51 protein-coding genes (2 of these 51 only partly in view) are annotated in these 57,671 nt (G+C 51.0%); 24 read left to right on the top strand and 27 right to left on the bottom strand.

What is annotated here, in order from left to right; all coding sequences use genetic code 11:
- The 4 genes from EX31_RS18810 to betI all read right to left on the bottom strand — a co-directional run.
- Positions 1–376 carry the 5' portion of a GNAT family N-acetyltransferase gene (locus EX31_RS18810; protein WP_037036100.1) on the bottom strand. The gene continues 92 nt to the left of window position 1, outside the view, so 376 of the gene's 468 nt are visible here — the first part of the coding sequence; its start codon is at positions 374–376; its stop codon lies beyond the left edge, outside the window.
- Between the two features lie 90 nt (positions 377–466).
- Positions 467–2,152 carry a choline dehydrogenase gene (gene betA / locus EX31_RS18815; protein ID WP_013574717.1) on the bottom strand — a complete coding sequence of 562 codons (1,686 nt, stop codon included), beginning with the start codon at positions 2,150–2,152 and terminating at the stop codon, positions 467–469.
- Positions 2,153–2,175: 23 nt separating this feature from the next.
- Positions 2,176–3,645, bottom strand: a complete 1,470-nt coding sequence (gene betB, locus EX31_RS18820) for a betaine-aldehyde dehydrogenase (RefSeq protein WP_013574716.1) — start codon at positions 3,643–3,645, stop codon at positions 2,176–2,178.
- A gap of 44 nt (positions 3,646–3,689) precedes the next feature.
- Positions 3,690–4,289, bottom strand: coding sequence for a transcriptional regulator BetI (gene betI, locus EX31_RS18825; protein WP_013574715.1), 600 nt, complete (start codon positions 4,287–4,289; stop codon positions 3,690–3,692).
- A gap of 236 nt (positions 4,290–4,525) precedes the next feature.
- Here betI and EX31_RS18830 point away from each other — a divergent pair, with 236 nt between their 5' ends.
- On the top strand, positions 4,526–6,580 hold the full coding sequence (locus tag EX31_RS18830) for a choline transporter (RefSeq protein ID WP_013574714.1): 2,055 nt from the start codon (positions 4,526–4,528) through the stop codon (positions 6,578–6,580).
- 54 nt (positions 6,581–6,634) lie between these two features.
- Here EX31_RS18830 and EX31_RS18835 read toward each other — a convergent pair whose 3' ends face one another.
- The gene (locus EX31_RS18835) at positions 6,635–7,510 is read right to left on the bottom strand and encodes an alpha/beta fold hydrolase (protein ID WP_037036101.1); all 876 of its coding nucleotides are present in this window, start codon (positions 7,508–7,510) and stop codon (positions 6,635–6,637) included.
- A 170-nt stretch (positions 7,511–7,680) separates the two neighbouring features.
- Here EX31_RS18835 and leuC point away from each other — a divergent pair, with 170 nt between their 5' ends.
- Together leuC and leuD are read left to right on the top strand one after the other, a co-directional pair.
- Complete coding sequence (gene leuC / locus EX31_RS18840; protein WP_037036103.1) at positions 7,681–9,087, top strand: 3-isopropylmalate dehydratase large subunit; 1,407 nt, start codon at positions 7,681–7,683, stop codon at positions 9,085–9,087.
- A 9-nt stretch (positions 9,088–9,096) separates the two neighbouring features.
- A complete protein-coding gene (leuD, locus tag EX31_RS18845; RefSeq protein WP_037036104.1) occupies positions 9,097–9,705 on the top strand; it encodes a 3-isopropylmalate dehydratase small subunit in 609 nt (202 codons plus the stop codon).
- A 6-nt stretch (positions 9,706–9,711) separates the two neighbouring features.
- Here leuD and EX31_RS18850 read toward each other — a convergent pair whose 3' ends face one another.
- The 5 genes from EX31_RS18850 to EX31_RS18870 all read right to left on the bottom strand — a co-directional run bounded on the left by EX31_RS18850 (position 9,712) and on the right by EX31_RS18870 (position 15,895).
- Entirely contained in the window at positions 9,712–10,626 is a 915-nt protein-coding gene (locus EX31_RS18850) for a LysR substrate-binding domain-containing protein (protein WP_037036105.1), read from the bottom strand.
- A gap of 2 nt (positions 10,627–10,628) precedes the next feature.
- Positions 10,629–11,741, bottom strand: coding sequence for an endonuclease/exonuclease/phosphatase family protein (locus EX31_RS18855; protein ID WP_037036106.1), 1,113 nt, complete (start codon positions 11,739–11,741; stop codon positions 10,629–10,631).
- A gap of 141 nt (positions 11,742–11,882) precedes the next feature.
- Positions 11,883–13,559, bottom strand: coding sequence for a kdo(2)-lipid A phosphoethanolamine 7''-transferase (gene eptB / locus EX31_RS18860; RefSeq protein WP_037036107.1), 1,677 nt, complete (start codon positions 13,557–13,559; stop codon positions 11,883–11,885).
- Between the two features lie 232 nt (positions 13,560–13,791).
- Positions 13,792–15,228 carry a heavy metal sensor histidine kinase gene (locus EX31_RS18865; RefSeq protein WP_037036109.1) on the bottom strand — a complete coding sequence of 479 codons (1,437 nt, stop codon included), beginning with the start codon at positions 15,226–15,228 and terminating at the stop codon, positions 13,792–13,794.
- Positions 15,221–15,895: a heavy metal response regulator transcription factor gene (locus EX31_RS18870; RefSeq protein WP_013574706.1), complete on the bottom strand. Its 675-nt coding sequence runs from the start codon at positions 15,893–15,895 to the stop codon at positions 15,221–15,223. The genes EX31_RS18865 and EX31_RS18870 overlap by 8 nt, the downstream gene beginning before the upstream one ends.
- Before the next feature lie 213 nt (positions 15,896–16,108).
- Between EX31_RS18870 and EX31_RS18875 the strand changes: the two genes are divergently transcribed.
- Genes EX31_RS18875 through EX31_RS18885 form a run of 3 tightly spaced genes read left to right on the top strand, consistent with a single transcriptional unit; the run spans position 16,109 to position 18,157 of the window.
- Entirely contained in the window at positions 16,109–16,732 is a 624-nt protein-coding gene (locus EX31_RS18875; protein ID WP_013574705.1) for a hypothetical protein, read from the top strand.
- 26 nt (positions 16,733–16,758) lie between these two features.
- Positions 16,759–17,400, top strand: a complete 642-nt coding sequence (locus EX31_RS18880) for a cytochrome b/b6 domain-containing protein (RefSeq protein WP_037036111.1) — start codon at positions 16,759–16,761, stop codon at positions 17,398–17,400.
- A complete protein-coding gene (locus tag EX31_RS18885) occupies positions 17,393–18,157 on the top strand; it encodes a molybdopterin-dependent oxidoreductase (RefSeq protein ID WP_013574703.1) in 765 nt (254 codons plus the stop codon). The genes EX31_RS18880 and EX31_RS18885 overlap by 8 nt, the downstream gene beginning before the upstream one ends.
- An 81-nt stretch (positions 18,158–18,238) precedes the next feature.
- Here the strand turns inward: EX31_RS18885 and ompX are convergent, their stop codons facing one another.
- Positions 18,239–18,772: an outer membrane protein OmpX gene (gene ompX / locus EX31_RS18890; RefSeq protein ID WP_013574702.1), complete on the bottom strand. Its 534-nt coding sequence runs from the start codon at positions 18,770–18,772 to the stop codon at positions 18,239–18,241.
- A 399-nt stretch (positions 18,773–19,171) separates the two neighbouring features.
- On the opposite strand from ompX, the gene rhtA reads away from it, so the two are divergent.
- From rhtA to EX31_RS18935, 9 genes are all read left to right on the top strand, one after another.
- Positions 19,172–20,158, top strand: coding sequence for a threonine/homoserine exporter RhtA (gene rhtA, locus EX31_RS18895; RefSeq protein WP_013574701.1), 987 nt, complete (start codon positions 19,172–19,174; stop codon positions 20,156–20,158).
- Positions 20,159–20,333: 175 nt separating this feature from the next.
- Positions 20,334–20,897 carry a fasciclin domain-containing protein gene (locus tag EX31_RS18900; RefSeq protein ID WP_013574699.1) on the top strand — a complete coding sequence of 188 codons (564 nt, stop codon included), beginning with the start codon at positions 20,334–20,336 and terminating at the stop codon, positions 20,895–20,897.
- 65 nt (positions 20,898–20,962) lie between these two features.
- Positions 20,963–21,544: a sigma-70 family RNA polymerase sigma factor gene (locus tag EX31_RS18905; RefSeq protein ID WP_013574698.1), complete on the top strand. Its 582-nt coding sequence runs from the start codon at positions 20,963–20,965 to the stop codon at positions 21,542–21,544.
- Positions 21,541–22,218: an anti-sigma factor gene (locus tag EX31_RS18910; RefSeq protein ID WP_037036112.1), complete on the top strand. Its 678-nt coding sequence runs from the start codon at positions 21,541–21,543 to the stop codon at positions 22,216–22,218. The genes EX31_RS18905 and EX31_RS18910 overlap by 4 nt, the downstream gene beginning before the upstream one ends.
- Before the next feature lie 414 nt (positions 22,219–22,632).
- Positions 22,633–23,136: a DNA starvation/stationary phase protection protein Dps gene (gene dps, locus EX31_RS18915; RefSeq protein WP_015689551.1), complete on the top strand. Its 504-nt coding sequence runs from the start codon at positions 22,633–22,635 to the stop codon at positions 23,134–23,136.
- A gap of 622 nt (positions 23,137–23,758) precedes the next feature.
- Positions 23,759–24,535: an ABC transporter permease gene (locus EX31_RS18920; protein ID WP_037036113.1), complete on the top strand. Its 777-nt coding sequence runs from the start codon at positions 23,759–23,761 to the stop codon at positions 24,533–24,535.
- A complete protein-coding gene (locus EX31_RS18925) occupies positions 24,532–25,197 on the top strand; it encodes an ABC transporter ATP-binding protein (RefSeq protein WP_037036114.1) in 666 nt (221 codons plus the stop codon). The genes EX31_RS18920 and EX31_RS18925 overlap by 4 nt, the downstream gene beginning before the upstream one ends.
- Positions 25,198–25,227: 30 nt before the next feature.
- Positions 25,228–26,220: a galactosyltransferase-related protein gene (locus EX31_RS18930; RefSeq protein ID WP_037036115.1), complete on the top strand. Its 993-nt coding sequence runs from the start codon at positions 25,228–25,230 to the stop codon at positions 26,218–26,220.
- A complete protein-coding gene (locus tag EX31_RS18935) occupies positions 26,213–27,727 on the top strand; it encodes a stealth conserved region 3 domain-containing protein (protein WP_037036116.1) in 1,515 nt (504 codons plus the stop codon). The genes EX31_RS18930 and EX31_RS18935 overlap by 8 nt, the downstream gene beginning before the upstream one ends.
- 55 nt (positions 27,728–27,782) lie before the next feature.
- On the opposite strand, the gene EX31_RS18940 is transcribed toward EX31_RS18935, so the two are convergent.
- Genes EX31_RS18940 through EX31_RS18965 form a run of 6 tightly spaced genes read right to left on the bottom strand, consistent with a single transcriptional unit; the run spans position 27,783 to position 36,040 of the window.
- Entirely contained in the window at positions 27,783–28,892 is a 1,110-nt protein-coding gene (locus tag EX31_RS18940) for a glycosyltransferase family 61 protein (RefSeq protein ID WP_037036117.1), read from the bottom strand.
- A 55-nt stretch (positions 28,893–28,947) separates the two neighbouring features.
- Positions 28,948–29,844: a CatB-related O-acetyltransferase gene (locus tag EX31_RS26455; protein ID WP_231576084.1), complete on the bottom strand. Its 897-nt coding sequence runs from the start codon at positions 29,842–29,844 to the stop codon at positions 28,948–28,950.
- A gap of 42 nt (positions 29,845–29,886) precedes the next feature.
- Positions 29,887–31,134: a capsule biosynthesis protein gene (locus EX31_RS18950; protein WP_037036118.1), complete on the bottom strand. Its 1,248-nt coding sequence runs from the start codon at positions 31,132–31,134 to the stop codon at positions 29,887–29,889.
- Between the two features lie 47 nt (positions 31,135–31,181).
- Complete coding sequence (locus EX31_RS18955) at positions 31,182–33,221, bottom strand: capsular polysaccharide biosynthesis protein (protein ID WP_037036120.1); 2,040 nt, start codon at positions 33,219–33,221, stop codon at positions 31,182–31,184.
- A complete protein-coding gene (locus tag EX31_RS18960; protein WP_013574686.1) occupies positions 33,221–34,897 on the bottom strand; it encodes a polysaccharide biosynthesis/export family protein in 1,677 nt (558 codons plus the stop codon). Before EX31_RS18960 ends, EX31_RS18955 begins: the two co-directional genes overlap by 1 nt.
- Positions 34,898–34,951: 54 nt before the next feature.
- A complete protein-coding gene (locus EX31_RS18965) occupies positions 34,952–36,040 on the bottom strand; it encodes a capsule biosynthesis protein (protein ID WP_369794815.1) in 1,089 nt (362 codons plus the stop codon).
- A gap of 497 nt (positions 36,041–36,537) precedes the next feature.
- Between EX31_RS18965 and EX31_RS18970 the strand changes: the two genes are divergently transcribed.
- From EX31_RS18970 to glnQ, 4 genes are all read left to right on the top strand, one after another.
- Positions 36,538–36,804 carry a DksA/TraR family C4-type zinc finger protein gene (locus EX31_RS18970; protein WP_037036123.1) on the top strand — a complete coding sequence of 89 codons (267 nt, stop codon included), beginning with the start codon at positions 36,538–36,540 and terminating at the stop codon, positions 36,802–36,804.
- Positions 36,805–37,205: 401 nt separating this feature from the next.
- Entirely contained in the window at positions 37,206–37,949 is a 744-nt protein-coding gene (gene glnH / locus EX31_RS18975) for a glutamine ABC transporter substrate-binding protein GlnH (protein WP_013574683.1), read from the top strand.
- Between the two features lie 108 nt (positions 37,950–38,057).
- Positions 38,058–38,717 (top strand): glutamine ABC transporter permease GlnP, encoded by a 660-nt coding sequence (glnP, locus tag EX31_RS18980; protein WP_013574682.1) that lies wholly within the window; start codon positions 38,058–38,060, stop codon positions 38,715–38,717.
- Positions 38,714–39,436: a glutamine ABC transporter ATP-binding protein GlnQ gene (glnQ, locus tag EX31_RS18985; protein WP_013574681.1), complete on the top strand. Its 723-nt coding sequence runs from the start codon at positions 38,714–38,716 to the stop codon at positions 39,434–39,436. The genes glnP and glnQ overlap by 4 nt, the downstream gene beginning before the upstream one ends.
- 228 nt (positions 39,437–39,664) lie before the next feature.
- Here glnQ and EX31_RS18990 read toward each other — a convergent pair whose 3' ends face one another.
- Both EX31_RS18990 and rlmF read right to left on the bottom strand, forming a co-directional pair.
- On the bottom strand, positions 39,665–40,975 hold the full coding sequence (locus EX31_RS18990; RefSeq protein ID WP_013574679.1) for a methyl-accepting chemotaxis protein: 1,311 nt from the start codon (positions 40,973–40,975) through the stop codon (positions 39,665–39,667).
- A gap of 342 nt (positions 40,976–41,317) precedes the next feature.
- A complete protein-coding gene (rlmF, locus tag EX31_RS18995; RefSeq protein WP_037036125.1) occupies positions 41,318–42,286 on the bottom strand; it encodes a 23S rRNA (adenine(1618)-N(6))-methyltransferase RlmF in 969 nt (322 codons plus the stop codon).
- A 203-nt stretch (positions 42,287–42,489) separates the two neighbouring features.
- Between rlmF and EX31_RS19000 the strand changes: the two genes are divergently transcribed.
- Positions 42,490–43,119: a flavin reductase family protein gene (locus EX31_RS19000; protein WP_037036127.1), complete on the top strand. Its 630-nt coding sequence runs from the start codon at positions 42,490–42,492 to the stop codon at positions 43,117–43,119.
- Positions 43,120–43,203: 84 nt separating this feature from the next.
- Here EX31_RS19000 and EX31_RS19005 read toward each other — a convergent pair whose 3' ends face one another.
- The 4 genes from EX31_RS19005 to dinG form a co-directional block, all read right to left on the bottom strand.
- Positions 43,204–45,066: a M3 family metallopeptidase gene (locus EX31_RS19005; protein WP_037036129.1), complete on the bottom strand. Its 1,863-nt coding sequence runs from the start codon at positions 45,064–45,066 to the stop codon at positions 43,204–43,206.
- Positions 45,067–45,178: 112 nt separating this feature from the next.
- A complete protein-coding gene (locus EX31_RS19010; RefSeq protein WP_013574675.1) occupies positions 45,179–45,520 on the bottom strand; it encodes a zinc ribbon domain-containing protein YjdM in 342 nt (113 codons plus the stop codon).
- 301 nt (positions 45,521–45,821) lie between these two features.
- Entirely contained in the window at positions 45,822–46,784 is a 963-nt protein-coding gene (ybiB, locus tag EX31_RS19015; protein WP_037036130.1) for a DNA-binding protein YbiB, read from the bottom strand.
- Between the two features lie 45 nt (positions 46,785–46,829).
- Positions 46,830–49,004, bottom strand: a complete 2,175-nt coding sequence (dinG, locus tag EX31_RS19020) for an ATP-dependent DNA helicase DinG (protein ID WP_037036132.1) — start codon at positions 49,002–49,004, stop codon at positions 46,830–46,832.
- A gap of 325 nt (positions 49,005–49,329) precedes the next feature.
- On the opposite strand from dinG, the gene ompC reads away from it, so the two are divergent.
- Both ompC and EX31_RS19030 read left to right on the top strand, forming a co-directional pair.
- Positions 49,330–50,439 carry a porin OmpC gene (gene ompC, locus EX31_RS19025; protein ID WP_037036133.1) on the top strand — a complete coding sequence of 370 codons (1,110 nt, stop codon included), beginning with the start codon at positions 49,330–49,332 and terminating at the stop codon, positions 50,437–50,439.
- A gap of 203 nt (positions 50,440–50,642) precedes the next feature.
- Positions 50,643–51,449, top strand: a complete 807-nt coding sequence (locus tag EX31_RS19030; RefSeq protein ID WP_037036135.1) for a 5'-nucleotidase, lipoprotein e(P4) family — start codon at positions 50,643–50,645, stop codon at positions 51,447–51,449.
- A gap of 193 nt (positions 51,450–51,642) precedes the next feature.
- Here EX31_RS19030 and EX31_RS19035 read toward each other — a convergent pair whose 3' ends face one another.
- The 4 genes from EX31_RS19035 to yieE form a co-directional block, all read right to left on the bottom strand.
- Positions 51,643–52,482: an ABC transporter ATP-binding protein gene (locus tag EX31_RS19035; protein ID WP_037036137.1), complete on the bottom strand. Its 840-nt coding sequence runs from the start codon at positions 52,480–52,482 to the stop codon at positions 51,643–51,645.
- The gene (locus EX31_RS19040) at positions 52,482–53,564 is read right to left on the bottom strand and encodes a FecCD family ABC transporter permease (protein ID WP_013574669.1); all 1,083 of its coding nucleotides are present in this window, start codon (positions 53,562–53,564) and stop codon (positions 52,482–52,484) included. Before EX31_RS19040 ends, EX31_RS19035 begins: the two co-directional genes overlap by 1 nt.
- 233 nt (positions 53,565–53,797) lie before the next feature.
- Positions 53,798–55,273, bottom strand: coding sequence for an amino acid permease (locus EX31_RS19045; protein WP_013574668.1), 1,476 nt, complete (start codon positions 55,271–55,273; stop codon positions 53,798–53,800).
- A 131-nt stretch (positions 55,274–55,404) separates the two neighbouring features.
- Positions 55,405–56,277, bottom strand: coding sequence for a DNA-binding transcriptional regulator YeiE (gene yieE, locus EX31_RS19050; RefSeq protein ID WP_013574667.1), 873 nt, complete (start codon positions 56,275–56,277; stop codon positions 55,405–55,407).
- A gap of 188 nt (positions 56,278–56,465) precedes the next feature.
- Between yieE and EX31_RS19055 the strand changes: the two genes are divergently transcribed.
- Positions 56,466–57,572 (top strand): YeiH family protein, encoded by a 1,107-nt coding sequence (locus EX31_RS19055; protein WP_037036138.1) that lies wholly within the window; start codon positions 56,466–56,468, stop codon positions 57,570–57,572.
- A 90-nt stretch (positions 57,573–57,662) separates the two neighbouring features.
- A protein-coding gene (gene nfo / locus EX31_RS19060) for a deoxyribonuclease IV (RefSeq protein WP_013574665.1) crosses the window boundary here: on the top strand, positions 57,663–57,671 show its start. 858 nt of this gene lie beyond the right edge of the window; the window shows 9 of its 867 coding nt (coding positions 1–9); it begins with the start codon at positions 57,663–57,665; the stop codon falls past the right edge of the window.

Consider the following 57,671-nt stretch of genomic DNA (forward strand, 5'->3'; position numbering starts at 1 on the left):
AGAATCCCTGCAAATGCGCCTGTGCGGAAATCGCGACGCGCGCACCCGGCCAGTGTTTCTGGCAGGCAGCCAGTGCCTGTTCCATCAGCTGATAACCCAGTTTCAGGCCGCGTGCAGAGGGCGCGACAATCACCCGTCCGATTGCCACGTCATCTTCGAAACGCAGAATACGCGCGTAGGCGGCAATCTTGCCATCCAGCCAGGCGACGATATGACGGTTTTCGCCGGTCAGATCCTGTCCGTCGATATCCTGATAAACACAGGTTTGTTCCACCACAAATACTTCACTTCGCAGTGCCAGAATGGCGTAAAGCTGCGCCGCGTTCAGTTCACTGTGATGATAATCCTGCCAGTGAAGCGATGATGATTCCGTCATGAGTGAATGCCCTGCCTGTTTTCTGAAAGCCAAAAAAAAGAGATATTCCTGAGAATATCTCTTTTTAACACAGATTTTACAGCCAATTTATCAGGCAGATTTCTTCAGCGGCTGCGTGCGAACCGGTGCGTCGCCTGCGGTGTAATATGCCGCCGTACTGCGCGGTAATGGCTGGCGGCCACGGATTTTATCGGCAATCTTTTCGGCGATCATAATAGTTGTCGCATTCAGGTTACCGGTAATGATCTGCGGCATGATGGAGGCATCAACCACGCGCAGCCCTTCCATACCGTGAACCCGCCCTTCTCCGTCCACCACCGCCATCTCATCCGTGCCCATTTTACAGGTGCATGACGGATGGAAAGCCGTTTCCGCATGTTCACGGATAAACGCATCCAGCTCTTCGTCAGTCTGTACGTTTTCACCCGGGCTGATTTCACGACCACGGTAAGGATCCAGCGCTGGCTGATTCATGATTTCACGCGTGATGCGGATGGCGTCACGGAACTCCTGCCAGTCCTGCTCCGTCGCCATGTAATTAAACAGAATGCTCGGATGCTGGCGCGGATCTTTCGATTTCACCTGAACGCGGCCACGGCTGGGTGAACGCATTGAACCGACATGCGCCTGGAAACCGTGCTCTTTTACCGCATTACTGCCGTTGTAATTAATCGCCACCGGCAGGAAGTGATACTGAATATTCGGCCAGGCAAATTCTTCACGGCTGCGGATAAAACCGCCCGCTTCAAACTGATTGCTGGCACCCACGCCGGTGCCTTTAAACAGCCACTCGGCACCAATCGCTGGCTGGTTGTGCATCTGCAATGCCGGATACAACGAGACCGGCTGCGTACAACTGTATTGCAGGTACATTTCCAGATGATCCTGCAGGTTCTCCCCGACGCCCGGCAAGTCGTGCACCAGCGGGATATCCAGACGGTTCAGCAGTTCAGCCGCACCGACACCGGAACGTTGCAGAATTTGCGGAGAGGCAATCGCGCCGCTGCACAGCAACACTTCGCGTTTCGCCTTCGCCGTTTTGGCGTTGTATTCATCACCGTGGAAATAGCTGACCCCCACCGCGCGCTTGCCGTCGAACAGGATCCTGTCGGTCAGGGCATGCGTCACAATGGTCAGATTGGCGCGCGGTTTGGCCTGATCCAGATACCCGCGGGCAGTGCTCGCACGACGCCCCTTCGGCGTCACGGTTCTGTCCATCGGGCCAAAACCTTCCTGTTTGAACCCATTCAGGTCATCCGTGCGCGAATACCCCGCCTGCACACCGGCTTCAATCATCGCGCCGAACAGCGGATTATTGCCATTTTTAGGTGTCGCCACGCTCACCGGCCCTTCGCCGCCGTGGAAGTCATTCGGGCCGATGTCGCGGGTTTCTGCTTTACGGAAATAAGGCAGGCAGTCCAGATAACTCCAGTCTTCCAGACCCGGTGCTTTCGCCCAGTTATCGAAATCCATCGCGTTACCGCGGATGTAACACATGCCGTTAATCAGCGACGAGCCTCCCAGCCCTTTACCGCGCCCGCACTCCATGCGGCGGTTATTCATATGCGGCTCCGGGTCGGTTTCGTACGCCCAGTTGTAACGACGACCCTGTAACGGAAATGCCAGCGCCGCAGGCATCTGCGTGCGAAAATCCAGACGATAATCCGGGCCACCGGCTTCGAGCAGCAGCACACTGACACTGCTGTCTTCAGTCAGACGGGTGGCGAGTACGTTGCCGGCAGAACCGGCCCCGATAATGATGTAATCGTAATCCATTGAATCTCCTCTGTTGCAGCGGATCAAAATACTGAGCTGAATTCGCCCAGTTCGACCTGCACGGATTTGATTTGGGTGTAATGCTCAAGTGTGGTGATGCCGTTTTCGCGCCCGACACCGGAATGTTTGTAACCGCCGACCGGCATTTCTGCGGCAGATTCGCCCCAGGTGTTGATCCAGCAAATCCCGGCTTCGAGTTTGTGGATCACGCGGTGGGCGCGGTTGAGATCCTGCGTCACCAGTCCGGCGGCCAGACCATATTCAGTATCATTGGCGCGGCGGATCACTTCTTCTTCGCTTTCATAAGTCAGAATGCTCATCACCGGTCCGAAGATTTCTTCACGGACGATCAGCATGTCATCACGGCAGTCGGTAAATACCGTCGGGGCGACGTAAGCGCCTTTGGCGAATTCACCGGAAGTCATGCGTTCGCCACCGGTCAGCAAGGTCGCGCCTTCACGTTTGCCGCTTTCGATGTAACGCAGCACGGATTCCATGTGCGCGAAGCTGACCAGCGGGCCGAAGTTGACATTTTCATCTGTCGGATCGCCTGAGCGAATGCGTTTCACCCGTTCCAGCACTTTGGCTTCGAACGCTTTATGCAATGCTTTGGGGATAAACACCCGGGTGCCGTTGGTGCACACCTGTCCGGCGCTGTAGAAATTCGCCATCATCGCGATGTCGGCGGCTTTATCAAGATCGGCATCATCAAAAATAATCAATGGCGATTTACCGCCCAGTTCCATGGTGACTTCTTTCAGCGTGGAGGCCGAGGCGCTGGCCATGACTTTCTTGCCGGTTTTGATACCGCCAGTGAAGGAGACTTTGGCGATATCCGGATGATCGGTTAACGCCTGACCGACGCTGGCCGCGCCCGTCACCACGCTGAAAACGCCGTCCGGCACACCGGCTTGGGTGTAGATTTCTGCCAGTTTGAGGGCAGTCAGCGACGTGTTTTCACTCGGTTTGAACACCATCGCATTACCGGCCGCCAGCGCAGGAGCAGATTTCCACAAGGCAATCTGAATCGGATAGTTCCACGCGCCGATACCGGCGACCACACCCAGCGGCTCGCGGCGGGTATAAACGAAAGAAGAATCACGCAGCGGAATTTGCTGGCCTTCAATCGCCGGGATTAACCCGGCGTAGTACTCCAGCACATCCGCGCCGGTGACGATATCCACGGCCAGCGTTTCTGACAGCGGTTTACCGGTGTCTGCCGTTTCAATGGCGGCCAGTTCGTCGTTGCGCTCACGCAGAATATCCACCGCGCGGCGCAGAATACGGGCGCGGCTCATGGCGGTCATCGCGGCCCAGACTTTCTGGCCTTTCTGCGCGGATTTCACCGCCAGATCGACATCCGCGTGTGTGGCAGATTGCACCGTGGCAATCACTTCGCCGTTGGCCGGATTAACGGCGTCGAAGGTTTCATCACCGGTGCTGTCCTGAAAACGCCCGTTGATATAAAGTTTTTGCTTGCCGTAGCGGGACATACATCTCTCCTCGGTCTGTGCGGTCTGAAAATTTTCTGCGCCGTTTACTGCCCGACAACGCGCGGTGCGAACTGCGATTCAATATGACGATGTGTTATCTGCATCGCCTCGTCGCGGTTAAACGCTTTACCGCTGAGTGCGCCGCGCAGCCACAGGCCATCAATCAATGCCGCCGTGCTTTGCGCTGCGAGACGCGCCTCGTTTTTAGGCAGAAAACGTCTGAATTCAGAACATAAATTGGAATAGAGCCGGCGGCTGTTAACCTGTTGCAGCCGGTACAACTGCGGGTGATGCATGCTGCTCGCCCAGAAGGCCAGCCAGGTTTTCATCGCCGCGCTGTTAGTCTGACTGTCGTCAAAATTGGCTTCTGCAATCGCATGCAGCCGCGCCGTCGGTGCGGTATCCGTCATCTGTGATAAGCGCAACTGCACACCTTCTCCCAGATGACTGAGCAAATAACGCATAGTGGCTTCCAGCAGCCCGTTCTTGTCACGAAAGTAGTGACTGATGATGCCGTTGGAGACGCCAGCACGTCGGGCAATTTGCGAAATCGAAGCATCGTGCATACCGACTTCGTTCACCGCAGCCAGCGTTGCCTCAATTAATTGCTGCCGTCTGATGGGCTGCATTCCTACTTTGGGCATGGTTCCGGCTCCTGAAAATGAGCGGGTTGCAATGCGCTTAAAAAACCCTTTTTACGCTCCCGCTCAGCCTTGTTAAAACGCTCTCACTCCCCCTATTTAACTTTTTTTTGATTGAACGTTCAATTAAAAATGCATATATTTTATTACCAATACGTTAGTAATTTGTATGAATTTTGAGATTTAAATGAATCCAATTTATTGAAAAATAGCGATTAATTGACATAACAGGGGAAAAGATGGCGATTGCCGATACGACAGAGAGAAAAAGCGAAAAACCTCGCGATCAGCTGAACAAGGTTGTGTTCTTCACCTCCGCCGGGCTGATTTTAGCCTTCACATTAATGACCATTTTCTTCACCGATTTATCAGGAAAATGGATCAGCCTGACCCTTAACTGGGTGTCCGCCACCTTCGGCTGGTATTACATGCTGGCAGCTACGCTGTACATCGTGTTTGTAGTGTTCATAGCCTGTTCACGTTTTGGTTCGATCAAACTGGGCCCTGAACAATCCAAACCCGAATTCAGCATGATGAGCTGGGCTGCAATGCTGTTTGCTGCCGGGATCGGCATCGACCTGATGTTCTTCTCGGTCGCCGAACCGGTGACACAATACATGTTGCCACCGGAAGGCAACGGGCAAACGCTGGAAGCCGCGCGGCAGGCCATGACCTGGACGCTGTTCCACTACGGCCTGACCGGCTGGGCGATGTACGCGCTGATGGGCATTGCACTGGGCTATTTCAGCTACCGCTATAACCTGCCGCTGACCATCCGTTCGGCGCTGTACCCAATTTTTGGTAAGCGCATTAACGGCCCGATCGGTCATAGCGTGGATATCGCTGCCGTGGTCGGGACTATTTTTGGTATCGCCACCACGCTCGGCATTGGTGTGGTGCAGCTTAACTACGGCCTGAAAGTGCTGTTCCATATTCCGGAAAACCTGACCGTTCAGGCCGCGCTGATCCTGCTTTCTGTGATTATGGCGACGGTGTCGGTGACCTCCGGAGTTAACAAAGGTATCCGTATTCTGTCGGAACTCAACGTACTGCTGGCGCTGGGACTGATTCTGTTCCTGCTGTTCTTCGGCAATACCGAATTCCTGCTCAATGCGCTGGTGCTCAATATTGGCGATTACATCAATCGCTTTATGGGCATGACACTCAATACCTTTGCCTTTGACCGTCCGACCGAATGGATGAACAGCTGGACCCTGTTCTTCTGGGCGTGGTGGGTAGCGTGGTCGCCGTTTGTCGGCCTGTTTCTGGCGCGTATTTCACGCGGTCGTACCATCCGTCAATTCGTGTTCGGCACCCTGATTATTCCGTTCGTCTTCACCCTGCTGTGGCTGTCAATTTTCGGTAACAGTGCGCTGTACCAGATCCTGCATGGCAATCTGGATTTCGCCAACGAGGTGATCTCACATCCTGAACGCGGCGTTTACAGCCTGCTGGCACAGTATCCCGGCTTTACGCTGAGCGCGTCCGTCGCGACGATTACCGGCCTGCTGTTTTATGTCACCTCGGCGGATTCCGGCTCGCTGGTGTTGGGTAACTTCACCTCAAAACTGGCAGACATCAATAACGATGCGCCAAACTGGCTGCGGATTTTCTGGTCGGTCACCATCGGCGTACTGACACTGGGTATGCTGATGACCGACGGCGTTTCTGCACTGCAAAACACCACGGTAATTATGGGTCTGCCGTTCAGCTTTGTGATTTTCTTCATCATGGCCGGATTGTATAAATCACTGCGTCTGGAAGATTACCGCCGCGCCAGCACCCAGCAGACTCTGGCTCCGCTGCCTGCCACCAGCGACGCGGCGCTGAACTGGAAACAGCGTCTGTCGCGGGTCATGAATTATCCGGGCACACGCCATACCCAGAAAATGATGGACACTGTTTGCCGCCCTGCGATGCAGGAAGTGGCCCAGGAACTGGAACTACGCGGGGCAAAAGTGACCTTTAACGAGCACGCGCCACAGGAAGACGAGAAAATCGGACCGCTGGAATTGCAGGTCGCGTTGGGCGAAGAGCAAAACTTTGTCTATCAGATCTGGCCGGTACGCTATGCAGTTCCTGCCTTTACCTATCGCGCACGCGCCGGTAAATCGCATTATTACCGTCTGGAAACCTTCCTTCTTGAAGGGACTCAGGGTAATGACCTGATGGACTTCACCAAACATCAGGTGATCAATGACATTCTGGATCAATACGAACGTCATCTGAACTTCCTGCATATCAACCGTGAAGCGCCGGGCAACACCCTCACCTTCCCCGAACAGCCAGTCTGATACGTGCCCACAAAAAACCCGCGCCATGCGGGTTTTTTTATAGGCTTCCCCCTCTCAGCGAAGAAACGGCAGCACTTTCTCCAGCAATAATTCCGGTTGTTCTTCAGCAAGATAATGCCCGCACGGCAACGCCTCGCCCTGAACGTCTTCCGCCACCTTTGCCCATTCCTCCAGCGGCGTAAAACAGGTGCCGACAAGGCCCTTTTCGCCCCACAGGATCAACAGCGGACACCGCACTTTGCGAGATGCATTCACGTCAGTCTGATCGTGTTGCAGGTCAACAGCAGCGGAAGCCCGGTAATCCTCGCAAATCCCGCGCGCCGTTCCATCAAGTTGCAGACAACGCAAATAATCTGCGTAAGCTTCGTCGGTGAAAGGTTGCATACCGGCGCTGCGGCTGCCCATTACGCTGCGCAGGTAAAGATCAGGATCAGCCTTGATCAGTGTTTCCGGTAGCGGTGCCGGGCGGATGAGGAAAAACCAGTGCCAGTAAGCGCGCGCAAAAGCTTCACTGGTTTGCTGATACATGGAAAGCGTCGGCGCAATGTCCATCAGCACCATCCGTTTCACTGCCTGCGGGTGATCAAGCGCCAGCCGGTGCGCCACGCGGGCACCCCGGTCATGCGCGATCACACTGAACTGGCTGAAACCGAGCGCGGCCATCAGTTCGAGCTGATCCTGCGCCATTTCGCGCTTGCTGTACCGCAGGTGATCCGCGTCCGGCTCGGGTTTACCGCTGTCACCGTAACCGCGTAAATCGGCAAGCACCACGGTGAACTGAGAAGTGAGGTAGGGTGCGACTTTATGCCAGATCGCCTGCGTCTGCGGGTGTCCGTGCAGCAATAACAGCGGCTCGCCCTGCCCGGCAATCCGGTAAGCAATCTCCGTTCCGCTGACCACCATCCGGCCTTGGGTAAAATGTTCAAACATGGATTTTCTCCTTTTTTACCCATCTTAGTCGCTCGCCGGTTGGCAACAAGGCCACAAGTGAAGATCGCTGATTCACGATCTGTGTTTTGACTCATCACACTCAGGCCGTTGCCCGATAAGCGTGAAGTTGCGACGCTGGCATTATCCGTTACGTTTATCAGGGCAATGAAATGAAGCCAAAAACGCTGTATGAAAAACACATCGACAGCCACAGCGTTCGTACGCTGGATGACAAGGGCCACGTGTTGCTTTACATCGACCGGCAGGTGATTAACGAGTACACCAGCCCGCAGGCGTTTAGCGGTTTGCGTGAAGCCAGCCGTCGCGTATGGCGGCCGGAAACCTCACTGGCGGTGGTCGATCACGTCAACCCGACGGCACCGCTACGCACCCGTCAGATGCCGGATGCCGGTGGCGCGCGTCAGGTGTCATATCTGGCTGAGAACTGCGCCGAATTTGGCATTGAGTTGTTCGATATTCTCGATAAACGTCAGGGGATCGAACATGTTGTTGCACCGGAACAGGGCTTTATCCTGCCCGGTATGGTCATTGCCGCCGGAGACAGCCACACCACCACATACGGCGCATTAGGGGCGTTTGGTTTTGGTATCGGCACCTCGGAAATTGAACATCTTCTGGCGACGCAAACACTGGTGTATAAGCGCCTGAAAACCATGCGGGTTACCGTCACTGGCACACTGGCGACGGGTATCACGGCTAAAGACCTGGTGATGGCGCTGGTGGCAAAAATCGGGGCGGCGGGCGCGACCGGCTATGCCATCGAATTCTGCGGACCGGGTATCGACATGCTGAGCGTTGAAGGTCGTATGACCATTTGTAATATGGCCGTGGAAGCCGGTGCGCGTGGCGCGTTCATGGCACCCGACGATAAAGTGTTTGCCTATCTGCAAGACAAACCCCGCGCGCCAAAAGGCCAGCAGTGGCGGGATGCCGTGGAGGTCTGGCGCGAATTACGCAGTGATCCGGATGCCGTTTTTGATCGTGAAGTGACACTGTGTGCGGAAGAGATCGCGCCGATGGTCAGCTGGGGGACCAGCCCCGATCAGGCACTGGCGATAAACGGTCAGGTGCCTGATCCGCAAGCCGAACCGGACGCCTCACGCCGCCAGGATCTGCAACGTGCACTCCGCTATATGGGATTGCGCGCCGGTCAGTCGCTTAACAGCATTCCTGTCAGTCACGCGTTTATCGGCTCCTGCACCAACGCGCGTATTGAAGATTTACGGGCAGCGGCAGACGTCGTGCGCGGTAAAAGCGTCGCCGCCACAGTGCGGGCGATAATTGTTCCGGGGTCCAGTCAGGTTCGGGCACAGGCTGAGCAGGAAGGTCTGGCGGAGATATTTATCCAGGCCGGTTTCGAATGGCGACAATCGGGTTGCTCAATGTGTCTGGCAATGAACGACGACGTGCTGTCGCCCGGCGACCGCTGTGCATCCAGCACCAACCGTAATTTTGAAGGCCGTCAGGGTGCGGGCGCACGCACCCATCTGATGAGCCCGGCGATGGTTGCGGCAGCGGCTATTTGTGGCCATCTGACCGATGTCCGTGACCTGTAAGGAGTCATCATGGAAGCATTTACTACACTGACCGGTATTGCCGCGCCGTTGCCTGCGGCGAATGTGGACACCGATGTGATCATGCCAAAACAGTTTCTCAAAGGCATCGACCGCAACGGTTTAGATCGCGGGGTGTTTTTCGATCTGCGTTTTCTGGCGGACGGCTCGCCCGATCCGGCGTTTATCCTCAATCAGCCCCAATGGCAAGGGACGAAATTCCTGCTGGTCGGTCCGAATTTTGGCTGCGGTTCCAGCCGTGAACATGCGGTATGGGGGCTGAAACAGCTCGGTATACGGGCGCTGATCGGCACCACGTTCGCGGGAATTTTCTTCGATAACTGTCAGCGCAACGGCGTGCTTACAGTGCAACTGGATCCCGCGCAGTGGATGCAAATGGCGCAGGCGGTGATCCATGGCGATAAAAATGAAATGACTGTCGATTTATCCGCGCAAAAAATTATCCTGCAAAATGGTGAACGGATTGATTTTGCTATCGATGAACTGAGTAAGATTGCGCTACTTAACGGGCTGGATGCCATCGGTACAACACTGCAATTTCGCGATGAAATCAGTCAGTTTCAGCAGGCGCATTTGCAGCGCAATCCGTGGCTGGCGTAATAAGCGTCAGCCCGGTAACTGGCTGAATCGCTGTTGCAGAAACTCAACACAGACCCGCAGTTTTGCCGAATCCGCCAGCCGCGTGGGATAAACTGCCCAGACGCTGGCGGGTTGGGAATATTGCGGCAGCACCCGCACCATTTCACCACGGGAAAGATAAGGCTGAACATCCCACTGTGAACGCAAAATGATGCCATGGTGTTTCAGCGCCCACTGTAATACCACTTCGCCACTATTCGACGAGAGCGCCCCTTTCACCCTGACGCGGTGTTCCTTGCCTTCTCCCGTAAGTGACCAGATGCCAAAAGGATTGTCGCGCTCTTTGATCACCAGACACTGATGCTGCGCCAGTGCTTGCGGTGAGTCAGGCGTGCCGTGAGCAGCCAGATATTCCTTTGATGCGCAGAGGATCCGCTGGTGCTGCGCCAGTTTTTTGCCGATGTACTGCTCAGGTACGTCATCGCCGACCAGAATTTCCAGATCAATACCTTCCGCGACCAGATCCACCACGCGGTCGAAAAGATCAAGGCGCAGATTGAGTTGCGGATAACGTGCCGCCAGTTCCGCTATCGCCGGAGCCACATGGCAACGTCCGAAACCAAACGAGCTGCAAATATGCACGTTGCCACGCGCTTCACTGCGCGAATCTGACAGGTCACCGATGAACTGATCAAAGGTATCGAGAATTTGTAACGCCCATCGCTGCGTGCGCTCGCCGTCTTCTGTCAGCCGCACACCCTTTGTTGACCTGTGCAGCAAACGACAGTTGAGCGACTCTTCGAGGATCTGAATACGCTTGCTGACATACGCCGGTGACTGCCCCAGTTCGATAGCGGCAGCGGCAAAACTTTGCTTATTCACTACCGCCAGGAAGACCTGTAAGTCTTCAGCCAGCGGCAAACGCTCACGTTCACTGCTCATGATTAACGTCCGTAAACCGGCTGGTTAAGCTTGTCAGCCTTGTGCACATCACTGCTTTTCACCCCGGCACCGGACAGTTTTTCTTCCGCTTCCTCAATGTCTTCATTGTCGATTTCCAATGATTCCTGATCGATACCCTGAGAAGGCGTCAGCGCCAGTTCCACCAGGATCGGGAAGTGATCTGAACCCATAAAATCAAGACGTTTCAGATCAATCAGGGTGAAATCTTTGCTGTGGAAAACGTGATCCAGCGGCCAGCGCAGGAACGGATAACTGGCATGGAAGGTGTTGTACATGCCACGACCGCGGCGCGGATCCAGCAGGCCGCTGATTTTCATGAACAGCCGCGTGGTGCGCGACCAGGCCACGTCATTCAGGTCGCCGGTGACAATGGTCGGGTAACGCGCTTTCGCTGCCGTGTGTCCGACAGCAACCAGTTCCCCGTCACGGCTGGTGGATTCATCCGCTTCTGTCGGGCTGGGCGGCATCGGGTGCAGACAGTGCAAAATCACCTGCTCGCCGGACGGCAGTTCAGCGCGAAAATGCATAGAAGGAATATCATCAGCCACCAGATACTGAATCTTCGCCGCCTGCATCGGCAGGCGCGAATACACATGCATACCGTACAGATTTTCCAGCGGACAGCGCAGGCTGTGCGGATAATCGGCATCCAGTTCTGCCATCTGATCTTCCCACCACTGATCGGTTTCCAGCAGCACCAGAATATCCGGCTGGTATTGCCGGATCTGCGCCAGTAACTTTTCCGGCTTACGGTTGGTCATCAGCACGTTGCTGTTCATGATTTTGATGCGCGAATGACCGTCGGATACCGTTTTCTTCACCTGTACCGGATACAGACGGGTATAAGGCAAAATCCACCAACTCTGATACGCCATGCAGGCAACGGTCAGGATGATCACCGTGGTGGTGATCGCATCACCGAACGGCATGATCGCCAGTTCAGTCAGCAGAAAAAACAGGCACAGCGAGGCCATCTGTAAACGCGGAAAATCCCAGACACGCACCCACCAGCGCTGATTGCGCGACACAGGAAGAAGCGTCAGCAGGGTCATAATGACCGTCAGTACGCAAATGGTTATTCGTAATGCTTGCATCGGTTATCGGCCCTGATAAAAAAGCAAAAATAATACCCTCAATATGACGGGTATTTTGTTGTTAACCGATTGTGACTGAAAAAGGGGGATATGTCGCCGCCTTCTCCCATCATCAGAAAAAGGCGGCAGATTCAGCAAAGATTATTTTGTGGCGGCGGCCTGATCAGGCACATGGCACCAGTTGTGCTGCTCGACAATCCCGCCATTTGGCGAGGTGTAACCGATACAGCCCAGAATAGTGTCATACAGTTTTTCGTGGAACGCCGGCGTCTTCGTCGCTGCCATTTTTTGCAGTTGTTGGAAACTGGCCTTGTTCTGATCGTTCGCCAGGAATTTATCTGACGCCCAGACCATGATCGGCACCTTACGCTGTTCGATCGGCGCATGATCACGCGGTGTACCGTGGAAATGCATGCTTTTCGAAATCGACTCACCGTGATCGGAGGCGTAGAACACGATCGCATTCTTATCGCGTAACTGGTCAAAGACCTGCGACAGGAAGTAATCGGTATACAGCAGTGAATTATCGTAAGCGTTAATCATTTCCCCGGTGGAACAGGAATTATCAATGCCCATACATTCCGGCTTATATTTAGCGAAAGAACGCGGATAACGGTCGGAATACAGATAATGAGAACCCTTGGTATGCAGGATAATCAGATGCTTACCTTTAGGATGGTTATTCATCGAGTCTTTCATTTCATCGATGAGCAGCATGTCATCCACCGGCTTACCGGCGTTGCGTTTTTCGGACGCGATGTTTTCACGCAGTGAATAATCATCCGCACGGGTTTTGTTATAGAACCAGGCCTCACTCTGCATGGAATATAACTCTGAACTCCAGCCATTACTTTTCAGCACGGAAAAGACGTTCATTTCTTTCAGCGTACGCTGTGGCTCTTCAGATGCCCCGCCTTCGCGGACAAACATACAGCGCAAGGAAAGCTTGGTGGCGGTATCACAGGAATAGCCCTGCAGGGCGACCAGATTTTTCTCTTTGTCGAGATTTGGCGTGTTGTCACGGTCGTAGCCGTACAGCCCCATATGGTCGCGGCGGGCGCTCTCGCCGATCACAAACACCACGTACATATCTTTGGCATCTGCCGGTGCGGTATACGTGAAATGTTTAGCCGGATCGTACAGATTTTTGGTGTCTTCCGCCTGGCTGTAACTGCTGTAAGTATACAAACCCAGCGCCGAAAGCCAGTTTGACGGTGAATACGTGCCGGCAACCACACCGCCATAACTCGCCATCATGCGGTTGTTTACGATGTCGTGGCGATCCTGCACTTTGCCCATCAGTTGCAGCGGCATGTAACAAAGCAGGCCGGAGGCCGCGAGCAGCAGGGTTCTGACCGCCAGTTTTTTAAACGTCGTTTGTTTGAGAGCCGCACCCGGCATTTTGCTCAGCCACAGCAACAGCACCGGCAACAAACTCACCAGCACGGTCCAGGCGAGGAAATGTGTTCCGATAGATTCTTTCGATAAATCAATGGAATCAGATGCCAGCGCTGCCGCTAAAATTCCGTAACCGATATCAACGTTAAACAGAATCATGTAGTAACTGGCGGCGGCGGAGGAAATCACGATAGCGGTCATCAGGACACGGAAAACGGTTTTTCCGGTATACGACAGCAACATACAAAGGAAATAGACCAGGGCAAAACAGGCAACCATTTCAACAGCAATCGACAAGGCATTGTCATAATGCAGTTGCTGATAACGACGGATGAAAATCGGAAGGTTTAGCAGAAGCCCCAGGTAAAGTGCAATGAACAAAGAAATGCTCTGTTGCGAAAGTGTACGAATTTTATGCATTGGCAATAACTGGCTCTTTTGTGAGTCTGGCTGCGTTGTACTAACCGCTCATACCGGAGGTTGGAACCCACTCCTTAGGACATATAGACTCCGGGCTGAGCATTTTCGTTCAAACTGAATGGTGACTTCCAATGTGATAATGTAACAAAATTAACGAATCCTTTTTATTTCAATTACATGAAAAAGAAATATTGCGGCTTTTTTTACGCAATTTTTCCCTTTCATTGAGAAACTATTGAGAAAGCTTGCGGTCGGATGCGGGAAAATAAAGGGTAAAACACGTTTCTCCCTGTGCGGAACTGGTTACGCTGACACTTCCCTGATGCAGGGCCATAATGGCCTGAACAATCGACAATCCAAGGCCGCTGGAACTGCCACCTTCACTACGTGAAGCATCCGCGCGATAGAAGCGGTCGAAAAGTTTTCCGAGTTTTTCCGGCGGAACAGGCTCACCCTGACTGATCACCCGGATATTCATGCCTTTTGCATGGGGTTCGGCGCGCAGCACGATGGCACTTCCCTCGCGGCCATAACGCACCGCATTAGCGACCAGATTACTCAGCGCACGTTGGAAAAGGATCGCATCCGCATGCAAGGTTCCCTCACCTTGCCCGTGAAGCGTCATTTCACGCTCTTCGGCCAGCCCTTCGAAATATTCCTGGATACGGGTAATTTCAGATGAAACATCAATACTGGTGATGGTCAGAACCGAGCGCGCATCGGAAGCGCGCGCCAGGAACAGAATGTTTTCCACCATACGTGAAATGCGTTCCAGCTCTTCTATATTGTTCGCCAGCAGTGTTTCGTATTCTTCCACTGTCCGGGGCTGATATAACGCCACCTGACAATGCCCCATCAGCGCGCCCACCGGGGTGCGGATTTCATGCGCCAGATCGGCGGAAAATTGCGTCAGCCGCTGATACCCCTCGGCGAGCCGGTCCAGCATGTCATTGAAAGAATAAATTAATTGCTGCAATTCCTGCGGCGCATTTTCCGAAGACAAACGCGTAGACAGACTGGCCGGATGGATCTGCGCCGCTTCATACGCCATATTGCGCAGCGGCCGCAATCCGCGGCGGATCACCAGATAACCCAGTGCGGCAATCAGAAAATAAGCGAATAACACCGCGCCAATAATTTCCCAGCGGAAAGTCTGCAACAGACGCGACTCCTCGGTCATGAAATGCGCGCCGGTGATTTCAACTGTCCGCCCGTCCTGAATCTGTACCGCCGCACGGGCAAAACGTACCGGCGTACCATCGGGGGCGGTGAGATGATGCACCGTATTCAGCGTCAGCGGCTGGCCGTCAGGCACCGCCGCTACCGGCGGCAATGCCAGCCGCGACGGATTGACGTTGATCAATAGCTTCTCACCCGAAAGGCGAAACGTCAGAATATCGCGCTCGTTGCCGAGCATATTTTCAAACAGGCCGGGATTACGGCTGAGTTGCGACAGCGGGAATTCGTTGGCAAGCAGATGACGGAAATACTGCACACGCCCGCTGACCTGGTAATCCGCGCGGCGTACCAGTTCTTTATCCATCGAGTAATAGAGGTAGAAACCGACGGCACTGACCACCATCGAGGCGATCAGCGCGAAAAGTAAGGTGGCGCGAAGCGTCAGCGACATGGCGCGTTTCGGGAGGTGAGTCAATTGACGATCACTCATGTCGCACTTCGCACACGTAACCGATGCCACGCACGGTATGGATCAGTTTCACCTCAAAGCTGCGGTCAACCTTGGCACGCAGACGCTTAATGGCGACATCCACTACATTGGTATCGCTGTCGAAATTCATGTCCCAGACCTGCGAGGCGATCATGGTTCGCGACAGAACCTCACCCTCGCGGCGCATCAGCAACTGCAGCAACATGAATTCCTTATTGGTCAGTGCGATGGTCTGATCCTGGCGGGTCACGCGGCGGCGCAGCACATCAAGATTCAGATCCGCCACCGAATACGCATCCGGCTCACGGGCGGCCGGGCGGCGCAGCAAGGTGCGGATACGCAACACCAGTTCGGTGAAGGAGAACGGTTTGATGAGATAGTCGTCAGCCCCCAGCTCCAGCCCGTGAATGCGATCCTGTACTTCATCGCGGGCGGTGAGAAACAACACCGGCACGTCGCTTTTTTTGCGCAGGACTTCCATCACCTGCCAGCCGTTCAGCCCCGGCAGCATGACGTCGAGGATCACCGCGTCGTACCCCTCTTCCAGCGCCAGAAACAGGCCGTCGGCACCGTTGCGTGCCAGATCTACGCTGTAACCTGCTTCTGTCAGCCCTTTTTTCAGGTAATCGCCTGTACTGACATCGTCTTCAATCACCAGTATTCGCATTCAGGCCCTCAGCGCCGCATGACCATTCACCTAAAGAATGATTCACCCGAAAGTTTATCAGTTTCGTCAGACACCTTTGATGACAATTTTGTCATCAATTTGTCATCAGCCAATACCGGTTTATCGTCCACTCTTAAGAAAGTTATTCATCACTGGCAGGTTCAGTGATTCATCTAACAGAATGAAAAAACGCTGGAAAATGGAGAATTAATCATGAATGCACCAACACGTCTCGCTGGTCTGTTACTGGGTTCCCTGCTGATGTGCAGCGGGATGACATCGGCATTTGCCGCCGATAATGTGATTAAACCTACACGCGGAACCATTGATTCAGTTAATGACTCATCGGTACAAATCACCACACGTCAGGGCGAAAAACTCGACGTTAAGCTGACCGACCAGACCAAGATCAATGCCGTCACCAAAGGGCAAATCAGCGATATCAAAGCGGACAGCTTCATCGGGACGGCCGCCGTTCCGCAGGCTAATGGCACGCTGAAAGCACTGGAAGTGCACGTATTCGCACCCAGCCTGCGCGGCAGCGGTGAAGGCTTCAATCCGTTTGAATCCGCCGATGGCAAAATCAATACCATGACCAACGGCACCGTCGGCAAGCTGGTGAACAGCAATGGCCGCACCCTGACCGTGAAATATCACGATGCCGAGAAAACGGTCATTGTGCCTGACGATGTACCGGTTGTTCTGCTGGCGCCGGGCGACCGCAGCCTGCTGAAACCGGGCACTAAAATCGTATTGTTTGCCATAAAAGATGACAAAGGTGCACTGGTTGCCCGTGGTATTGCTGCCGGTAAAGACGGCATCGCGCCGCCGATGTAATCCGGCCGAACAACAGGAGATTAAGCGTGAAACCTCAGCTCTCATCGCCCCGGAAGCGCCGGATTCATTCCTGGCCGGTTCGCATTTGTCATTGGATCAATCTGCTGGCAATGATCGGCATGGTGATGAGCGGCTGGGGGATTTATAACGCCGACCCGCTTTTCGCTTTCACTTTCCCGCAGAACACCACCCTCGGCGGCTGGCTGGGTGGCAATATTGCCTGGCATCTGGCGGTAATGTGGCTGCTGGCGGCCAATGCCCTGTTCTATCTGCTGTGGGGCATTTTCAGCGGTCATTTCAGACGCGACTTTTTCCCCTTTTCGCCCCGTACGATCTGGCGCGATACCGTTCGCGCACTGACATTCAAACTCCCGCACAAACTGGGTCAGTACAACGCGGTGCAAAAACTGATGTACAGCGGTGTTCTGTTGCTGGGCGCGCTGCTGGTGCTGTCGGGTTTGTCGATCTGGAAACCCGCGCAGTTCAGCGGTCTGGTCTGGTTGTTTGGCGGTTTTGATATCGCCCGTTATGTGCATTTCTTTGCGATGAGCGGCGTACTGCTGTTCGTCATTATTCACGTACTGATGGTTCTGCTGGTGCCGAAAACCTTCGTGGCGATGCTGACCGGCGGCAAAAAAATTAGCACGGAGGACCGAGCAGATGAGTGATAAAACACAGCGGCCAAAAATTATTCTTGAACCCGATCAGCGCAAGCAACTGGTTAATATTCAACGCCGTATGTTATTGCGCTCCGGCCTTACGCTGGGCGCGGTTTCGATGCTTACCGGCTGTAATCTGCAGGACGGCGATCAGGTCGATAAAGTGCTGTGGGCGATGTCCCGCTGGAACGACCGGGTACAAAGCTGGCTGTTCAGCGGCCAGAAACTGGCGCAAACCTATCGCGCCGATCAAATCACCACGCCGTTTCGTTTCAATGCGTATTACCCCGAATACAACGTGCCGGAAATCGACATCCCCAATTACCGGCTGGAAGTCTCCGGTTTGGTGCAAAAGAAAGCGCCGTGGACACTGGAACAATTGCAGCGCCTGCCGCAGGAAAGCCAGATCACCCGGCTGATATGCATTGAGGGCTGGAGCGCCATCGGCCAGTGGAAAGGCGTACCGCTGAAAACGTTTCTGCAACACGTCGGCGCGGATCTGACAGCCAAATATGTCGGATTCAAATGTGACGACCGCTATTATTCCAGTATTGATATGGCGACGGCACTGCATCCGCAAACCATTCTGGCTCTGGATTTTGGCGGCAAACCCTTACCCCCCGATTTTGGTTACCCGTTACGCCTGCGGATGCCAACCAAACTCGGCTTTAAAAACGCCAAACATATTGGCGCGATTTTCGTCACCAATGAATATCCCGGCGGCTACTGGGAAGATCAGGGTTATAACTGGTTCAGCGGGATCTGACAGGCATAAAAAAACCGCTCAGCTGAGCGGTTTTTGTTTTCGCGGGAGGGTAACGGCAAAGCGTTACGCTGCGGCGAAGAATTAGAAGCTGTAACCCACGCCTGCGATCCAGGTACCAACATCAACACTGCGGATGCGGGACTGTTCGTAAGACACGTCCAGAGCAACGTTCTGGATTGGATTGAACTGCAGACCAGCACCGTAAGAGAAACCGTAATCGCTGGTGTCATTTTTTTCACGGTTAGCAGTAGATGCTGCTGCTTCGTTGTACTGGAATTTGCCGTAGCCAACACCCACAACACCGTAGATGGAAACCCAGTCAGCCAGACGGTAAGCAGGACCCGCAGTCAGACCGTAGTATTGTGCTTTACGGTAGTCGCCAGATGCAGGAGAGCTGTCATCTTCGATGTAAGTGAAAGAACCGATAGCGCCCAGTGGGTTGCTATCTTGTTCCCAGCGGTATTTTAAGTTGAAGCCGTTTGCTTTGTTAGCAACGCCTTGTGCGTCACCCTGAGCGTAGCCAGCAGTTACGGTGCTGGTGTCAGCGAAAGCGCTTGAAGAAACGCCCAGTGCAACTACGCAAGCTAATGCGGAAAGACATGCAATTTTTTTCATAAACCACCTCAAAAAGAGAAACCAAAGTAACCTTCACGTTTGAAAATATAACAAAAACTAGTGTGAAACTCTGCCTCAATTAAGATGTCCAAAGCATCATATGGTGTAACAGGAAGTTTCCAGTACACGCTATCCATTTAATTTTATTGGGATTTTAGTCACACAAACTATAAGGTAAACTTATTGAACTTTTTGAGATTAGCAGATAATTCCTAAAAATTTGCTCAAAAAACAAACTATTTTAGGAAGTTTTTTAACAAACACGTTCCGAAAAAAACTTTTTCGTGAGGATTTTTTCTCGCCACTTTTCCCTCTACACTGACAGCGCTTTACCTTTCTTTTCAAAACTATAAATCTGAAGTTTCCGGATTCATGGGATCACCTCAAAAGGCGCAATGGATGACACAGTCAGGACAAAATCAGCCGCAGGATCCGCAGATCGCTCTGCAGGCAGCGACACATAACAACAGCCCGCCCGTCCCTGCGTTACCGAAAAAAACCTCACCGCTGGTGGCGATTCTGTTGCTACTGATCGCCATGTTGTCATTACAAGGCGGCGCGTCGCTGGCAAAAACGCTTTTCCCGGTGGTCGGCCCGCAGGGTGTCACGGCTCTGCGTCTTGGTATCGGCTCTATTCTGTTGCTGCTCTATTTTCGTCCGTGGCGCCTGAAAATGCGCGGCGGTAATTTGCGTGCACTGATGATGTATGGCCTGGCGCTGGGCTGCATGAACTATTCGTTTTATCTGGCCCTGCGTACCGTGCCGCTGGGCATTGCCGTTGCACTGGAATTTACCGGCCCGCTGGCGGTCGCGATGTTCTCCTCACGACGTCCGGTGGATTTCATCTGGGTCGTGCTGGCCGTAATCGGGTTACTGTTCCTGTTACCCCTGGGACAAAGTGCCGGCGGTGTTGACCTCAAAGGTGCGTGCTTTGCGCTGATCGCCGGTGGCTGCTGGGCGGTTTATATCCTCGCCGGACAACGTGCTGGCAGCAGTTACGGACCGGGCACCGCCGCGATGGGGTCACTGATTGCGGCGTTAATCTTCTTCCCGATTGGCGCAATCCAGGCACACACCTCTATTTTTAGCTGGGATATTTTACCGCTCGGCTTGCTGATCGCCCTGCTCACTTCCGCCATTCCTTATTCACTGGAAATGATGGCGCTGACCAAACTGCCAGCCAAAACCTTCGGTACGCTGATGAGCATGGAACCGGCGATGGCCGCGCTTTCCGGCATTATCTTCCTCGGTGAATTCCTGACCGCGACGCAGTGGATCGGGCTGGCGGCGATTATCGCGGCTTCCGCCGGTTCAACACTTACCCTCCAGCGCAAAACCAAAATCGAGACGGTGGATATTGCCGGAAATACCCCTTCCGGGAAGTAATTGCACCGCATCGCATAAAAAAGCCACGTCATCCCGATGTGGCTTTTTCTTTTCTATCAGCAGGTTGAAAATTATTTTCATTTATTTCATTTTTCCTGCATCCAAAAGCAGAGGGTCATTCGTATGTATAGATGTGAGGCAAGACCTCATCTCCTAACTGACGAAGGACACCATCATGAAAACATTACTCCGTACCGCAATCTGTGCTTCTCTGCTGCTCAGCACCGCGTCAATGGCTGCAATGATGTCTCAAAGCACCACCATGGTCGGTGGCGCAGAAATGTATCCGTCCAAAAATATCGTAGAAAATGCCCTGAATTCGAAAGACCACACCACGCTGGTGGCGGCGGTAAAAGCAGCAGGGCTGGTGGATACGCTGCAGGGCAAAGGCCCGTTCACCGTGTTTGCGCCAACCAACGCCGCGTTTGCCAAATTACCGGCGGGTACCGTGGATAATCTGGTGAAACCAGAAAACAAAGCCACCCTGACCAGCATCCTCACGTATCACGTGGTGGCCGGTAAATATGAAATGAAAGATTTGGAAAAACTGCTGAAAAAAGGCAACGGCACGGCGGAACTGAAAACCGTTAACGGCCAGCCACTGTGGATCCTGAACAACGGACCTCACAATATTCAGCTCAAAGATGGCAAGGGGAATATCGCCAACATCAGTACTTATGACGTCCAGCAGAAGAACGGTGTGATCGACGTCATTGATACCGTCCTGATGCCAAAATAATACCGGCTATACTGAGGGCATGATTTCTCTTATGAAACAGCACCTCAGTAAGTCAGGACGCGCGAATGCATGACAATTTTTTCGTTAAGCCAACACCAGAGAATGCGCCGGAAGTACAGCGCGAACTGATGAGCGCCATGGCCGTTGGCGATCGTCAGGCATTTGAGCAGTTATATCGTCTGACGTCCCCCCGGCTATTCGCCGTCGCATTACGCATGTTGCGGCGACATGCCTGGGCAGAAGAAGTGTTGCACGACAGCTATATCACCGCGTGGAACCGGGCTGCCTCGTATAATCCGGCGCTCAGTTCCCCGATGACCTGGCTTACCCATATTGTCCGCAACCGCGCTATCGACTGGATGCGCGGGAGCGATAACCAGTTAGATGAACTGGACGAGACAATGCATGACGGAGATGCCAGCGACTATGATGACCCCTTGCAACGGCTGCAACAGGACAGTGACGCCAAAATTCTGGCCACCTGCCTCGCACATCTGCCCGCCGAACAAAGACAAAGCCTGATCCTTGCCTATTATCAGGGCCTGTCGCACGGTGAGGTCTCATCGCATCTTCAACAACCTCTGGGGACGATCAAAAGCTGGATACGTCGCGCCCTGGATCACTTAAAGAGCTGCGTAGGACTATGAAAAGCAGAAGCCATTATCATGCCGCTCTGGCGGCTGAATATGCGCTCGGCACCTTGCGCGGCGCGGCCCGGATTCAGTTTGAGCAAAAAATGCAGGAAGACCCTGAACTGGCGGCCGAAGTGGCACGCTGGCAGGAAGCTTTCACGCAACTGGATAATCAGATAACCCCGGTCATCCCACCTGCATCGGTGTGGAAACGCATTCAGCATAACCTTGCGCTGCAACCGGCCATACTTCCGGCTCCGGCGACACGACCGGTGCGGGCTTATATGGGCTGGGCGCTGGCCGCCGGGCTTGCCGCATTGTTGCTGATCCCCCGCCTGCTGGTTCAGCCAGAAGCGCCAATGCCGGTGGCGATACTGGCCAGCAGCGCCGGTACGCAAAGCGGACAGTGGGTGGTCAGCGCGGACAGAAGCACCCGCAGCCTGTTGCTGACGCCGATCAATGCGCAGAATATCGCCGCAGATCACAGCCTTGAACTGTGGGCCATTCCGCCGGGAGGCAAGCCGCTTTCCCTCGGCTTGCTGAATACGCAACAACCGACGCAACTGGCGCTGGCAGCGAAAATGCCGGATGCAGGTTTTACGCTGGCAATAAGCCTCGAGCCTCACGGCGGTTCGCCGACCGGGCAACCGACGGGTACCGTTTTGTATAGCGGGGCGATGGCGCTTTAAAGGACAGCAGACAGTGATTAACGGCGGGTATTATCCCGCCGTTATATTTCAATATTAAATACGGCAAACTGTTATGCCGACTGGTCATATTTCATACCAGAACAAAGTCCCAGTAAAAATATATCCGCACACTGTCACTTACATTTAAAAATATCTTTCCCCACGTAATGAAAATAATTATCAGTCTTAGGTTATTTTAGCAGATTAATAAAAGTGGAAGTTCAGGAGGAATCCTATCCACCTTATAAATCAGCATGATAAGCTGGAAGTGAAATCACAGCAGAGCTTATAAGACACACGCTATCAGAACGATAGGAATGTACGCCCTGCAAATTTTCAATTTATTGCTATACTGAATGCAGTTACGAAATACATTAGTAGCAATTAATTTTAATGAAACAAGGAGATATGTATATGAGTACCGCTAAACTGGTCAAAACGAAATCTTCTGAGCTTATCTACACACGCAATGATTTAGATGAAAGCGTCAAACTCAATACTATCAAGGTGCTGAACCGTCTGGTGACTGAATACATCGATCTGTCGCTGATCACCAAACAAGCTCACTGGAACATGCGTGGCGCAAACTTTATTGCCGTACACGAAATGCTTGATGGTTTCCGTACCGCGATTATTGACCATCAGGACACCATCGCAGAACGTGTGGTGCAGTTAGGTGGTGTGGCACTGGGTACCGTGCAGGTTGTTAACGATAAAACCCCGCTGAAAAGTTACCCGACCAACATCCATACCGTGCAGGAACATCTGAAAGCCCTGGCGGAACGTTATGGTGTTGTCGCGAACGATACCCGTAAGGCTATCGGCGAAGTAGAAGATGAAGACACCGCAGATATTTTCACCGCTGCATCGCGCGACCTGGATAAATTCCTGTGGTTCATCGAATCAAATATTGAGTAACAATGTGCTCCGACCGCGGGATCATACGGCGGTAAAATGAGCGATTAACAAGAAAAGGCCGGTGACGAAAGTCACTGGCTTTTTCATTTTCGATAACAAATACCTGTATCCTCTTTTGGCGAATTGCACTTAAAACCCCTCTTACCCTGTAGCTTTACATCTACATTTAATAATCCCGCTGATAAATAGTTACATTTTCAACTACATTCTCAACGTCACCCCCTGGAACCGGTTTCATTATCCCACTGATAAACTTAATGTTTATTTTCATCCTAAGAGAATTCTTAAACCAATAGGCGGTGTGAATGATTTAATACAAATTAATAGCTCAAAGCAATTTTACATAACCTCGATCACACCTGAAACTTGCTGAAATATTTTTTCGCAACCTTTGCATTTTTGTGAAAAACGCCTGCCAACCTAACCCAATAAAAATTAAAGATAATTTACAGGGATGTGACAACGCATTAACCCCCTAAATGCAACTTACGGAAAAGTGACTCCCCTGTTGCGGCAGCATCAAAGATGTGCCGCCTCCCACAATCCGACCCGATTCCGAGCGCATTGGCTGCTGTAAGCCAGGGGCGGTAGCGTGGAAAATGTAAAAAACTGGAATAATCTGATGGCACGTAGTGGCTTAGAAGTACAGAAAGCGGCGGTGAAAGCGCTGTTTTTAAGGGAAATCAAAACCCGTTTTGGTAAGTACCGGTTAGGGTATCTGTGGGCGGCGCTGGAGCCGTCAGCACATGTTTTGGTTATGCTGGCTATTTTTGGTTATATCATGCACCGGACAATGCCTGATATTTCATTTCCAGTTTTCTTAATTAACGGCATCATACCATTTTTCATTTTTAGTAGTATAAGTAACCGCTCCATTGGTGCTATTGAAGCGAATCAGGGATTATTTAATTATCGTCCTGTCAAACCAATTGATACAATAATAGCCCGAGCCATACTCGAAAGTATTATTTATGCTTTTGTTTATGCATTATTAATGAGTGCTGTAGGTTTAATGGGTGAGCATTTTAAAATAAACCAATTAATTACGCTTGTATGTGTATGGATACTATTGGTTGTTTTTTCATGCGGTATCGGTTTAATATTTATGGTAATTGGGAAAACGTTCCCTGAAACTGAAAAGTTTTTACCAATTTTAATCAAACCATTATATTTTATATCCTGCATAATGTTCCCTCTTCATAATGTTCCAAAAGACTATTGGCATTATTTACTATGGAACCCACTCGTCCATGTAGTTGAACTTTGCCGTACCTCAGTTTTTCCTGGCTATGTTAGTGAAGGTGTTAGCCTAAGCTATCTCGCATTTTGTAGCTTGATAACATTATTCATCGGCCTTGCATTATATAGAACTCGTGAAAAGGCGATGTTGACATCATGATAAAAATTGAAGATCTGACAAAATCATATAAAACCCCTAAGGGACGACACTATGTTTTTAAAAATTTTAATGTAGACCTGCCAGAAAATAAAAGTGTTGCTCTGATTGGTCGTAATGGTGCAGGAAAATCGACCCTCCTACGGGTAATTGGTGGTATTGATCGACCAGATTCTGGAAAAGTTATCACACATAAGACTATATCCTGGCCAGTTGGGCTTTCAGGGGGATTCCAAGGAAGCCTGACAGGAAGAGAAAATGTCAAATTCGTTGCCAGATTATTTTCAAAACCAAATGAATTGCGTGACAAAGTAAGTTTTGTGGAAGATTTTGCAGAATTAGGAAAATACTTCGACATGCCAATAAAAACTTATTCATCAGGCATGAAATCACGATTGGGTTTTGGTCTAAGTATGGCGTTTCCCTTCGACTATTACTTAGTTGATGAAGTAACAGCGGTAGGTGATGCAAGATTTAAACAGAAATGTGCTGATTTATTTAAGTCTCGTCACAAAGCGTCTAGCTTCCTTATGGTTTCCCACAGTTTGAGTTCTTTAAAAGAATTTTGCGATGTTGCACTTTTTATCGGGCGAGACAATAAAATACAGTTTTTTGACTCGATTGATGAAGCTATAGCAACATATAAAGAAGACGAGAACCTTTGATAATATAGTGAATTATTTGGATGTTAATTCATGCTGACAATAATTATCCCGATAGATCTTCATTACAGAGCTAGTGATATTATAAAGAAATGTAAATTACTTCTTACCAATTCTGAAGGAAAAAATGTTAAATTTATTTTTGGCCATAATAATAGAAACACTAAAGCAGATAAAGAATTTGTAAAATTATTTAAAAATACTTCAAATTCAAAATTAATTAGTGCTCAATTTTACTCCGGTGAGGTGAACTCTTCATTACTAAGAAATCGTGCAGCTGCAGTAGTCGATACAAAGTATATTTGTTTACTTGATATCGATATATGGTTTGATTTTGTAATTCTCGAAAAGTACTATAAAAGACTAATCACTAATTGTGAGCCTTTCTATATCATCCCATGTCTTTATCTTACAAAACTTGGCTCAGATTTATTAATAAAGAAGAAGATTTCTAGCAGAAAATTAATTGAACGATACTTTTCCTACAGCAGAAAAGAGTTTCTTCATTTGGCCAGCCCATCTTCTATAACAATAATGAATATAGAAGATTATAATTCGCTGGACGGTTTTGATGAAAAATATTCGGGGCATGGATATGAAGATTTTGATTTTTTGATACGTTTATTAAAAAAGTACAACAAACTAGAATATAAGAATGATTTTCTTTCTAACAATAAAGCCCGATCTCCATTATTCGCTACCGGATTTCGCAGATATATTGGGGTGTTTTGTTTAAAACTATTATTAGAAAAAGACATTGCACTACACTTACATCATGAAAAGGCACCAATACTTAACTATACTCATGCAAGAAAGTTAAATCATGAGTTGTTTAGCAATAAATATTCTTCTTATTGCACAGGTAAAGTAGATCATGATAGTTCTCTTATAACAACGTTTATAAAGCTATGTAATGAAAATAGTTATAATCTAATTGATTATTCTATTTTATTTGATAATAAACCGGGTCACATTGACAGATTTGATACAATAAAAAGACGCATAAGGTTTCTCATAAATGGCTAATAGCATATACAAAAAAATATCTAAATTATTCCGTGATCCGAATATGTTCTTTTATGACATGTTCCGTAAAAGAGCCTTCAAAGGTGCTCCTCCGAAAACAAAAAAAATAACTTCACAGAACAACATATCGGCCTTTCCAACTATTAATGCTTTAGAGGTACAAAATCTAGGACTTGTTAACTACTTGAGGAGAAATCTTAAAGCAGGATTAGGCCCTAAAGATGGGTCAGATTGTAATAGCCTTTTGCTGTGGGCTGGTTATTTAGGTGCTTTGATCAATTTCATTAGTGGATTAAAATCTACGATGACCATGAATATTACTATTTATACGCTAGGTGGAGGCTACAGCTATACATCTACAAACGGTGAGTTATTTGATAGTAACCAGATCACTAAGAATTTGAATTCAAAACCTGATTTCGTTATCGAGTTAAGTAATGAACTTGGTGACCTTTACATCCTTCATTTCTATCTTTTTGATCTGGATGTTACAGGGCTTGCAACCGTGCGCTCGAACAAATCTTGGGTTAGGAAATTTCCTTTAGAAGAATTAGAAAACATATACTCACCTGAGAAACAAACAAAAGAAAGAAAAATCGATGCTGTTTATACATGGGTAAATCACGCAGACTTAGCCTGGCAAGAACAATGGAAAAATTCATTTCCTGACAGCGAGTTTGATCCTGACAGATACACGAGTAATGATGAATTAAAATACTCTTTAAGATCATTAAATAAATATGCACCTTGGTTGAATAATATCTATATAGTATCGAATTGTGCAAAACCTAGTTGGCTAACTAATCATCCTAGAATCATTTGGGTTGATCATAATGAAATTTTCCCATATAGCGAGTCTTTACCAACATTCAACTCCCATGCCATTGAAAGTTGTTTACATCATATAAAAGATTTATCTGAATATTTTATCTATTTAAATGATGACTTTATTTTAGGTCAACCTTGCCTGCCTTCTGACTTTTTTGACGAGGCAGGTAGATCCCTAGCCTATTTTGAACCATATGGCATGGTGTATTCATCGTCCGACAAAGAAGGTGTTCCAGATTATCTTTTAGCGGCAATGAACTCCAACAAATTAATAAAAGAACAGCATCCTGAGTATGATTCTAAATATCTCCATCGTCATGTTCCCTACGCTTTGAGAAAATCCGTACTTATGGAAATCGAGCGCACCTATCCTGAATCATTTTCCATAACAAGAAATTCAAAAATAAGATCACCTCTCGATATAAATCTCACCTCATTTTTATATCATCACTATTCATACATAAATGGAACCAGTGTTAAATCAGAAGTGTCAAGCTTAATTGTGCGCCCAAATAATATTAATTCAATATTATCTAAGGATTCTTATAAATATAAGATATTGTGTTTTAATGATGGGAATGGTAGTGCAGACGATATAGCATATAAGAAAAGTACTCAGCAATATCTTGACAAGAGATTATCTGAAAAGGCACCTTGGGAAGTTATTGCAGCATCATAATCATTTTAATCCTATAAATTGGAGAGGGAAGCTCTCCAATTTATATTTTTTAATACTATAGACCGAAATGATTTTTGATGGCATCTTTGACTTCAGATATATTAACCGTCCAATCTTTTTGGGTTCTATGCGTGTTACTAGGCATTATATCCGGAGCACCAAAAACATATGCCAATTGATCAGGAACTTGGCAAATCAATGAGTCAGCCACTACAACCCAACCAATAGAAGATATAATTAGCACCTTGCACTCCTCATTTGAAAAAAGTGTGTTATGCATTGCAGAACCACCAGAACCCGCGATGTATTTTGCTTCTGAGAAAAGTTTGACTTGATCGTAAATACTTAATTCCTGGGGGTGAATAATCTCGAACCCTAAGGAATAAAACAAATCTTCCACAAGCTTTTCATTCAATAATTTTCGCCCATTAACTTTTGACCTAGATATATATACTCTCTCATAAGGCATTATTCTTGATTTATAAGAAAGATTGTTTTTTATACGATCAAATGTATTTCGAGCTAAAGGATTTATAAAACGACGCCTTTGTATTGTTTTACTAGGTAAAAAAACGGTTGGACTATACGTTGGGCCTAGTATCCTTTCTATTCTTTCAGGCTTAACTCCTAGGGCGTCAAACATTGCCAAATAACCAGGAGATAACTTTATTGACGTGGCAATTTTCATTCCCTTATCTGTAATAAGATCTTGAGCCCAGAGATTTGGAATTACTTCAAGTAAAACATGCCCATAAACATCAGGATGATCAGTGTCAGCGTGATATAACGGATAGTCAACTTTAACAATGTCTTTATCTTTTAAATCAAATTTACTTTCATAACTTCCATCTTTTTGTAAAGCCAATCCGCCATGATGATGTAATCTGTTACGCATGAAAGTATAGGGTAGAATAGAGCTATCACTGCTATTTAAAACTATGTGATTAGGCAAAATTACAATATCACTTAGTTTTTCAACAGTGAGTTCGGAATAAGACATATCATCAACAGGATATGCTGTATCTGCTAACGGAAAGTCCAAACTGCCATATTTGGTCGGCGGAATAAATTTTGAACTTTTCGCAGCTTCTATTTTAACCACCGATGTTGATTCAGTAGTTTTATCACTAAAAAGTAGTTTTGAATAATTTTCTTCTAAATGCATGAAGGCTCCAAATGAATTTTAATTTTGTTTTTATAGAAAATGTGTATATTTATAATCAACTATATTTTTCTATAAATAACTGTATGTCTCTCATCATATAGGGAAGGGCTTCATCTATCTTTTCATCTTCCCAATCCCACCATTTAATCAGCATTAGCTGATTAACCACTTCCTCATCAAATCGATGCCTAATAACCTTTGCAGGGGCTCCTCCCACTATACCGTAGTCAGGTATATCCTTGGTTACAACACTATTGGCAGCAATAACGGCCCCATCTCCAATTGTCACTCCTGACATTATTTTTACAGAATGACCAATCCAAACATCGTTCCCTATAGTTACGTTACCATTGCTATAATGGTCAATTAAATCTAAAGATTTCATTGAAGGCCAAAATTTCTTTAGAGTCGAAAAAGGATATGTAGCAACCAAATCCACTTTATGATTTGCCAAAATAATAATAACATCATCTGCAATTGAGCAAAATTTTCCAATTTTCAAAATTGCATATTTAGCTTCAAGTATTTTGGGATGACCATAGGTGTGATCGCCGATTTCCCAGTTGAATCTTTCTATCTGTTCTTTAAGGAATTTTTTTGTTAGATTCTTATGCCTCGGCCTTTTATCCCAATCATAAGAAATTTCTTCTAATTTATGGGTTATATTCAAATGTGGTTTAATAAGAAAACCACCACACATAGTCAGCCGATTCTGTTGTAATGATATCTTGTCAAAAAGCGTACTCACATCTCCCGATTTATTTAGAAAAGCGACAGTCCCTTCAATAATTGTCCAGCTTGCTTCATTATTATGACTGTAGCCATATATCGAGCCATCTCTATTCAGTTTAATTGGCTCATGAGGGTATGACCCATCAAGACGGGAGAATTTAAAATACTTATCGCATAGGGATTCTGGATTTAAGCTTGTAAATTTTGAAAAATTAGTCATTAATTTCCTCAGATAATGCAATTATAAAAAAAGGAGAAGTCGTTAATCCAGTACTTTCACTAAACCATTTATATAAATAAATCTATCCGCATTAACTGCTTTTCTCGCCAACCTATTATTAGTGTAATACACCGCGTTAATCTGCGTATTCTTCAGCAAGTATAGCCGGAACTGCTTAAACAGCTTCGCATCGGGTTTAAACCCTGACTGCCAGAACTGGTTCAGGTGCCCCTGATACGTAATGCCTTTAATGTCATACAGCGCGTTGCCCATCACTTTCAGCGGCTTGTTATGAATAAGCGCTGATATCCCGGCGGTGCTGTTAATGGTAACAACCGCTTTGGAATGCGTCAGCAACTCAGGCATCGGCAGATCATGCACGTAGATTACGCGGTCAGCGATGCCGTATTTTTTACCAAGCTGGCGGATCAGCGGCCCGTATAAGCGGTGCCCTCTGTCCATCGGGTGATGTTTGATCACCAGATACTCAGCGGAAGGGGCTTTTTTGGCAAACGAGTGCATCACTTCATTGATGTAATCACGCACATCCTGATACGGGCTGTGATTGCGGATCTGACTGTCGTTATATACCTGCAAAATGGCCAGATAATACCGCTGATCCAGATCCGTCTGCAGTTGCTGCAAAATGTTGCGCTGGCGGAAGGCGTACAGCTTTTTACGCCAGGCAGCACGGGTCCAGCAGCGCGCCTCATACCACGGCGAGAAGGATTTGTGATGGCGATATTTTGGGAAGTCGTGCCGGTAGCGCCAGCCCGCCAGGTAATACACGGCCGCATGACGCACGCGCTGCCAGCCTGAAGGTTTCAGCTGTTCAACTTCCGGCATGGTCATTTCAGGCAGGCTGCGGTAGAACTCCGCATCGCGTGGCAGGCTGGAATAGGCATTCACGCCATTCTGCTCCAGCGTGATGTAATGCGGGCGCAGATACCCCTCCTCAAACGCGAGGAAGCGTATGCCTTTAGCCTGTGCCCAGCGTTTTGCTGCCTGATGCAACGGACGACAATCCCCGAAACACACGATGGTATCGAAGTCGTATTCCTGCCAGGTCTCTTTCAGCCAGGTCGGAAACTCTTTTGGCGTTTGCTGGTACAAGCGGTATTCACGCTTTCGCGAATACACCCTGTCGCCGCCGTTAAAGACGACATTCACCGCCTCACGCCCCAGAGACTCCAGCCACTGAGCTAAATCGCTGAAGAAAGGCCCCATCGGCCCCTGCAACAGCAAATATTTTTTCCCAGAAAGTAATGTCGTAAGCGCCTTACTGTCCATTTCTGTCCGTTTCCATTAATGCAATAAGCTTGTAGTAAGAAGCCGGTTCAGGTCGTCAACGTCACCCGGACCAGCATGAGCAGTTTTCTGTAATACCGGACTATCCTGCCCGCTTTAACTCTGGTGAATTGCATTTGTGCCCGGGGCGTCGCAGCAAGAAGTTCAACCGCCTGCTCTGCCAAAATGGGCTCCCGACTTTGCGGGTCGATATACGACGGGTAGGCAATCAGCGCCTGGTAAACCACATCGTCTAAGGTGAGGCTGCGCAGCCGGCGTGAACAGGCATGCTCATCCTGCGTCAGTCCCCATCCGGCATAAAATGGCATGCCGTAACACACCACTTTTTTACCGTGTAACAACGCTTCAAAACCTGACAGCGACGTCAGCGTGTGCAGTTCGTCGGCAGCCTGAATACATTGAATAATGTCTGCATCCAGCGCCTGACTGTCCGCCCAGCGGCTGACATCTTCGGCGGGAATGTGTCCCTGCCGGTTCCCCACCAGAACATCCGGATGAGGCTTATAAATAATGTAAGCGCCGGGGTTACGTTCCCGGACAGTGCGTAAAAGCGCGCTGTTGGTACGCAGGGATATCGTGCCGGTCAGGATAGAGGCATCGTCCTCAACCTGCCCCGGCACCAGAATCACCGTTTTATTCGTCGCTTCAGCGGGCAAGGTAAACGCCGCGCCCAGGTTGTATTTACTGACTTTGCTGGCAACCAGTCTCTGGCGTAACGTGGCAGCCCGCTGCTGCTGGCATGGCGCCAGATTGCTGTGACTCAGCAACAGTTCCAGGTCGCTCGGGCGCGTCGCATCGTAATAGATACCGGTTTTATCCAGCACCAGCGACAGCGGCGGATGCAGATCAGACCCCAGCCCGGCCGAACGCAGAAAACCATCTTCCATTCGCCATTGCGGGATCTGACGCTGCTGCGCCTGAGCACCCCAGCGGGCCTCGCCTTTGATGCCCCACACGACACAGGCCACTTCACCGGCATAGCGTTTACTGAAATTCACTTTGTTGCTTTTAGTTCGCAGGAAAGGCCCGAGAATGCTGCGCTTCCAGAGGGTCAGTCCCGGCGACCAGAGGCGTCCCGCCCGCTGTTGCTGATGCTTTCGCTGCATCAGCAGCCAGCTGAGAACATCAAACAATGTGCCGCTTTTGCCATTAGCCGGATTGATGTACCGGCTGTAACGCAAACAGGCCGCGCTGAACAACTCTTCCAGGCTGGCCGTACCCCGGCGTGCCCGGAGCGATGCGGACTGAGGATGACGGTCATCCGTCAGTCCCCAGCCTGCGTACCACGGCTGACCAAACACGCTGACCGGTTTTCCGGCGATCAGCGCTTCAAATCCGTAGTTAGACGTCACCACGTAAACCCGGCTGACAACGCGCAACAGCGATTGCGGGCTGACGTTTTCAGCCAGCAGTTTGATGCGTGGATCCTGCTGCGCCAGTTGGGTAATCTGCGTGAAATAGCCGGCTTTTTTGCCCAGCAAAACATCCGGGTGGATCTTTACCCAAATCTCAGACGTCGGGTTTTCTGCCATGGCGGCCTGCAACATCTGTTCGAACTGCTCCGCGCCTGCATTGCCATAAACCACCGCCATATCACCGAAAGTCTGATCGACCACCAGCACCGCGCCACACTCGGGTTTTGCCTTTGTGCAGGCCGGTGCCTGGTTGTATTTCGACAGATCACCTTCCACGATGATCTGCATGGCCTGCCGCGCCGTATCCTGCAGCGGCTGATTCTCTTCACGCTGGCGGATCAGCATTTCAAGCGTGCTGGGTTTCGAGGCGTCGTAATACATTCCCTGCGTCTCTAAAACCATTGAGAGCGGCTGACAGCCCGACACACCCAGTCCCAGGGAGCGGATAAACCCGTCTTCCAGCCGCAGCACCGGCAAGCCTGACTGCTCTGCCCGCGCGACGGCTTTCTCGCCGGTTGGCCGGTAACCCCACACCGCGATGCGGGTGATGCCATCCGGCACCGGTCGCAGCAGCGAAAGCTTGCGACAGGGTTCGCCGAGAAACGCTTCCAGATGCGGGATACGTTGTATGCCCGCTGAAAAGATCCCAATCATTAAATCGTCAGCACCACTTTCGCGGCGACGGCCAGCTGATACAGGATCGTCGAGATGCCACGGGTGATTTCGATATTTTTCGATTCGTATTTCGGCAGAACCATCAGCTCATCCCCCGGCTGCAACGTCTTCACGTCTTCCGCGTTAATCGCTTCGCCGTTTTGTTTAATCAGGATGACTTTCGAGTTCCCGGCTTTTTGCGTGTAGCCACCGACTTTCTCAATGTAATCATCCGGGCTCAGACCTTTCTGCCAGCTCACCGCATTCGGGAACAGCACTTCGCCGTGGATCATCACGAGTGAGGTTTTCTCCGGAATGTTGATGACATCGCCGTCTTCCAGGATCACTTCATTCAGATTATTTTCGCTCAGAACCACTTCGCCTTTCGGCACCACCTGACGCGCCTTCGCCACGAAACGGCTGACTAACTGGGCTTCCTGCGCACGCAAACGCCCTTCTTCCTGCGTCGAGGACTGTGCGGAAAGTGATGCTTCTTCGAGTTTCTGCAAGGTCAGATCCAGCATCTCTTTCTGGCGAAGCGCGACAGAACGACGGTAAAGCTGGATGGCGTTAATCTGCGACATGCTGTTGGTGCGGATTTTTGGCAACAGCTGGCTCATGGTGGCGCCATACGGCAGCACCACGGCGTGTTCACCGGAATGCGCGCCTTCGATGCGAACCTGAATGGTGCCCGCATAACGGTCGGAACTGACAATCAGTTTGTCGCCATCCTGCAATGAGCGCCCCGGTGCGGATCCCAGCGGGTAATACTCACTGCGTTTCATGCTGCCCTGCTGGCGGATAATGGTCATGTGCGTCGCGCCCGGTTTCGGGCGTGCCCAGCTCAGGGCCTCGCTGACCGGAATGGTGCTGTCGCGGAATTCAAAGTCATAGCTGTTAAAGACATCGCCTTCCACGCTGAACGTGTGCTGACGCGGCCCGACCACGATGGTATCGCCGTCAGAGAATTGCGACAGACGCAGATCGCCGTTGAGCAGAAAGTCATACAGGTTAATGCGCGAACGCACGCGGTCATTGTGTTTCACCACAATGTCGACATAGCTGCCGCGTTCAGTATCGACGCCGCCGGCTTTACTCAGATAAGAAAGCAGGGAGTCAGACGCCACACCGCCGTATAAACCGGGATTGGTCACATAGCCGGTGACAAACACTTTGACCGGCTGTGCCTGAAGCAGGGAGGCATACACGTTGACGTTGGCCTGATAAACCTGTTTTACCTTGGTAGTGATCACGCTGTTCAGCTGGCTGTTCGAGACGCCTGCGACTTTCAGCGGGCCGACGTTTGGCAGGAAGATATTACCTTTCGGGTCAACGGTCAGCGCGCCGTCAAAATTGAACGCGCCCCACAAACGGATTTGTACCTGATCGCCGAGGCCAACAATGTAATTCGGGTTGAAACCGATACTGGCCGCGTTATCGGCAGCCGCACCGCCGGTAAATAACTGCGCACCGAACATGCGGCTCATCACTGCCGGAACCGGAGGCGGTGGGGAATCATCAAAGCCGGTATCCGGACTCGTCTGTTGCGTCTGGCCGGTTAAAAATGTCGGCAACGGTGCCGCGCCGGTCATATTCGGATCGGCATTGATCCCCACGGCATTGGCCTGGGTCAGCTGGAAGGCCAGCAAGATAACAACGGACTTCAATAATTTCATAACAAACTCTGTAGGCGATTCTTCAGGCAAAAAGGGAAAGCGATACAGACCACATCAGTCTTTATGGTCATCGATAACGGCCAGCAATAATTTAATCGTTCCGAACAGCAGACAGCACACCAGCAACCAGCTGGCGATCATATAAGGGACATTCGGGAAGGTGGTTTCTTGCGGTAACTGAGGCGAACTGATCACCGACAGCACTTTCAGTTTGCGGGCAGCTTCAACACGCGTCTTTTCAATGGATGTCAGGGTGAGTTTGTAGAGTTCAGTATCAAACTGCACTTTCGACTTAATCTCTTCGAAATCCACGGCCATGGTATTGAGCTGACGGCCATCAGGCGCAGTAATTTTACTTTTTTCCTGATCAATCTGTTTGCCCAGAGACGTAATCGCATTTTGCGCACTGATCACCTGTGGCGCATCGTCACGCAGGTAAGTCAGCAGATTGCGTAACTCCGCTTCCATCTGAATTTTTTGCCCGACGAGCGTGTTCACCAGCGTGGTGGCGGCAATCGCCTGCGCTTCAGGGTCGAGAATATTGTTGTGGTTCTGATACGCCAGCAACTGCGCTTTACTCGCATTGAGACGTGCACGGGCCTCAAGCATTTCGTTTTCAGCAAATGCCTGCTGATCGCGGGCGATCTTATGAGAAATTTCATTGATAAAGCGTTCAGATTCTTTGAGAACGGCTTTGTTAAACTGCTCAGCGAACTGCGGGGTGAAGCCCTGTGTGCCGATAGTCAGCAGGCCAGATTTATCGTCATACGTGACGGCAATACGATCGCGGTAATAATTTAAAAACTGCTCGCGGCTGGCATCTTTGGGCAAATGATAGAGGAAATCTAAGCCGCTCCTGCCGAACACGGAATGGAAATCGAGTTGCTTATCCAGCGCGGCCAGCATGTCAGGTGAGTTGATGTATTCTTTTAAATACATCGCATCCTGGGCTGTGCCCGGGTTTCCTGCCCCCAACAGTAAGCCGACATTCAGGCTGGTGCCGCTGATGTCGTTAGAACTTTTGATGGCAACGGTGGATTCACTGAGATAACGCGGACGACTGAAAATCACCAGATAGATGATCAGTAACGCCATCGGCAGGCCAATGACAATTTTACCCAAATTGCGGTTCAGCGTTGCCATACTAAAATACGGAGACCGACGAACCCGGGCGATATGTTCCCCGGGCCATGCTGACTTCATTTTTTCAATAAACATTTATTATCATCATGACAAACTGCACGTTTTTATTATCGTGCTTTATTAAAAGTACCGTGAAACTGCGTTGATATCCCCAGCCAATGGATCACGGTGCGAAATCTTCATCGTGTTTAGGACTACACTTAAGAGTGGGCACTTATCATGGTTAGCCAAGCAAGCACATGTGTCTGACGAAATCCATTTCCTGGTCTGGCCGGTCGTAGCTGCGAGGCAGCGAGGGGAACTGAATGAGAAGTCGCTAAGACCTGCCAGGAACAAGGCTCCGCGGGCAGATCATGAGGTCACGAATATGCGAAAAGCAACAAATTCACACAATCTATTTATGTCTGAAATACATTCATTCAATTCATGGGTTTTTTTAACATAGAGCTCGAAATAACACAAACCCTATCGGATAACTCTTAGGAAAAGAGGTCACTATGGCAAGCGGATGGGCGCAAGATGGCGCAGTGCAGGATCAGATTGATTCAACGGTCAATGATGCCGTTGATCGCGCACGTCAGTCTCTCGGGCATGGCGAAAGTGCGCATTATTGTAAAGAGTGTGGCGAACCCATTCCGGAGGCGTGCCGGAAAGCCCTTCAGGGCGTACAGTATTGCGTCACCTGTCAGGCCGCCCTGGATAAAAAGCAGCAAGATCACGCGGGCTACAATCGTCGTGGCAGTAAAGACAGCCAGTTGCGCTAGAACTTTACCTTATACCTTGACGCACCATTATGGTTCAACACAAGTCATTCCCCCCGTTATTAGCCCCGTTTTCATCTTTACATTTGCTTCAAAACTGAGCACAGGTTTTGCTCATGTACCAATAAAGTTAGAGCAAGTTATCATTTGAGCAGCGCGTTTGTTAATTAATGATTGTTTAAAATACATCATATGGTTAATGATGAAGCTGTGCACCATGAGAGAACATGGCGACGTGCAGCAATGCGCCAAACTGGTGCAATCTGATTTTTAATCACTGCCTGATCGGTTCAGCAAAGCGATAAGCCATTGAATTTTAATATACCTGTCATTTGGCATGAATATTGCATCAAAGCGCCGTAATATAAAGTCGTTCCCATAATATGTACAAAGGAAATTCACTGATGAAGTCACTCTTAAAAGTTTCCCTGGCCGCGTTAACTCTGGCCTTTGCCGTTAGCTCCCACGCAGCAGATAAAAAACTGATCGTAGCTACCGACACTGCGTTTGTACCGTTTGAATTCAAACAAGGCGATAAGTACGTCGGCTTCGACATTGACCTGTGGGACGCGGTCGCTAAAGAGATGAAAGTCTCCTATGAACTGAAACCAATGGACTTCGGCGGTATCATTCCTGCCCTGCAAACACACAACATCGATCTGGCGCTGGCGGGTATCACCATCACGCCAGAACGTAAAAAAGCCATCGACTTCTCTGACGGCTATTACAACAGCGGCCTGATGGTGATGGTTAAGAGCAACAACGACGCCATCAAAAGCGTTGCTGATCTGAAAGGTAAAACCGTTGCAGTGAAAAGCGGTACCAGCTCCGTTGATTACATGAAAGCCAACGTGCAGACCAAAGATCTGCGTCAGTTCCCGAACATCGACAGCGCTTACATGGAACTGGGCACGGGCCGTGCTGATGCGGTCATGCACGACACGCCAAACATTCTGTACTTCATCAAAACGGCCGGTAAAGGTCAGTTCAAAGCGGTCGGCGATTCACTGGCTGGCCAGCAATACGGTATCGCATTCCCGCAAGGCAGTGACCTGCGTGAGAAAGCCAACGCCGCGCTGAAAACCATCAAAGAGAATGGTACTTACGCAGCAATCTACAAAAAATGGTTTGATACCGAACCTAAATAAGTCCTTTTCATTTAAGTCGTTCCTTTTCAGAAAGAGCACTTGATAAGAAGCGCCTGTCAGATGCACATCTGCACAGGCGCAGTTTGTGGTTTTACCAGGAGATAATCCATGCAGTTTGACTGGAGCGTAATTTGGCCCGCTCTGCCTATCCTGCTCGAAGGCGCCAAAATGACATTGTGGATTTCGGTCCTCGGTCTGGTTGGCGGTCTGATTATTGGTGTGATTGCGGGTTTTGCCCGCGCGTTTGGTGGCTGGTTTAGCAGCAACGTCGCACTGGTCTTTATCGAGCTCATTCGCGGTACGCCTATCGTCGTACAGGTAATGTTCATTTATTTCGCCCTGCCGATGATGGTGCCCGATCTGCGGATCGACCCGTTCAGCGCGGCGGTGGTGACGATCATCATCAACTCCGGTGCTTATATTGCTGAAATTACGCGTGGCGCGGTGTTGTCGATTCACAACGGTTTCCGTGAAGCGGGTCTGGCGCTGGGCCTGTCGCGCCGTGCAACGCTGCGTTACATCATCATGCCGCTGGCATTGCGCCGCATGCTGCCACCGTTGGGTAACCAGTGGATTGTGAGTATCAAAGATACCTCGCTGTTTATCGTTATCGGTGTCGCCGAGCTGACCCGTCAGGGCCAGGAAATCATCGCCGGCAACTTCCGCGCCATGGAAATCTGGAGTGCGGTTGCTGTTATCTATCTGATCATCACGCTGGCTCTGAGCTTTGTTCTGCGCCGCTTAGAACGCAAACTGAAAATTATATGATTGAATTCAAGAACGTCTCAAAACACTTTGGTAAAACCCAGGTGCTCCACGACATCGATCTGAACATTTCTCAGGGTGAAGTCGTGGTTATCATCGGGCCATCCGGCTCCGGTAAATCCACACTGCTGCGCTGCATCAACAAGCTGGAAGAAATCACGTCCGGCGAGCTGATTGTTGATGGCCTGAAAGTGAACGACCCGAAAGTCGATGAACGTCTGATCCGCCAGGAAGCCGGTATGGTGTTCCAGCAGTTCTACCTGTTCCCGCACATGACAGCGCTGGAAAACGTGGCTTTCGGCCCGATCCGCGTTCGTGGTGCGTCGAAGGATGAAGCCAATAAACTGGCGAAAGAACTGCTGGCAAAAGTGGGCCTGTCTGAACGCGCCAACCACTATCCGTCAGAGCTTTCCGGTGGCCAGCAGCAGCGCGTGGCGATTGCCCGTGCACTGGCGGTTAAGCCAAAACTGATGCTGTTTGATGAGCCAACCTCGGCGCTGGATCCTGAACTGCGTCACGAAGTGCTGACCGTCATGAAGCAACTGGCAGAAGAAGGCATGACAATGGTTATCGTGACCCACGAAGTCGGCTTTGCCGAGAAAGTGGCTTCACGCTTAATCTTTATCGACAAAGGCCGTATTGCTGAAGACGGTAAACCGGCTGATCTGGTGAACAACCCGCCGAGCGAACGTCTGCGCGAGTTCCTGCAACACGTTTCCTGATGCAGAAAGCCGCTGCAAGGGCGGCTTTTAACTCTGACCGGAATTATTTCGGTTTCTCAAGTGCGGTGATCGCTTAACGCGCTGCGCCGAAACCGCCCAAAAGGGGAAAGCACTTCCCTCCTTTGGTCGGTTTCGGCGCGAGAGGCCGCGTGATAACCGTTATTGAGAAACCGAAATATTCTCGATCAAAGGGGTTGAAAGCCGCCCCGTTGCAGCGGCTTTCTGCAACTAATGCCTGGTCTGTTCCTTTTCCCTCGCCACGACCGAAAACTCCGCCATCATCCGCACCAGATCCTGCATACCGAGATTAACCTGATTGATCACATCACCGGCATTGCGGCTCAGCACCACGCCACCGCCTGCGCGGTTGACGCAATTCCCCATACCATCAATCGCGGCCATCACACCATCACGGATGCTTTGCGTAAGCTGGTCAATTTCGACGGCAGCCTTGCGGGACTGATCGGCCAGTGAGCGAACCTCACCCGCCACCACGGCAAATCCCCTGCCCTGCTCGCCCGCATGCGCGGCTTCGATAGTGGCGTTGATGGCTAACAGGTTGGTTTGAGACGAAATACGGCGGATGGTATCAACCATTTCGCCAATACGTTCAGATGTCTGACCGAGCTGCCCGATGATGTCGGAAGTCCGCCGCGCCAGCGCTTCGACTTCCTGCATATCTTCCACTGCCTGCCGGACGATGGTCACGCCCTCTGCCGCGGTTTTGTCAGTAGTCAGCGACAGTTCATGCACGTGCGTCATCATGCTTTCCTGCTGACGCTGCTGATCCATCTGATCCGTAATGTCATGCGCGATTTTGACGATTTTTATCACTTTGCCGTCATCATCGATCACCGGGTTATAGCTCGCCTCCAGCCAGACAGACTGACTGTGGCCAGTGATGCGCTCAAAACGGCCAAGGATAAATTCACCGTTTCTCAGACGCTGCCAGTGATTGCGGTACTCGTGGGAATCACAGTATTGCGGGACACAAAACATCGTGTGGGAATGGCCCTTAATTTGCTGCAAAGAATAACCCATGACTTTCAGGAAGTTATTGTTCGCAGAAATCACATGACCTTCAGGTGTAAAGGTAATCAGTGCCATTGAACGGTCAAGTGCTTGTAAAATTCCCTGATGCTCGTGGGATTCATTAATTCTTTCAGATACATCACTGGCAATTTTAATTATCTCGGTCACTTTGCCTTGTTTATTTTTCACCGGAACATAATTTGCCTCAAGCCAGATTATATTCCCGTTTTTGTGTACACGTTTAATATTTCCGCTGACCGACTTTCCCTGCCGCAAACCTTCCCAGTGAAGACGATACGCATCGCTGGCAACAAACTCCGGGGTGCAGAAAATCCGGTGAGGCTGACCAATCACCTCGTTTCTGCTGTACCCCATGCTGCTGAGAAACAGGTCGTTAACCTCAAGCACCACGCCTTCCGGCGTGAAAGCGATCATCGGAACCGCCTGCTGGATCGCAGCGAATTTATCACGCCATATCGTACTAAACTGATGAGAAAATAATTGCATAGGACAGACACCCTGTGGCTGATAACGTGAATTAATGTGTAATCACAGTTAATTTATAAAAATACACGTGCTAATTCCCACAGATGATGAGTAAAGTTACTCATCATCATGCGAAAGATTAGTCTGACCCCTGGGTGGGTTTAGGCAGGTGCGTGAAAATTTAAATAGCGCAGTGAAAAATAAGCTCACCAGCAAAATCATTACTCTGATAATTAACAAACTTTATTATAGTCAATTAAGCTTAATTTAATTCACCAAAAAAGAAAGGGGCTGGCAGGAGTATTTTTTCCAGCATATTCACCGTCAGATAAACACGCTGGAATACAGGAATTCACAACGTGATCAGACTGACCAGCGTTTGATTGCCCAACTTTTTTGCTGCGAAGGCGTCAGGAAGGTCCAGGCGACAAAACGGCTGATCTTGTTGCCATGCACCATTTCGACAGTGCGGACATCCGTCGCTTCCTCTTCACGAAGTGCGTCATACAGTAACGGCAGCGTTGTTTTTTTGGAAACCAGCACGGTGTACCAGAAACAGTTCTGCGCTTTACCGGCGCTCTCTTCTGCCATGCGGACCACAAAGGCCTCTTCGCCACCTTCACACCACAATTCGTTGTGCTGACCACCGAAGTTAAGCTCTGCGGTGCCCGCACGTCTGTCCAGACCCAGGTTCTGACGTTTACGCTGGCTGCCGGATGCCGCATCTGCCGCTGAAGCGTGGAACGGCGGATTACACAGCACCGCGTCGTATCGCTCATCATGGCGGATAATGGTGTCGAGAATACGCTGCGGTTTCGCCTGTAAACGGAAACGCACCTGATTGGTCAGTTGCGGATTGGTCGCGACGATTTTTTTAGCCGCCGCCATTGATACCGGATCAATCTCACTGGCGGTGAAGCGCCAGCCGTATTCGCGTAAACCAATAATCGGGTAAATACAGTTCGCGCCCACACCGATATCCAGCACGGAAATGTCTTTGCCTTGCGGGATATTGCCGTTGTTGCTGCCCGCCAGAAGATCTGCCAGATGGTGAATATAATCTGCACGCCCGGGAATTGGCGGGCACAGGTAATCGGCAGGAATATCCCAGTTTTCAATCTGATAGCAATCGCGCAGCAAAGCACGGTTCAGGGCTTTTACCGCCTGAGCGTTGGCGAAATCAACCGACAAATCGCCCCATTTATTTTCGACGACGAACGGTGCAAGTTCCGGGCTGCTGGCAATCAGGGCCGGGAAATCATAGCGGCTGCGATGACGATTTCGCGGGTGAAGACCGCTTTTTTCCTGAGGGAAGACTTTCTTTTTTTCCACCTGAGTGACTCTCCGAAAGGTGTGCGCGACGCATGAAATATGCGATGGGGCGTTGGATATTTATGAATGGCGCACAAGATACCACAAAGCGCCGCCTGCCGGATGCATGCTGACTCGGGCGGGCACATAAAAACGGTCAACGTCTGATTAATTCGGGTAATGTACAAATCATAGTCTTTATGAATTATTTGCTGAGGAAAATCATGAACACTGATGAACGTTACTACTACGAGCCCGCTAAAGGCCACGGCCTGCCCCATGATCCGTTAAACGCCATTGTCGGCCCGCGTCCGATTGGCTGGATTTCATCACGCAATGCCGCCGGACAACGCAACCTGGCGCCGTACAGCTTCTTCAACTGTTTCAATTACCGTCCGCCGATCATCGGTTTTGCCAGCAGTGGCTGGAAAGACAGCGTGGCGAATATTGTCGAAACCGGCGAATTCGTCTGGAATCTCACCACCCGACCGCTGGCGGTGAAAATGAATGAAAGTTCGGCCTCGCTGGAACACGGGGCGGATGAGTTTGATTTCGCCGGTCTGACGCCGCAACCGGGAACACTGGTTGCCGCGGATCGCGTACTGGAAAGTCCGGTGAACTTTGAATGCAAACTCACGCAGTGTATTCAGCTGAAAACCGCTGCGGGAGGCGACATCGATACCTGGCTGGTGCTGGGCGAAGTGATTGCCGTGCATATCGCGCCACATCTGCTGATTGACGGCATTTATCAGACTGCGCTTGCCGAACCGGCATTACGCGCCGGTGGCCCTTCTGCCTATTACGGTATTTCAGAAGATTTACGCTTTGACCTGATACGCCCCGACGCCCGTTGACCTGAGGCGTAAGACAAAAAAAAGCCACCGCACGTTGACCCTGCCGGTGGCTTTTTTACGCATGATATTTATTTTTTGCTGTAACTATTTTCTACCGTAGTTCTGTTCAACGAAATCCGCAAAATCCTGACACATCGCGTCATCACCGTCGGCACTGTCAGCCAGAATCAACGCACCATCCACCACGCGGATATGCACATTCAGATCGAAATCCGCTTCAGGTTGCTCACGTTTTGATGCCTTTTCAATGGTCTGCTGCGCTTCCTGCCACGCCGCATCCACGGTCTGATTACAGGCCTGCGCCAGATAATCCGGATTGAACCCCTCGCCGGTCAGGCTGCGCAAGGTATCGTCGTGACTGACGCTGTTACCCGGCGTCCAGTAATGCTTCGCCAGATCCGGGCCGATGGCCGGATTGTCGGTCAGATAACCATCGCGTTTCAGGAAGAAAGCGCGGGTTTGTTCCACGGCCATCATCGCCAGCAGATAGCCCTGATACGAACAGGCGGATTCCATGGAAAGCAGATGCGGGATAGCGAGCGTCGGACGCGGACTGCCGGTGACGCCCAGAATATGGGTTTCGACATCACGCGCCAGCGCGGTCATCGCTTCCGGCGTGCGTTTCTCATCCGGCCACTGATAAAGCTGCCACTCGAAATACGGCACCAGCAGAATGTGACGTTCATTGAAGGAACGCATCGGCTGACGGGCTTCAATACTGGCGTGGATCAGTTCATCCGGCACCGGTTCACCTGCGGTATTTTTCGCATAACGTTTCAGCCAGTCAGCATCTTCCAGCAGGCTGTCGCAAAACATGGATTGCGTTTCCGCATAGGCCATGGACGTCGGCGGGAATTCCTGCGAGAAGCATGGCGCATTCTGGCAGATATTGGCGAAGTGCGCCGCATGGCCGCCTTCATGGAACAGCGTATTCAGACCATTCGCGCCACTGCCAATCTGATCAGGTTTCGCCAGGCTGGTGAAGTTAATCACTGCTGGCACCCATTTGCCGTTGTCATAGAACGGCGGCACCGGCCCGTGCATAAAACCATTTTCAAACTTGCCTTCGCGTACCAGCAAATCCAGCTGCATTTCTGCGCCGTTAAAGCCGATATTCAGGCGCTTGAAGCTGTCTATCCAGCGACGCAGGGAATCAGCGAACGGAAAATAAGGATCGAGCTGGCGGGTGACGTCACCGGCGCTGGCGAAGCGGATATTCCATGGCAATAGTGCGGCGTCGCCTTCACGCGCGACCAGTTCATTGAGGCTGCGGGTGTTGCTTTCGCGGGTTTGCTCTTCGAAACGATCGAGGATGGCGAATAACTGTTCCGGCGACATGCGCTCGGTTTTATTCACTTTATAATCGAAGTAGTTGCGGTAACCGAGCTGACGCGCAAAACGGTTACGCAAGCCGATCAGCTCAGGCAATCCGTTATGCAGCAGCCAGTCCTCCAGTTCGCGCAATGCATTTTGCGAACTCCGGCGGTAGACTTCATTTTCGTTATTCGCCTGATTGGTCAGTAGCTCGCCAAGGGAGGCATTAACGCGCTCGCCTTTGCTGTTGATGTGCGTCATGCGGTACTGCTTACGTTTGCCGAACAGCGCCGATTCTGCCTGAATAATTTCATCCAGCAGCGCCTGTGCTTTAGGGTCTTCAATCACGTTGCAGTCAAAGAAATTCAACCAGCCACGCAGACCATGCAGTAAGGCATCACGCGCCTCGCTGGCGGATTCTTTTTCGACGCGGGCAATCGCATCACGTAATTCCTGCGGGCGGGAGGGTTGGGCGATAAAACGTTTGTACGCCGTTTCAGCAGCGGAGAAAGCCGCAGAAACAGTGTCATCACCGGTGCCCATATAGTGTTGCCAGAACAAATTTTCTTTGTCCTGATGAACTTTGAGGTAATCGCGATTGAGGGCGTTAAAGTAGTCCTGAGCCTGTTTCATGCATTCTTCTCTGCTGAAAGTTAACGAGATTATGCATTGAGTGTATGTTCGCAAAGCGGTTATGTCGATATGGCAAAACCGCTTTTGAACGTCAGGCAGGAGGGTGCGGAGATCAGTTTTTCTTAACAAACTCAGATTTGAGTTTCATCTGGCCGAAACCATCAATTTTGCAATCGATATTGTGATCGCCTTCGACTAAACGAATGCCTTTCACTTTGGTGCCGATTTTCAGCATCGAAGAACTGCCTTTCACTTTCAGGTCTTTGATCACGGTGACAGAATCGCCATCCGCCAGCAGATTGCCGTTGGCATCCACCACTTTCAGTACATCATCATCTGCCGCAGCATCACTGTTCATCGACCAGACATGACCGCATTCAGGGCAGTTAAGCATTTCGCCGTCCTGCCAGGTGAATTCGGATTGACACGTCGGGCAAGCTGGTAAAGTTTCCATATTTAAATCCCCATAAAATTTTATAAAAAAACGAATAAAATCATGAAATAAATTTCGTAGTTTCTCTATTTTAGCGGTTAACCACACTTTTGAACAGGGTAACGGAGTTTTTGGGGAGCTGAGCCGGACTTAAACGCAGGATTTATAGAGGAATACAGGCAGTTTTTTAACTCCTCCTCCTGCGAAGAGGGAGGCCGGGAGAGGGTATTAAAGGTGAAACCCATGCTTATGCACACGTAAACGCCTGATTTTGACCTTAATACCCCACCCCTTCGCAGGTGAGGGAGCGGATCGAGTTCGGTTAAAAAATCTGATCCACAATCATTCTGGCCTCAACCATATCGGCACAAACCTCTGCGGCCACCAGACAACACGCCAGTTGCGTGATGATCGCCTGCGGGATCGCGCGCTCGCCATTCAGACACTGATTGATGTATTCGACGGTGGTCGCTACGTCTTTCGAGGCCGGCACGTCCGCACCGAAAATCTCTTCTTTTTCGGCCAGTACGCGCTGTCCGCCACCGGCGATAAAGTGCGTCTGCGGAAAACGTGAAGGGTTCGCGTACACTTCCCCTTCGGTGCCTTGCGTCAGGAGCGCACGGCCATCAATCTGGCAGAAGAACGAGGAAACACGCTGCACGTATTCAGGGTGCGAAACACTCGATAAACGCAGGGAATCCTGACCGGCAAACGGCGTGATAAGTTTCGCCAGAGTATGGCTGCTGTTCCGCACCCCCATTTGCCAGCGCAACGCGAGCTGTTTTTCGACTGGCGGGCAAAGTACGGAGATCGGCACAAATACCGGTGCGTCAGCCGCATCTGAAAGCTGTTGTGCGTCCTGCTGGCTTTGTGCTGCGCGGATGCCGAGCGCGCGAAAAATCTCAGCACTGGTGATGCGGGTCGGATCTTCATCCACACCATGCACCAGCACCGGCAAGCCGAGACGGCTGAGCAGGATAGCCAGCAGCGGCGTCAGATTCGCCTGTTTACGTGCACCGTTATAGGTTGGGATCACGACCGGCAGCGGACGATCAGCCGGTGGCTGAAGGCGCATCACGCACTCGTCCATCGCCTGATAAAAACCGAGCATTTCTTCTTCCGCTTCGCCTTTGATACGAAACGCAATCAGCAGCGCACCGAGTTGCAGATCCGGCACCTCGCCCGCCAGCATGTGGCGATACAACGCATGCGACTGCTCACGGTTCAAATCGCGGGCGTGATTTTTGCCCCGTCCCACTTCTTTGATGAGTTTGGTGTAATCCATCGTAGCCTTACCTTGTCTGTGCAATCATGTGTCAGTGGAAAGAAGTTATCGTCTGCGCGCACGGAGACGAACCGGGTCTTTCTTCGCGGTCTTGAGAATATCGGGACGCTTCACTGAACCGGGCGCTGGCATTTCGCGCTGTTCAATCGGGAATACCGGCAATGCCGCCAGCAGGCGTGCACCGTAACTTTTTGTCAGCAGGCGCTTATCGTAAATCACGATTTCGCCCGTACATTCATGGCTGCGGATCAGTCGCCCGACCTGCTGGATCAGATTGAATGACGCGCTGGGCAAACTCTGCACTTCAAACGGATAGCGTTTCAGCGTTTTCAGCCATTCACCTTCCGTCAGAATAACCGGACTGTCGATAGGGGGGAAAGCGATCTTATGGATATGTACCTGCGTCAGCAGTTCCCCTTTCAGGTCCAGCCCTTCGGCGAACGATTGCAGGCCAATCAACACGCTGGTGGTGCCCGCAGCGACGCGTTTACGGTGCTCCTCGACCAGCCGGTAGCGCGGCTGATCGCCCTGCACCAGCAACATCAGGCGTAAATCCGGTAACAGCGCCACAAACTGCTGTAACGCACGGTTGCTGGCAAACAATACCAGCTGGCCGGTATGCCCCCCTTTCGCCAGTTCAGCGCGGAAGAAATCTGCCATTTCCTGAATATGCGCGGCCTCATTGGCCATCACCGGTTCGAGGGTCATTTGCGGAATGACCAGCTTGCCCTGCTCGACGTGATTAAACGGCGAATCCAGGCTGACAAACCGGTCACCGGCTTTTTCCGTCAGCCCGCTCATTTCCTGAAGCCGGGAAAAACTGTTCAGCGAGCGCAATGTCGCGGAAGTGATCACCACATGCGGCACTTTGCGCCACAGCATTTTTTCCAGCTGTTCGCTGACGCGGATCCCCGCGCAATGAAACACCAGATGTGTCTGGTTATCGAAATACGAACGCGTCACCCATTTGCCAATTGGCGCATTCGAGGCCTTGTCCAGCGCCGCCAGCCGCCACAGTTTGCTCATGGTTTCGAGATACCCCTGCATGCGGCTCATATGCAGAATCGCGCGGTGTAAACGCATAATATCGTGCTTGCCGGTTTTCTCGCTGAGGTCATTCACCATGTATTCTGCCAGGCTGCGCAGGCCATCGGTGAGTTTAAACAGGCGGCTGCACTGTTCGGTCAGTTCAGGGGGTAAGACGCCCAGTTCGAAACGATATTCGGCTTCCGGTTCTGCAGGCGGCAGATGCTGGCTGACCGCTTGCTCGATCAGCAGCAGCAGTTCGCGCATTTCGGCACAGTGGTTATGCAGGCGTTCAGCATGGGTCAGCGGCGGCGGATTTTTCGGGGTGAACAGCGCCAGACATTGCTCAATCTGCCGCACAAAGTTGTCCAGTTGCAGGTTATTCCACACCGCAGTGATTTCGGCCTCAACTTCCAGCGCATCACGCGCCACTTCCGGCAAATGATGGCCTTCATCAAGCACCAGCAGCAGATCTTTCGCCGGCGGCAGCACCGATTCCGATTCCAGCGCAGCCATCACCAGCGCGTGGTTAGTCACCACCACATCGGCACTTTCAATCTCTTTGCGCGCCACAAAATACGGACATTCACGGAAATAGTGGCAGTTACGGCTGAGGCAGTTGGCTTTGTCGGTGCTGATTTTTATCCACAGCGGATCGTCGATGGTTTTCTGGTAATGATCGCGCAATCCGTCCCACTCGTAGCGGGACAGCGCGGTTTCCAGCGTTTTACAGAGTTTCTGTTCTTCGCCGCTGGAAGGCGCCAGTTCATCGCCGAGGAATAACCCGAGGTCACCCTGCGCATTCTCGTTACTCATCGCCGCCAGATTACGCGGGCAGACATAACGGCCACGCCCGAATGCGCCGGTGAATTTCAGATCCGGAATAATTTTTTTTAGCAGCGGGAGATCTTTACTGAAAATCTGATCCTGCAACGCCACGTTGGCGGTGCTGACAATCAGCGGTTTTTCTTCCTCGCGGCTGACGGCAATGCCGGGGATCAGATAGGACAGCGTTTTCCCGACGCCGGTTGGCGCCTCAATGGCCAGATGCCGTGCAGAATCCCCCGAGAACGCTTTCGCCACCTCTGCAATCATCTGACGTTGCGGAGCGCGGGAAATGAAGTCCGGGATTTGCTGTTGCAGGGCTTTGTACCACTGGCTTATCTGATTTTTTACTGCGGGGGAAAGCGCCATGCATCTCTTTTTTGTTGGAAGTGAGACAGGAATGTCGGGGGCTATTGTCACACAGACCCGCTTCCGGCGCAGCCCGAAATCTCAATTCCTCCTCCTTACGGGTGAACGAAAATTGTGCAGAAAAAACGGAGGATGTGTAAAAAAAGAAAAAGTTCATTTCTGACTGTCATAAATTGATCACAAAAATACGGTAAAAAACTCTCGCTGAGAAAAATCCGAGTCCACACGGAATGCACAGCAAAAAATGGTGATTAGCGTCTTTCCATAAGACTTCATATAAAGCTTTCCCAAAAAGCTTTTAATAGAAAATGCAGGGTAAAAATTCATGAAACGTAATATTCTGGCACTTTTAATTCCTGGTTTATTGATTGCATCAGGCGCACACGCAGCGGAAGTTTATAATAAAGACGGCAATAAACTGGACCTGTACGGTAAAGTGAAAGGTCTGCATTACTTCTCTGACGCTGCCAGCAATGACGGCGACCAGAGTTATATTCGTTTCGGTTTTAAAGGCCAGACACAAATTAATGACCTGATCACCGGCTACGGCCAGTGGGAATACAACGTCATGGCTAACCATGCTGAATCTGACAGCAAAACGCCAAGCACCACCGGCACCAAAACCCGTCTGGCCTTCGCTGGCCTGAAATTCGGTCAATACGGTTCCGTCGACTATGGCCGTAACTACGGTGCGCTGTACGACGTTGAAGCCTGGACCGATATGTTCCCTGAATTCGGCGGCGACGGTTATACCAAGGCTGACCGCTTCATGACTGGCCGTACCAACGGCGTAGCCACCTACCGTAACCGTGGCTTCTTCGGCCTGGTTGACGGTCTGAACGTTGCCGTTCAGTACCAGGGCAAAAATGAAAACGACGGTCGCAGCAGCAGCACAGCTAACGGCGACGGTTATGCCCTTTCCACCACTTACGCACTGGGTGACAGCGGCGTGAGCCTGGGTGGTGCCTATGCTTCTTCTGACCGCACAACTGCTCAGAGTAATTCCACTTACGGCAAAGGTGATAAAGCAGACGCATGGACTGGCGGCATGAAATATGACGCAAATGGCGTTTATTTAGCCGCAATGTATGCTGAAACCCGTAATATGGTGGCAATCACCGTCCCTGGCGGAATTGCAGGCGCACCGGCTGGCAGCGGTTTTGCGAATAAAACACAAACCTTCGAAGCTGTTGCACAATATCAGTTTGAAAATGGCCTGCGCCCTTCACTGGGTTATGTCCAGACTAAAGCGAAAGATATTGAAAATATCGGTGATGCCGACCTGGTTAAATATGTTGACGTAGCCGCGACCTATTATTTCAACAAAAATATGTCTGCGTATGTTGATTATAAAATCAACCAACTGTCTGACGACAATAAACTGGCTCTGAACAACGACGATATCACTGCCGTTGGCCTGGTTTATCAGTTCTAAATTTAAGCGTTTTACCCCCTCATTGTTATTTCTCTGTCTTTGATTTTTTTGGCCGGACTCACCCTCCGGCCTTTTTCATTTCTGTCATTTTCCGGCACATCTCGCGTAACTCATCATTTATTCTTTCACACCCCGCTGAATCTGCTAAAGTTTTAACGATTTTCATGAATGCGAATCCTTCGTAACAAGCATAGGGACAACCAATGAATAAAATTTCGCTTTGCACCACCAGTGCTTTAATCATGCTGGCCCTCAGTGGCTGTGCGCAGCAAAAAACCGATGCCCAGCAGAAGCTGAACGATCAGTCCGTCATGGCACTGAACTGGTTCCAGCAATCCGGTGAATATCAGGCGCTGGCTTATCAGGCATTTAACACGGCCAAAATGGCTTTCGATCAGGCGCAGCCTCTGGCCGGCCAGAAGAAAGCCGTTATCGTTGACCTCGATGAAACCATGCTCGATAACAGTGCATACAGTGCGTGGCAGGTCAAAGCGAACAAGCCATTCGACAGCAAGACCTGGTCTCAGTGGACAGCAGCCCGCCAGGCAACGGCCGTTCCCGGTGCGGTTGAATTCGCTAATTATGTCAACACTCACGGCGGCACGATGTTCTACGTGTCCAATCGCAAAACCAGCGAATACGCCGCGACACTGGACAATATGAACCGTCTGGGCTTTACCGGCGCCAATGAAAAAACCATGCTGCTGAGTTCTGATACCTCCAACAAGCAGGCACGTTTTGATTCCATCAAAGCCGCGGGTTATCACGTGGTGATTTACATCGGCGACAACCTGAATGACTTTGGTTCTGCCACCTACCATCAGGGCAACGAGCAGCGTCGGGCGTTTGTGAATCAGAACCATCAGCACTTCGGTACACAATATATCGTGCTGCCAAATCCGCTGTACGGTGACTGGGAAAGTGGTCTGGCGAAGGATTACAACAAGCTGACGCCTGAGCAGAAACTGTCAGCGCGGGAGCAGAATTTGAAGGCTTGGAGCGGGAAATAAGCCCGTTGCGGTTTGCTCCTCCCCCTGCGAAGGGGGAGGTTGGGAGGGGGTTTTAGACTGTAAATCAATTGCCTGAACGGAAACTTCACCCAACGTTTTTGCTTTAATACCCCACCCCAGCCCTCCCCTTCGCAGGGGAGGGAGCGGAACGGTGAAAACCTGAGTAATGTCTGCCTTTTGTCAGGACATCGCGTTAAATCTCCGGATTCCCCACTAACCCATCGATCAATATCTGCGGTGTCCCCTGCGAGCAGCGCTCAATTCTGCCGCGTACGCCGTAGACCCGCGCCAGACTGTCGGCAGTGATCACGTCTTCCGGCTCGCCATCGGCAATCAGATTACCGTCTTTAAGCATCAGCACGCGGTCGCCATGACGCAGGGCGATATTGATGTCATGCACCACAACCACTGTCACGATATTGCGTTTCTGCGTTTCCTTGCGCACCAGATCCATGACATGGAACTGGTAGTTGAGATCGAGTGCACTGAGCGGTTCGTCCAGCAGGAGTAATGACGGCTGACGGATCAGCGATTGCGCCAGGCCAACCAGTTGCTTCTGACCACCGGAAAGCTGATCGAGATAACTCAGCGCCAGATGTTCGATACCCAACTGACGCAAAAGCGCCATCACTGTGTCGGTACCTTCCGCATTCTTGCCTTTACCGCCGCCGGACGCGCGCTGCGCCACGATAATGGATTCCAGCACATGCAGATGTACGCCCGCAGGCAGAGTTTGCGGCAGATACACCACCTGCTCTGCACGTCGTGCAAACGGCATCGGCATTAAATCGTGTCCGTCGAGCATCAGTTGCCCTTCCGCACGGTTAAGCCCGGCGAGAGAACGCAGCAGCGTCGACTTGCCGCTGCCATTTGGCCCGAGCAGAACGGTAATTTTCCCGCGTGGCAATATCGGTACATTCAGATTGCGGATCACGCGGCGCTTCGGATATCCGGCGTTGAAATCGCGGATTTGCAGGCCCTGCGTAGCAGCATTCAGTAAATCTTCAGGACGCGTTTCTAACATCGCAGACATCAGATGTTCCCCCGGTGGCGCAGAATAATACTCAGGAAGAACGGCACGCCAACCAGAGACGTCACGATACCGACAGGAATAATGACGCCCGGCACCAGATTTTTAGAGGCTACCGACGCCATCGACAACACCAGCGCGCCAATCAGCGCACTGGCGGGCAGATAAAAACGGTGATCTTCACCAAACATCAGGCGGGCGATATGCGGCGCCACCAGCCCGATAAAACCGATCGGCCCGACGAAAGCCACCGCCAGTGCGGAAAGAATACTGATGCGCAGTAACGTACCGAGGCGCAGGCGACGCACGTCGATACCAAAACTGACAGCACGATCTTCACCCAGACGCAGCGCGGTGAGTTTCCACGCGCTCATCATCGACCACGGCAATAAAATCAGGAATGCCAGCACCATCACGCCGAGTTTCACCCACGACGCCCTCGCCAGGCTGCCCATCGTCCAGAAAACCAGCCCCTGTAAGGTGTCTTCGGTGGCGATAAACTGCATCAGCGAAACCAGTGCGTTGAAGGTAAAGACCAGTGCGATACCAAACAGCACCACACCGGAGCTGGCAACGCGCGTCCAGCGGGTGATACCGTCGAGCATCAGTGCGGCAAATAAGGCAAAAATGAAGGCGTTGGCGGAGATAAACCATTGATCCGGCACGCCCGGAATACCAATGCCAAGCACAATCGCCAGCGCCGCACCAAACGCCGCAGCAGAAGACACGCCCAGCGTAAACGGACTGGCCAGCGGGTTATTGAGGATGGTCTGCATTTCAGCACCGGCAAGGCCCAGTGACATACCAACCGCCACCGCCATCAGCGCGTAAGGCAGACGAATATCCCAGACAATCACCCGCGTGCCCGGATCCGCCGCTGCGGCGTCAAACAGCGTTTTCCACAATGTGCCGAGCGATAACCCCGAAGGCCCCATAATGAAATCAATCACCAGTGAAACGACAATCGCCAGTACCAGGATCAGCATAACTAACAGACGGCGGCGCACGATATTCTGGTATCGCCCCATAACGCTGTCTTCGGCGTTGACGTTCACCCTCAGGGTGGGTTCGGTAGTTGCACTCATTTTCGCTTCAATCTCATTAAGTTAAAACTTACGGCGGGAGAACATGTTCTGGGGTTCCCGTAGGAAGGAAATAAATGATAATAATTATCAATGTGTTTTGCAAAACCTATCAGACATTCAAAGTAAACAAGGGCGTAACAAAGCATGACGTAAGGGGTCTCCTGGCGTGAATCGCAGGCATGAAAAAGCGGAGCCTGAGCTCCGCTTTTCAATGCCATGGAAATCGGGGTCTGTTACTTATCGACGTGATCCGGGAATTCCATTTCGCTGTATTTCACCACTTTAGTGCCTTTGCTCAGCTTGTAGCCGAACCAGATGATCAGGAACAGTGGCAAGCCAATGTAAGTCGCCGCTACGCCACCCCAGTCAATGGTGTCTTTCAGGAATGCCTGATAGTTCTGGCCCAGCGTAATGATCAGACACAACACAAAGGCGAAAACCGGACCGAACGGGAAGAAACCTGACAGATAAGGCAGTCTCTTCAGATCACGGCCCTGTAAGACATAACCGCGACGGAAACGGTAATGGCTGACAGCAATCCCCAGCCAGGCGATGAAACCGGTCATGCCCGACGTGTTCAGCAGCCACAGGTAAACGGTCTGATTACCAAACATTGAGCTCAGGAAACACAACGCCGCCACGATAGTGGTGGCATACAGCGCGTTACGTGGCACACCCCCTTTCGACAGTTTAGCGAATATGCGCGGCGCTTTGCCTTCGCTCGCCAGGGTAAACAGCATGCGGGTTGAGGCGTACATTCCGGAGTTACCGGCTGACAGTACCGCCGTCAGGATCACAGCATTCATTACCGCTGCCGCTGATAACAGACCCGCATTACGGAATACCAGCGTGAACGGGCTTACCGAGATATCGCCGACTTCATTACGCAACAGATTCGGGTCGGTATAAGGAATGATCAGGCTGATCACCAGAATCGCCAGAATATAGAACAGCAGAATACGCCAGAAAACCTGACGCACCGCGCGCGGAATATTCTTGCCCGGATTCTCAGATTCGCCTGCTGCCACACCGATCAGTTCAGTGCCCTGGAAGGAGAAACCGACAATCATCGCCACGCCTATCATCGAGGCAAATCCGCCTGCAAACGGCGCATCACCGATGGCCCAGTTATGCCAGCCCGCCGTTTCAGCACCGCGCATAATGCCGGTGATCATCAGGACGCCAACGGCGATAAAGATGATGACGGTAACCACTTTGATCAGCGAGAACCAGTATTCCGCCTCGCCAAAACCGCGCACGGAAATGTAGTTGAGCAGGAAAATCAGACCAAGGAACAAGGCGCTCCAGATCCAGCCCGGCGTGTCCGGGAACCAGTAATTCATCACCAGTTGTGAGGCCACCAGGTCAACCGCGATGGTGACTGCCCAGTTGTACCAGTAGTTCCAGCCCAGTGCGAAACCGAAGCCTTCTTCAACATAACGGGAGCCGTAAGTGGAGAATGAACCGGAAACCGGCATGAACGCCGCCAACTCACCGAGGCTGGTCATCAGGAAGTAAACCATGATGCCGATTAATGCGTAGGAAAGCAGTGCACCACCCGGGCCTGCCTGGGAAACTGTCGCACCTGATGCAACGAATAACCCCGTACCAATTGAACCGCCTATGGCGATCATCGTTAAGTGACGTGCCTTCAGCTCGCGACGCAGTGTGGGAGCCACCTGCGTATTTTTTGTAGGTTGTTGAGCCATTTTTTCCCTATATCCGCTCGTCATGTGCAAATTTAAGCGCGGATTGTAGCAAAACCTGCCGCTCTGAATAGCAGGAACGACCTGTTATAAGACACCTTCATAACTGGCCGCAGATCATTAGTGAAAGACCGTTATTGGGCTTCGCGACAATAGGTTAGAAAACGTGATAATGCGCCGGAGATATGTTTTTGCCGGTGATGAATCAGGTAAAGCTTACGCACCAGCGGCGCGACGGGCAGCCGGATTTCCACCAGCGAACCGCTGCTCAGCTGCTCAGAAATCACCCGCCGCGAGAGGCAACTGATCCCGATGCCATGCCTTACGGCGTGCTTAATGGCCTCGGAATTCCCCAGTTCCATCACCAGGTTAAAATCCGGCAACTGAGGCAACAACAGATGATCTAACACCTCACGGGTACCGGAACCACGCTCGCGCAGGATCCAGGGTTCACGCGCCAGCGATTCCAGCGAAACGACCCGCCCTGCCAGCGGATTTTCCGGCGCGACAAACACCACCAGTTCATCATCCAGCCAGGGCTGGGTGATCAGTTCCGGCATCTGACACGGGCCTTCGATCAGACCGAGATCGACACGAAAATCCGCCACCGCGTTAATAACATCATTGGTATTACCGACATTCAGCTCCAGCGGCGTATTGGGGAAATCCAGGCGGTAATCCGCGATCATCGCCGGCAGCATATAGTTGCCGATGGTGCTGCTCGCGCCGATGCGCAGCGAACCGTTATCGTGATTGAACAGTCGCTCGATTTCGCCCGCCTGTTCGAGCAACGCCAGCGCTTTCGGATACAGTAAACGCCCATGCTCATTAATTACCAGCCGCTTCCCGACACGGTCAAATAACTGCACGCCAAGCTGCCCTTCGATATCGGCCAGCGCCGCACTGACCGCCGATTGTGATAATGAAAGCACAACCGACGCCTGCGTGGTCGAACCGCTTTTCAGCACCTCGGCGAAAACTTCAAGTTGTCGCAATGTTATGTGCATAAATGTCCCGCTATTCTCACGCGCCTGACAGCACGCTGTGCTTTAAGTATAGACCCTTGCCTTGCAGGCCTCTTTTGAATGAAGGTTTTATACCAGTTTTACAGCTAGGTTATAAAGTAATAATCTATTTCATTTTTATATAAGCGCGGCGTAGCCTTGTTTCATCACTCCTGAACGAGGAACGGACAATGAGTACACTTGCGCTTAAAAATGAAAATAAAAAGACGGCGGATAAACACCCTTTACCCCGTTTGTCGGGCTTTGGCCGCGTGTTACCCGGCCTGGCGCTGACCGGCGTGATCACTGCACTCGCGCTCTGGCTGAGCGATATTCCTGCACTGAGTCATCTCGGCCTGAGCGCGCTGACGCTGGCGATTGTCATCGGCATGGTGGTCGGCAATACGGTATATCCGGCTGCAAAACCCTGGTGCGAAGACGGCGTGACGCTGGCGAAACAACGTCTGTTGCGTCTGGGGATTATCCTTTACGGCTTGCGGCTGACCTTCGCACAAATCGCCGATGTCGGCGCGACCGGTATTGTGATCGACGCGCTGATGTTGTGTTCCACTTTCGCCCTCGCCTGCTGGCTTGGACAGCGGGTGTTTAAACTGGATCGCGATACCGCGATGCTGATTGGCGCAGGCAGCAGCATCTGTGGCGCAGCGGCGGTGATGGCGACGGAACCGGTGCTGAATGCCAAAGCAGAGAAAGTGACGGTTGCAGTCGCCACTGTCGTTATCTTCGGGACAGCCGCCATCTTTCTGTATCCGTGGTTATGGCATCTGAATGCGCAGTATCACTGGCTGAGTTTTACCGCTGCTCAGTTCGGCATTTACACCGGTTCGACGGTGCACGAAGTGGCGCAGGTCGTGGCGGCCGGTCAGGGTGTCAGCCCGGATGCGGAAAACGCGGCAGTGATCGCCAAGATGATCCGCGTCATGATGCTGGCACCATTCCTGCTGCTGCTCTCTGGCTGGAAGTCACGTAAAGAGGTACAACAAGGTGGCCAGAATGCGGGCATGCGCAATATAACTATCCCATGGTTTGCCCTGCTGTTTATTCTGGTGGCAGCATTCAACTCGCTGAATATTTTGCCACACAGCTGGATCCCGGCGCTGATTACGCTCGATACCGTGCTGCTGGCGATGGCGATGGCGGCGCTCGGGCTGACCACCCACATGAGCGCACTGCGTCAGGCGGGGCTTAAACCGATGCTGCTGGCGGCGTTGCTGTTTATCTGGCTGATTGTCGGCGGTGCCGGTATCAACCAACTGGTTCAGCATCTTTTTGGCTGATATTGCTGCTTTTAACACTTCAGTGCTGCGCCTCCTGCCCGGAGGCGCTATCATTTGTCCATAAACGCGATGAATAACTGAGGAGCAAAAATGAAGTTT

This window comes from Rahnella sp. WP5 (genome assembly GCF_000745615.1).
GTDB classification, from domain to species: domain Bacteria; phylum Pseudomonadota; class Gammaproteobacteria; order Enterobacterales; family Enterobacteriaceae; genus Rahnella; species Rahnella aceris.

Excerpts from the sequence above, each read along its gene's own strand:
- betA (WP_013574717.1), bottom strand. The coding sequence starts at position 2,152 with ATGGATTACGATTACATCATTATCGGGGCCGGTTCTGCCGGCAACGTA.
- betB (WP_013574716.1), bottom strand. The coding sequence starts at position 3,645 with ATGTCCCGCTACGGCAAGCAAAAACTTTATATCAACGGGCGTTTTCAG.
- betI (WP_013574715.1), bottom strand. The coding sequence starts at position 4,289 with ATGCCCAAAGTAGGAATGCAGCCCATCAGACGGCAGCAATTAATTGAG.
- EX31_RS18830 (WP_013574714.1), top strand. The coding sequence starts at position 4,526 with ATGGCGATTGCCGATACGACAGAGAGAAAAAGCGAAAAACCTCGCGAT.
- EX31_RS18835 (WP_037036101.1), bottom strand. The coding sequence starts at position 7,510 with ATGTTTGAACATTTTACCCAAGGCCGGATGGTGGTCAGCGGAACGGAG.
- leuC (WP_037036103.1), top strand. The coding sequence starts at position 7,681 with ATGAAGCCAAAAACGCTGTATGAAAAACACATCGACAGCCACAGCGTT.
- leuD (WP_037036104.1), top strand. The coding sequence starts at position 9,097 with ATGGAAGCATTTACTACACTGACCGGTATTGCCGCGCCGTTGCCTGCG.
- EX31_RS18850 (WP_037036105.1), bottom strand. The coding sequence starts at position 10,626 with ATGAGCAGTGAACGTGAGCGTTTGCCGCTGGCTGAAGACTTACAGGTC.
- EX31_RS18855 (WP_037036106.1), bottom strand. The coding sequence starts at position 11,741 with ATGCAAGCATTACGAATAACCATTTGCGTACTGACGGTCATTATGACC.
- eptB (WP_037036107.1), bottom strand. The coding sequence starts at position 13,559 with ATGCATAAAATTCGTACACTTTCGCAACAGAGCATTTCTTTGTTCATT.
- EX31_RS18865 (WP_037036109.1), bottom strand. The coding sequence starts at position 15,228 with ATGAGTGATCGTCAATTGACTCACCTCCCGAAACGCGCCATGTCGCTG.
- EX31_RS18870 (WP_013574706.1), bottom strand. The coding sequence starts at position 15,895 with ATGCGAATACTGGTGATTGAAGACGATGTCAGTACAGGCGATTACCTG.
- EX31_RS18875 (WP_013574705.1), top strand. The coding sequence starts at position 16,109 with ATGAATGCACCAACACGTCTCGCTGGTCTGTTACTGGGTTCCCTGCTG.
- EX31_RS18885 (WP_013574703.1), top strand. The coding sequence starts at position 17,393 with ATGAGTGATAAAACACAGCGGCCAAAAATTATTCTTGAACCCGATCAG.
- ompX (WP_013574702.1), bottom strand. The coding sequence starts at position 18,772 with ATGAAAAAAATTGCATGTCTTTCCGCATTAGCTTGCGTAGTTGCACTG.
- rhtA (WP_013574701.1), top strand. The coding sequence starts at position 19,172 with ATGACACAGTCAGGACAAAATCAGCCGCAGGATCCGCAGATCGCTCTG.
- EX31_RS18900 (WP_013574699.1), top strand. The coding sequence starts at position 20,334 with ATGAAAACATTACTCCGTACCGCAATCTGTGCTTCTCTGCTGCTCAGC.
- EX31_RS18905 (WP_013574698.1), top strand. The coding sequence starts at position 20,963 with ATGCATGACAATTTTTTCGTTAAGCCAACACCAGAGAATGCGCCGGAA.
- EX31_RS18910 (WP_037036112.1), top strand. The coding sequence starts at position 21,541 with ATGAAAAGCAGAAGCCATTATCATGCCGCTCTGGCGGCTGAATATGCG.
- dps (WP_015689551.1), top strand. The coding sequence starts at position 22,633 with ATGAGTACCGCTAAACTGGTCAAAACGAAATCTTCTGAGCTTATCTAC.
- EX31_RS18920 (WP_037036113.1), top strand. The coding sequence starts at position 23,759 with ATGGCACGTAGTGGCTTAGAAGTACAGAAAGCGGCGGTGAAAGCGCTG.
- EX31_RS18925 (WP_037036114.1), top strand. The coding sequence starts at position 24,532 with ATGATAAAAATTGAAGATCTGACAAAATCATATAAAACCCCTAAGGGA.
- EX31_RS18930 (WP_037036115.1), top strand. The coding sequence starts at position 25,228 with ATGCTGACAATAATTATCCCGATAGATCTTCATTACAGAGCTAGTGAT.
- EX31_RS18935 (WP_037036116.1), top strand. The coding sequence starts at position 26,213 with ATGGCTAATAGCATATACAAAAAAATATCTAAATTATTCCGTGATCCG.
- EX31_RS18940 (WP_037036117.1), bottom strand. The coding sequence starts at position 28,892 with ATGCATTTAGAAGAAAATTATTCAAAACTACTTTTTAGTGATAAAACT.
- EX31_RS26455 (WP_231576084.1), bottom strand. The coding sequence starts at position 29,844 with ATGACTAATTTTTCAAAATTTACAAGCTTAAATCCAGAATCCCTATGC.
- EX31_RS18950 (WP_037036118.1), bottom strand. The coding sequence starts at position 31,134 with ATGGACAGTAAGGCGCTTACGACATTACTTTCTGGGAAAAAATATTTG.
- EX31_RS18955 (WP_037036120.1), bottom strand. The coding sequence starts at position 33,221 with ATGATTGGGATCTTTTCAGCGGGCATACAACGTATCCCGCATCTGGAA.
- EX31_RS18960 (WP_013574686.1), bottom strand. The coding sequence starts at position 34,897 with ATGAAATTATTGAAGTCCGTTGTTATCTTGCTGGCCTTCCAGCTGACC.
- EX31_RS18965 (WP_369794815.1), bottom strand. The coding sequence starts at position 36,040 with ATGGCAACGCTGAACCGCAATTTGGGTAAAATTGTCATTGGCCTGCCG.
- EX31_RS18970 (WP_037036123.1), top strand. The coding sequence starts at position 36,538 with ATGGCAAGCGGATGGGCGCAAGATGGCGCAGTGCAGGATCAGATTGAT.
- glnH (WP_013574683.1), top strand. The coding sequence starts at position 37,206 with ATGAAGTCACTCTTAAAAGTTTCCCTGGCCGCGTTAACTCTGGCCTTT.
- glnP (WP_013574682.1), top strand. The coding sequence starts at position 38,058 with ATGCAGTTTGACTGGAGCGTAATTTGGCCCGCTCTGCCTATCCTGCTC.
- glnQ (WP_013574681.1), top strand. The coding sequence starts at position 38,714 with ATGATTGAATTCAAGAACGTCTCAAAACACTTTGGTAAAACCCAGGTG.
- EX31_RS18990 (WP_013574679.1), bottom strand. The coding sequence starts at position 40,975 with ATGCAATTATTTTCTCATCAGTTTAGTACGATATGGCGTGATAAATTC.
- EX31_RS19000 (WP_037036127.1), top strand. The coding sequence starts at position 42,490 with ATGAACACTGATGAACGTTACTACTACGAGCCCGCTAAAGGCCACGGC.
- EX31_RS19005 (WP_037036129.1), bottom strand. The coding sequence starts at position 45,066 with ATGAAACAGGCTCAGGACTACTTTAACGCCCTCAATCGCGATTACCTC.
- EX31_RS19010 (WP_013574675.1), bottom strand. The coding sequence starts at position 45,520 with ATGGAAACTTTACCAGCTTGCCCGACGTGTCAATCCGAATTCACCTGG.
- ybiB (WP_037036130.1), bottom strand. The coding sequence starts at position 46,784 with ATGGATTACACCAAACTCATCAAAGAAGTGGGACGGGGCAAAAATCAC.
- dinG (WP_037036132.1), bottom strand. The coding sequence starts at position 49,004 with ATGGCGCTTTCCCCCGCAGTAAAAAATCAGATAAGCCAGTGGTACAAA.
- ompC (WP_037036133.1), top strand. The coding sequence starts at position 49,330 with ATGAAACGTAATATTCTGGCACTTTTAATTCCTGGTTTATTGATTGCA.
- EX31_RS19030 (WP_037036135.1), top strand. The coding sequence starts at position 50,643 with ATGAATAAAATTTCGCTTTGCACCACCAGTGCTTTAATCATGCTGGCC.
- EX31_RS19035 (WP_037036137.1), bottom strand. The coding sequence starts at position 52,482 with ATGTCTGCGATGTTAGAAACGCGTCCTGAAGATTTACTGAATGCTGCT.
- EX31_RS19040 (WP_013574669.1), bottom strand. The coding sequence starts at position 53,564 with ATGAGTGCAACTACCGAACCCACCCTGAGGGTGAACGTCAACGCCGAA.
- EX31_RS19045 (WP_013574668.1), bottom strand. The coding sequence starts at position 55,273 with ATGGCTCAACAACCTACAAAAAATACGCAGGTGGCTCCCACACTGCGT.
- yieE (WP_013574667.1), bottom strand. The coding sequence starts at position 56,277 with ATGCACATAACATTGCGACAACTTGAAGTTTTCGCCGAGGTGCTGAAA.
- EX31_RS19055 (WP_037036138.1), top strand. The coding sequence starts at position 56,466 with ATGAGTACACTTGCGCTTAAAAATGAAAATAAAAAGACGGCGGATAAA.